The organism is Actinoplanes campanulatus (assembly GCF_014647795.1).
Lineage (GTDB): Bacteria > Actinomycetota > Actinomycetes > Mycobacteriales > Micromonosporaceae > Actinoplanes > Actinoplanes campanulatus.
On record NZ_BMPW01000004.1, the window covers coordinates 114,646 to 172,316 of the forward strand.

Here is a 57,671-nt window from a genome sequence, read left to right on the forward strand (position 1 = left end):
TCTTCGTCGTGCCGGTGATCCTGGTGGCGCGGATGTCGGTCTCCGACTGGGGGCTGTTCACCGGCGACCGTGGCTGGAACGCGCCGGAGAACTACCAGGACGTCATGGACGACCGGCTGCTGTGGCCGGCTGTCTGGTTCACGATCAAGTACACCGTGGTCACCACCGTCATCCTGCTCGGCCTCGCGCTCGCCCTGGCGCTGCTGGTGCAGGAGTCCAGCCGCTGGACCGGCATCCTGCGCAGTTCCTTCCTGGTGCCGTCGGCGCTCGGCCTGGCCTCGGCGTCGTTGCTGTTCTACGCCCTCTACTCGCCGCAGAGCACCCCGCTCGGCTTCCTCGGCATCGACTCGTTCCTCGGCACCCCGAGCTCGGCGCTCTGGTCCACGGTGGCGCTGATCGTCTGGCGATTCGCCGGTTTCTACATGCTGCTGTTGCTGGTCGGATTGCAGAGCATCTCGGATGACGTCTATGAGGCGGCCCGCCTGGACGGCGCCAGCCGGATGCAGACCTTCCGGCACATCACGTTGCCGCTGCTCAAACCGTCGCTCGCGTTGTGCGCCATCCTCTGCGTGACCGGCTCGCTGCTGGCCTTCGACCAGTTCTACATCCTCACCAAGGGCGGCCCGGACAACAGCACGATCACCATCGTCCAGCTGGTCTACAACATGGCCTTCTACGGCCAGAACAACCTGGGCCGCGCCGCCGCCCTCTCGATCCTCATCCTGGCCGTTCTGCTGGTCGTCAACGTCCTGCAGTTCCGTGGCCTGCGCGGCAGGGAGGACTGACCATGCGCACCCCGCAGCACGTCGTCGGCGGCGGCCTCGCCGTCCTCTTCCTCTCCCCGCTGGTGTGGGCCGCGGTGGCCTCGGTCAGCCCGCAGGCCGGCACCGCGCAGACCTCCGGCTGGGGTCTCGGCAACTACCAGACCCTCGCGAACTACCAGGCCGGAATCGGGCAGTACCTGCTGAACTCGACGATCGTGTCGGTCCTGACGGTGCTGTTCACGCTGGGCGTGTCCCTGCTCGGCGGGTACGCGTTCGCGATGTTCAAGTTTCCCGGCCGGAACCTGCTGTTCCTGGTCACCCTGGCCATCCTGATGGTGCCCTACGCGACCCTGCTGATCCCGCTCTACGTCCTGCTCAACGACCTGGGCCTCCAGAACTCGTTGGTCGGGCTGGCGCTGGTGCTCACCATGTTCCAGCTGCCGTTCGCCGTCTTCATGATGCGCATCTCCTTCGAGGCGGTGCCCAGGGAACTCGGCGAGTCGGCGCTGGTCGACGGCTGCGGCAGCTTCCGCGCGCTGCTGCACATCATGCTCCCGGTGGTGCGGCCCGGCCTGATCACCGTCGGCCTGTTCGCGTTCCTGGCCGCCTGGAACGACTTCATCACCCCGCTGGTGCTGATCAGCGACTCCGACCGGGCGCCCCTGCCGCTGGCCGTCGCCAACATGCGCCAGCAGGTGATGGGCATCGTCGACTACGGCGCCACCGAGGCCGGGGTGGTCACCCTCGCCCTGCCCTGCATCCTGCTGTTCCTCGCCCTCCAGCGGCACTACGTCCGCGGGTTCCTGTCCGGCGCACTGAAGGGTTGATTCTCACGTGACGATCGAGAAAGCCGTCGTGTCCGGCGAATGGACCGGGCGCGGCGGGACTCCGGCTGCCCCGAGCGCCGGCCGGCTGCGGCCGCTGGGCCTGCACGAGGTCACCCTGCGTCCCGGGTTCTGGCAGCGGCGGCAGCACACCAGCCGGACCGCCTCCTTCGACCACATCGAGCACTGGCTGCAACGGGCCGGCTGGCTCGGCAACTTCGGCGCGACCGTGGAGGGCCGCCGCGGGCGCGAGTTCTCCGACTCCGAGGTCTACAAGTACCTGGAGGCGCTGGCCTGGGCCGGCGATCCGGCGTACGAGGACCGGTTCCACGCCATCGTGGCCCGGGTCGCCGCGGTCCAGCAGCCGGACGGCTACCTCAACACCAACTTCGGGCGGCCCGGCCAGGCCGCCCGCTACAGCGACCTGGAGTGGGGCCACGAGCTCTACTGCTACGGCCACCTCATCCAGGCGGGGGTCGCCCGGGCCCGCACCCACGGTCACGACGACCTCGTGACCGTGGCGGTGCGCGCCGCCGACCACGTCTGCGACACGTTCGGCCCGGACGGCATCCAGTCGGTCTGCGGGCACGCCGAGATCGAGCCCGCCCTGGTCGAGCTGTACCGGGTCACCGGCAACCGCCGCTACCTGGACCAGGCCCGGCTGTTCGTCGAGCGCCGCGGGCGGCAGGTGCTCGACGACATCGAGTTCGGCCGCGTCTACTTCCAGGACGACATGCCGATCCGCGAGGCCCGGGTGCTGCGCGGGCACGCGGTCCGGGCCGTCTACCTGGCGTCCGGCGCGGTCGACGTGGCCGTCGAGACCGGTGACACCGAGCTGCTGGAGGCGGTCGCCCGGCAGTGGCGGGCCACGGTCGCCCGCCGTACCTATCTGACCGGTGGCATCGGATCCCGCCACCAGGACGAGGCGTTCGGCGACGACTTCGTGCTGCCGCCGGACCGTGCCTACCAGGAGACCTGCGCCGGGGTCGGCTCGATCATGCTGGCCTGGCGGCTGCTGCTGGCCGAGGGCAACCCCCGCTACGCCGACCTGATCGAACGGGTCCTGTTCAACATCATCGCCACGTCACCGTCCGACGACGGCACCCGCTTCTTCTACACCAACACATTGCACCAGCGGGTCCCCGGCATCGAACCGGCCGCCGACACCCTGGTCCCGCGGGCCGCGTCCAGCCTGCGCGCGCCCTGGTACGCGGTGTCCTGCTGCATGACCAACCTGGCCCGCACGTTCAGCAGCCTGGCCGCCTACCTGGCCACCACCGACGACGACGGCGGCGTGCAGCTCCACCAGTACACACCCGCGTCGATCCGGGTGGGCGACATCGGTCTGGACATCGACACCGAGTACCCGGCCGACGGGCGGGTCACCATCCGGGTGGTGTCCGCGCCCGACACGGCGTGGACGCTCACCCTGCGGATCCCGCACTGGGCCACCGAGGCGACCCTCGACGGCGTGCCGGTGGCGCCGGGCCTCGCCGCGGTGCGGCGCCGTTTCACGGCGGGCGACACGCTGCTGCTCGATCTGGCGGTCCGGCCGCGGCTCACCTTCCCCGACGGCAGGATCGACGCGGTACGCGGAGACGTGGCCGTCGAACGCGGTCCGGTCGTCTACTGCCTGGAGTCGGTCGACCTGCCGCCCGGGGTCGCGGTCGACACCGTCCGCCTGGATCCGGCCGCCGAGCCGGTGGACCGCGACGGGACGGTGATCGTCACCGGTCGCGCTCAGCCGGTCCACGATCCGAGCTGGCCGTACGGTCCACCGCCGCCACCAGCCGATGGGGCTCCCGTCGAGATCGCGCTGTACCCGTACCACCGCTGGGCGCGACGTGGGCCGTCCACCATGCGTGTCTGGCTACCCACCACCACCTGACCACCCGGCCGGCCGCGATCCGGCCCGTCGGCCGGCCTTCCGGCCACGATCCGGTCCATCGGCCCGCCTTCCGGCCACGATCCGGTCCATCGGCCGGCATGGAGTGCCGTCCTGATCCCCGACAGGAAGTGAGCGCCACCGTGATCTCCCGTCGACACCTCCTCCAGATCGGCGCGGCCGCCGCCACCCTGGGGGTCCCCGCCCCCGCTGCGGCGGTCCCCAGGAAGAAGGTCAACGGCCTGCCCGTGCCCAGGTCCTGGAAGGCCGTCCCCTTCGACCTGGACCGGGTCACCCTGGCCCCGAGCATCTTCACCGAGAAGCGCGACCGCATCCTCGCCTACGCCCGCGCCTACCCGGCCGACCGGATCCTGGCCAATTTCCGGGCGGCCGCCGGACTGGACACCCTCGGCGCGCAACCGCCCGGCGGCTGGGACGACGCCACCGGCAACCTGCGCGGCCACTACAGCGGCCACTTCCTGTCCCTGCTCGCGCAGGCGTGGGCGGGCACCGGCGAGGCGGTCTTCAAGGACAAACTCGACTACCTGATCACCGGCCTGAAGCAGTGCCAGGACGCGTGGGCCGCGCAGGTCGGGCAGCCCGGCACCCCGCCGCCCCCGGCCACCTGGACCAGCGAGGGCCTGGAGCTGTCCGGCGACGGGCAGTACGTGGGCCTGCCGGACGCCACGATCGACGGCCTCACCCAGGCGACCGTCGTCATCCGTTTGAAGATCGACGAGCTGCGGACCTGGTCGCGGGCCTTCGACTTCGGGGTCGGCCCGGCCGTGAACATGTTCCTGACCGTCCACGACGGCACCGGTCCCCGGTTCGCCATCACCACCAGCGGGAGCGGCGGCGAGCAGCGGATCCCGGTCTCCGCCCCGCTGCCGGTGGGCGAGTGGGTCGACCTGGCCGTCACCCTCGACGGCCAGGTGGGTGTTCTCTACATCAACGGCGTCGCGGCCGGCACCAATCCGGCCATGACCCTGACCCCGGCGGACCTGGGCGCGCCCAAGAACAACTGGATCGGCCGCTCCCAGTACGGCGACGCCGGCCTGAAAGCCGTGATCGGCGAGTTCCACCTGTTCGACCGGGCGCTGACCGCCGGCGAGATCGCGGGCAGCACCGGCAATCTGGCCTGGTACCGCTTCGACGAGAGCAGCGGAACCACGGTCGCCGACTCGTCCGGCCGGAACTGGGACGCGGCCGTCGTCACCGGCGCCGGCGGACCGCCCGGACCGAGCCACGCCGGGTTCCTGGCCGCCTACCCGGAGACCCAGTTCATCCAGCTGGAGCAGTACGTCACCTACCCCGCGATCTGGGCGCCCTACTACACCTGCCACAAGATCATGCGCGGGCTGCTGGACGCGCACACCCTCACCGGCAACGCCACCGCCCTCGACGTGGTCCGCGGCCTGGGGGAGTGGGTGCACTCCCGGCTGTCGAAGCTGCCCCGCGAGCAGCTCGACCGGATGTGGTCGCTCTACATCGCCGGCGAGTACGGCGGCATGAACGAGGTGCTGGCCGACCTGGCCGCGCTCACCGGCGACCGCACCTTCCTCACCACCGCCCGGTACTTCGACAACACCAGGCTGCTCGCCGACTGCGTGGCGGGAACCGACACCCTCGACGGGAAACACGCCAACCAGCACATCCCGCAGTTCCTCGGTTACCTGCGGCTGTTCGAGCAGGGCGAGGGCACCGACTACCGGACCGCGGCCGCCAACTTCTTCGACATGGTCGCCGGCCACCGCACCTATGTGCACGGCGGCACCGGCCAGGGCGAGGTGTTCCGCGGCCGGGACGTGATCGCCGGCAGCATCGTGGGCGCCACCAACGCGGAGAGCTGCGCCGCCTACAACATGCTCAAGGTGGCCCGGAACCTGTTCGCGCACACCCCGGACGCCCGGTTCCTCGACTACTACGAGAAGACGCTGGTCAACCAGATCCTCGCCTCGAAACGGGACGCCGACAGCACCACCGACCCGCTGGTCACCTACATGGTCCCGGTCGGGCCGGGCGTGCGGCGCGGCTACGGCAACATCGGCACCTGCTGCGGCGGCACCGGCCTGGAGAACCACACCAAATATCAGGACACCGTCTACTTCCGGTCGGCGCGCGACGACGCGCTCTACGTCAACCTCTACATCCCGTCGACGCTGCGCTGGGCCGAGCGCCGGGTCACGGTCACCCAGTCCGGCGACTATCCGCGCACGCCGGCCACCACCCTCACGATCAGCGGCAACGCGCGCTTCGACCTTTCGCTGCGGGTGCCGTCGTGGGCCGGGTCCGGCTTCGCCGTCACGATCAACGGCAAGAAGCAGAGGGTACGGGTGGGAAGCGACGGCTACGCCGGTTTCGAGCGCTCCTGGCGTACCGGAGACCGGGTCGAGGTGAGCTTCTCCTACCGGCTGCGCGTCGAGCCCACCCTCGACGACCCGGGCCTGCACGCCCTGCTCTACGGCCCGATCGCCCTGGTGGCCAAGTCGGTGGGCACCGCCTATCTGGAACTGCCCGCCGACCTCGCCGCAGCCGTCCAGCCCGGCGACCGGCCGATGACGTTCACCACCGGGGACGTCACGTTCGAGCCGTTCTACCTCGGCGACACGGCCGCCTATCACGCGTACGTCCGCGCCCGCTCCTGAAGAGACTCGCTCCTGAGAGAAGAGCCATGCCGAAACCCCGCCACATAGCCGGGGCGACCGCCGCCCTGCTCATCGTGACCGTCCTGTCCCCGGTCGCCGCCCAGGCCGCCCCGAACAGCGCCACCCCGTACCCGGTCTTCAAAGGTGACGCGAATCCGGTGCCCGACGACCGCACCGGCTACCACACCCGCAACCAGCTCCAGGCGATCTTCGACGCCGACGTGGCCGCCGGCGCCGGCAGCGGCACCGACAACGACTTCTGGATCGACCGGATGCTGGCGCGCACCGGGAACCAGCCGGGCGGCTCCAACGGCGACGCCAACCAGTACCTGTTCAGCCGGGGCCGTGCCCTGTTCATGAAGACCCACCAGCCGGGCACGCTCGGGTTCGGCGGCGAGGTCGCCTACATCGAGTCGATCGCCGGTGGCCAGGGCGCCTACACCATCACCGCGTCGGCCGGCGGGGCCGAGGTGGCCCTCACCGAGGACGCCACCCAGCGGAAGCAGACGCCCAGCTACTGGCGGGGCGTGTTCACCAACAGCGCGGCCGGATTGCGGGTGGTGCAGACCAAATACATCACCGACGCCAACGTCGCGGTCACCGACCTCGAGGTGAGCAGCGGCAACGGCACGGCCAAGGACGTCACCCTGGTCGCCACGTCACCGTTCGCCCGTACCGTCGAAGGGTCTGATCCTGAACTGACCGGCGCGGTGCGCGCCTTCAACAAGCTCACCGACCTGTTCCCGCGATTCTCCGGCGACGGGTTCACGCCGGCCGATGGCAGTTTGCGGCGGACAGTGAGCGTTCCGGCCAGCGGGTCGGTGCGGGCGAAGGTGCAGCTCGGGTTCGTCGCCCGGGAGGTCCCGGCATCGGCGGACGAGTACACCCGGTTCCGGGGGCTGAGCCCGGCGGACGCGTTCCGGGAGCACGTCACCGCCTACAACCGGTGGTGGGCGCAGAACGTGCCCTACCTGGACACGCCCGAGGACAACATCGACAAGACGCTGTTCTACCGCTGGTGGCTGATGCGGTACAACTTCCTCGACGCCGACCTGCCGGGCAACGACTACCAGTTCCCGACGTCGATGGAGGGCGTGCTCGGCTACAACAACGCGATCGTGCTGACCGTCGGCATGTTCGTCGACGACCTCAAGTACTTCCGCGATCCGGTCTACTCCTACGGGCCGTGGATCTCCGCCGGCGAGGTGGCCAGGAGCGGCAAGTACGTCGACAACCCGGGCGACCCGGCGAACTGGTCCAACAGCTACACCCAGTACATCTCCGAGGCGGCGTGGCGGTCGTACCAGCTGCACGGCGGTCCACCGGCGGTCGCCCGGAATCTCGCCAGGTACGCCGAGTACGACGTGGAGGGCCTGCTCGACGCCTACGACTTCGACGGCAACGGCCTGATCGAGTACAACTGGGGCGCGATGACCGGCAACGACGCCGACGCGGTGTCGTTCGACTGGCGTTCGGGCTACCTGGACCGCACCGAGAACGCGTACCTGTACTCGAACGCGAAGGCCGCGGCCGCCGCCTACCGGACCGCTGGCGACACCGCGAAGACGGCCGAGATGGACGCCCTCGCCGAGCGGATCAGGGCCGCCGTCCTGGAACACCTGTGGGAGCCGGCCCGGGACACGCCCGACGAGATGGGCCACTACGGCAACCTGCTCAAACACCGGCATGTCGCGTCCGGTGACCTGGTGCCGTGGAAGGAGATCAACAACTACTACCCGTACGCGGTCGGGCTGATGCCGAACACCGCCGAGTACCGCGAGGGGCTGCGGCTGTTCGCCGACGCCGCCCAGTACCCGATCTTCCCGTTCACCACGGCGAACCAGGCCGACAAGGCGGCCGCCGCCGCGCAGGGCGACCCGGGCAGCAACAACTTCTCGGTGATCAACTCGACGGTGACGTTCCGGATGCTGTCGTCGGTGCTGCGCAACTACCCGACCGGCTACATCGACGCCGAGTGGTACAAGAAGCTGCTCTACTGGAACGCCTGGGCGCACTACCAGGGCAACGGCGACAACCGGTACCCGGACCAGAACGAGTTCTGGGCCGACGGGTCGGTCGCGAACCAGAGCATCGGCTACCGGTCCTGGATCCACCACACCATCCTGGGCGCCACCAACTTCACCGTCATCGAGGACGCCATGGGGCTGCGGCCCCGCGACGACGCGAAGATCGAACTGGACCCCATCGACATCGGCTGGGACCACTTCACCGCCAACAACGTCCGCTACCGCGACCGGGACCTGAGCGTGGTCTGGGACGCGCCCGGCGGGACCGACCACTACGACTCGGCGCCGGACGGCTACTCGGTCTACCTCGACGGGCAACTCGCATTCACCGCCTCCGGCCTCGGGAAGATCGTCTACGACCCGGCCACCGGGCAGGTGTCCGCGGCGCCCGGCATCACCGTGGCCAATTCGGCCACGCTCGCCGTCAAAGCGCCGCGGGAGGTGGCCTTCGCGAGCGACGCCCGGATCAGCGACGTACTCGCCAAGGCCGGCGTCAACCCGGCCACGAACGTCGCCGCGGGACGGCCGGTCACCGCCACCTTCTCGGCATCCGGCCGCGGACCCGGGGGCGCGGTCGACGGCACCACGATCAACGAACCTTTCTGGGGTACGGCGGGATCGTCCACCGGCAGCGACGCGATCACCGTCGACCTGCAAGGGCCGCGCCCGATCGACGACGTGCGGGTGCACTTCTACAAGTCGTCGACGACCGCCACCGTCCAGGGGTACGAGCCGCCCGCACAGTTCCTCGTCGAGTACGACGACGGATCCGGGTGGAGGACCGTTCCCGGCCAGTCGCGCTTCCCGGCGTACCCCCGGGGGAATTTGAATCAGATCCGCTTCCCGGCGGTCACCGCTCAGAAACTGCGGATCACCGTGCAGCACGCTCCCGGGGCGAAGACCGGCATCAAGGAGATCCAGGCCTACGACAGCGGCGTTGTGGCGCCTGAGCCGTCCGCGGCGCCGGCGCTCGCAGACGCGTGGGTGGACTCCACCTACAGCCAGGCCGGATCGGTGCGCCTGATCGGCCTCGCCCAGGACGACGGGAACCCCGGCACCGCGCTGACCTCGGTCTGGTCGATGGTGGACGGGCCGGAGGGCGGCACGGTCGCCTTCGACCCGGCGAACACGCCCGGCACGGTCGCCCGGTTCACCGTCTCCGGGCGGTACACGCTGCGGCTCACCGTCGGCGAGTCGACCAGGAATGTCGTCGTCGACGCCACCGCCCTGGCCGAAGGGGAGATCAACGTGGCGTCGACCGCCACGCCGTCGGCCAGTTACACGGCCGGGTGGAACAACGTGAACGCGGTCAACGACGGGAAACCGCCACTGTTCGCGGGTGGGGCGCAGACCGACCTGTGGGGCACCTGGACCGGGAACGAGCCGGCCACCCGCTGGTTGCAGTACGACTTCGCGGCCGGTGTCCGCGTCGACCGGGCGTCCATCGACTTCTGGTCGGACAGCACCACCGGCGGCAGCGGCGTGTCCGTGCCCACGTCCTGGAAGATCCAGTACTGGGACGGCGCGAACTGGCAGGACGTCACCGGTGCGACCGGATTCGACCCGGCGGTTCGCGGGCGCACCAACGAGGTCAACTTCGATCCGGTGACCACCACCCGGCTGCGGGCCACCTTCAACGCCCTGCCGAACACGGCCGGTACCGCCTGGTCGGCGGTCGGGGTGTCCGAATGGCGGGTGTACGCGGCCGCGGCGTCGTCGATTCAGGGCGTCGACGTCCGTACCCCCGTGGGTGTCGTCCCTGCTCTTCCGGCGACCGTCGAGGTGACCTATGCCGACGGGGCGCGGCTGCCCGTCGCCGTCGCCTGGAGCGCCATCGAACCCGCGCGGGTGGCCGAGATCGGTGACTTCCGGGTCACCGGGTTCGTCGCCGGGACCACACTGACCGCCTCGGCCCATGTCTGGGTGCGCGGCAGTGACCCGGTGCAGATCAACACGATCGACCCGGTGGCCGTGAGCACCCGCGCCGGTGTGGCGCCGGTGCTGCCATTTACGGTCACGGTCGGCTACAACGACGGGTCGCGGCAGAGCGGTATCGGGGTGACCTGGACGGCGATCGATCCATCCGAATATGCCGCCGCGGGCACCTTCGAGGTGACCGGTCAGGTGGCCGGAACCGACAAGCCCGCGGTCGCGACCGTCACCGTCGGAGCGGGTGGACCGGACGACACCGCGCCGCCGGTCGCTGTCTTCACGGCTGACCCGGATGACGCCTGGACCAGCGAGAACGTCAAGGTCACGCTCACCGCTACGGACAACCGGGACTCGTCGCCGGAGTTGGAGATCGCGGTCGGGGCGGGGGAGTGGGAGGACTACGGCGGGCCGGTCACGGTCACCGCCGAGGGTTCGTCAACCGTGAAGGGGCGGGCAACCGATGATGCCGGCAACGTCTCGGCGGTCACCCAGCGGATCGTCGGCATCGACCGGACCAAACCGACCGCTGCGGCCACTTTCGACTCGGGGGCCCGTGCGGTGACGATCACCGGTTCGGATGCGCTTTCCGGGATCGGGGCGGTGCAGTACCGGCTCACGGTCGGTGGGGTCGTCACGCAGGACTGGACCTCTGCGAACGGGGCCGTGCCGATCGGGTCGGCGGCCACCACGGTCGGCTACCGGTCGGTGGACCGGGCCGGGAACACCTCCGATACCGGGAGCATCGACGTTCCGGCTGGTCAGGCGCCGGTCAATGTGGCCCGTACCGGGATGGCGTCGGCGTCCTACACGCCGGGGTGGCTGACCGTCGACAACCTGGCCGACGGGGTTACGCCTACCGGGCCGTCCGGGCCCAACACCGACGTGTGGAACACCTGGCCGCAAGTTGGGGAGCAATGGATCCAGCTGGACTGGGCGGCGCCGGTGACCGTGGACCGCACCCGGCTCTGGTTCACCGAGGATCTGGACGACACCGGTGCGGGTGTCGCCCCGCCGAGCGCGTGGAAACTCCAGTACTGGGACGGGGCCGCGTTCAAGGACGTTCTCTCGCCCAGTGCCTACGGCACCTCGGCAACCGGATGGAACACGGTGACCTTCACGAAGGTGACCACCACCCGGCTGCGGGCACTGTTGACCGCCAGTGGCGCCGAGGAGGGCAAGGGCGCACCGGGTGTGCAGGAGTGGGAGGTGTACGACGTTCCCGCCCCTGTCGAGCCCGGGTTCGACGTGACGGTCCAGGCCAAGGCGCAGTGCACCGGCGTCAACGCGTATGTAGCGGTCAACGCACGCAACATTGACGATCAACCACTCAACATTGAGCTGATCACGTCGTACGGGACACGGACGGTCGTCAACGTTGCGCCGGGCAAGGCCGCCTATCAATCCTTCAACACGCGGCAGCCGTCGGTCGCGGCCGGCACGGCCACCGTCCGGATCACGGGCGGGGCGGACACCGTCTCCCTCGAAGCGCCCTACAGCGCCATCACCTGCGGTTGACGCCGCACCCGGTCACGGCGGTGCCCGCGACCGGGTGCCGCCACCCCGACTCCGATAGGAATCGCCATGAGACCGCTCCGAACGGCGGTCGCAGGACTGGTCGCGGCCGGGCTGCTGCTCGCAGCACCCGCCGCACCGGCCCGGGCGGCCGACCCGTACACCTTCACCAACACCGTCAATCCGATCCTCGGCGACGGCTCCTACTACTCCGCCGACCTGGCGCCCCTGGTCGCCGACGGGCAGCTCTACGTCTACACCGGCCACGACGAGGCCGGTCCCGCGGTCAACGACTTCGTCATGAACGAGTGGGGTGCGTTCCGTACCTCCGATGTCGCCGAAGGCGAATGGACGCACTTCCCGTCGCTGATGCGGCCCGAACAGGTCTTCACCTGGGCCACCCCCGGCCGCGCCTACGCCGGCCAGGTCGTGCGGGGCCCGGACGGCCGCTACTACTGGTACGTCCCGGTCAGCGAACGCGACTCGACGGCCGCCAACACCTTCGCCATCGGCGTGGCCGTATCCGGCACACCCACCGGGCCGTGGACCGACCACATCGGCGGGCCGCTGATCTCGCAGCGCACCCCGACCGCCAACACGATCGAGAACATCGATCCGACGATCCTGGTGGAGGGGCAGCGGGTATTCGTCTACTGGGGCACTTTCGGCCAACTGCGGATGCTGGAGTTCCAGGCCGACATGAAGACGCCGGTCGGCACCCAGCGGGCGGTCACCGGCCTGACCGGGTTCTTCGAGGCGTCCTGGCTGTTCAAACGGGGCGACACCTATTACCTGGCCTACGCCGGGAACAACGCCGGTGGTTGTACTCCGGCGCACTATCACGCCTGCATCGCCTACGCGACCGCCACCGCACCGACCGGACCGTGGACCTACCGCGGCACCATCCTGTCGCCTGTCTCGTCGACGACCAGCCACCCGGGAATCGTCGAGTTCAACGGTCGGTGGTACCTGGCCTACCACACCGCCGACGCCGTCGGAGGCGGTCATTTCCGCAGGTCGGTGGCGATCGACCGGGTCGAGTGGGACGACACCCAGTCACCTCCGCGAATCAGGCCGGTCGTGCCGACACCGCCGAAACAGGCCGACCGCACGCCGCGCGCCAACATCGCCCAGGGCGCCACGGTGACCGTCTCCAACGAGCCGGTGCCGACCCAGTACTGGGTGAAGGCGCTCAACGACGAGATCGTCCGCGCCAACCCGCTGCCACCGGACATGTGGGGCACCTGGACCGGCGGCAACCCGCCCCAGCAGTGGGTCCAGTACACCTGGGACCAGCCGATGCGGATCACCGGTTCACAGATCGACTTCTGGAACGACCAGCCGCAGGGCACCGGCGTCGGCGTCGCCGCACCGGCCCGCTGGAAGATCCAGTACTGGAACGGGCAGTGGACCGACGTTCCCGGCGCCGGCGGCTACCCGACCGGCACCCAGGGGTTCCAGGACACGACGTTCGACCCGGTCACCACCACCCAGGTCCGGGCCGTGTTCGACGCGTCCACCAACGGCAGCACCTACTCGGCCGTCGCCGTCGAGGAGTGGAAGATCCTCGCGGCGCAGCCCGCCACGATCACCCCGCCGCCGATCACCGTCGAGGTCGGCGAGAACGAGCTGCCCGGGTCCGTTCCGGTCACGTTCGGATCGGAGACGTTGCAGGTCCCGGTCTACTGGGACCCGATCACCGCTGATCAGCCGGGCACCCTCAGCGTCAGCGGCAGCGTCCTCGGATACGCGGCCGGGCGCGTCACCGCACAGGTCACCGTGATCTCGCCGGGCGACACCGAAGGGGATCGAACCCCACCGTCCGTCGTGCTCACCGCGAGCGGTTCGGCGGGCGCCGCCGGGTGGTTCCGCTCCTCCGTCCGGGTACGGGCGAGCGCCGCCGACGACCGCGGCGGCCGCATGCGGATCGTCACCACGGTCGACGACGGCACACCGCAGACCGCCGAACCGGTCCGCTCCGCCGAGGTCACGGTCACCGGCGACGGCCGGCACACGGTCACCGCTACCGCCACCGACCGGGCCGGGAACACGAGTCCTCCGGTCTCCCGCACGGTCGACATCGACGCCACCAACCCGGTCAGCAGCGCCGCGGTGGCCGACCGGAAGGTGACCGTCACCGCCACCGACGCCACCTCCGGGGTGGACCGTGTCGAATACGCCATCGGCACCGGACCGTGGACCGTCTACACCGGCCCGGTCAGCGCACCGGACGCGGCCCAGCACGCCGTGTCGTACCGGGCCGTCGACAGGGCCGGAAACCTGGAGACCGTGCGAACCGTGGTCATCCCGGCCGACCTGTCCGCGCCGCTCAACGGCAACATCGGCCCGATCGCGACCGCGACCGCCTCCTACACGGCCGGATGGAACAGCCTCACCGCCCTCAACGACGACTCCGACCCGGCGTCGCCGTCCCAGGCCCAGATCTGGGGCACCTGGTCCGGCGCCCGGCCGGCGTCGCAGTGGATCCAGTACGAGTGGTCCCGGCCGGTACGGCTCACCGGCGCCGACATCAGATTCTGGCGGGACGTCGACCAGGGCACCGGAAACGGCGTCGCCGAACCCTCCGGGTGGATCCTCCAGTACTGGGACGGCACCGGCTGGCAGGACGTCACCGGAGCCACCGGTTACGGCACCAGCACCACGGCGTTCAACCGGGTCACCTTCGATCCGGTGGTCACCGCCCGCCTGCGGGCCGTGATCAGCGCCGACGGCAACGGCAGCACCTATTCGGCGGTGGCCGTCACCGAGTGGCGGGCGTTCGCCGAGGAACCCGCGCTCACCGCCACCGCCCAGCCGCGCTGCATCGCCGGCAAGGTCTATCTGGCCGTCACCGCCCGCAACGACCACACGGCGGCACTCGACATCGAGGTCGTCACCGCGTACGGGAAACGGGTCTTCGCCGCGGTCGCACCCGGCGCGAGCGTCTATCAGAGCTTCCCCGCGCGTGCCGTCTCGGTGCCGGACGGCGCCGTGACCGTCAACGGAACCGCCACCACCTATCCCGCCCACTCCTGTGGAGGCTGAAATTGATCAGAAGAATGCCGGTTGCCGTCGCCTGCTCGGTGCTCGCCGCGGCGACGGCTCTCCCGGCCACCGCTCTCCCTGCCACCGCGAGCGCCGATCCCGGTGAGGCCGAGGTCGAGGTGACCGTCCGGATCCCCGAGATCGAGGAGCCCGGCGTGCTCGCCCTGTCGGTCGCCGGTGACGCCGTGCCCCTCACCGAGAACGGCTCCGATCTGCTGGTACGCCAGTTCACCGGCCGCCTTCCGACGGTCACCGTGACCGACACCCGAACGCTGGAGGCGATTCCCGCCGGATCGTCGTGGGCGGTGCTCGGCAGCTCGAGCGACTTCGCCGGCACCGCCGGGCAGGCCCCGATCAGCGCCGGGCACCTGGGCTGGAAACCGCGGCTCATCGACGGCGGCGACACCGGGCTGGTCGCCGAGGGCGAGGAGGTGGTGACCGTTCTCGACGATCCCACCCAGCCCGGCAACAACGTCGGCCTCGTCGACCAGGAACTGCTGGTGTCCACCTACGAGTCGGCGGAGGTGACCGGCGGCGCCTACACCGTCGACGCCGACCTGTACCTGCGCACCCCGGCCGACGTGGCGGCCGGCTCCTACCACTCCACCCTGACCCTGTCCCTCTTCGAGTAGCTGGGAGCCGCCGTCGTGCACCGTGCCGTCGCCGTCCTCGCCTGTCTGGCCGTGCTGTCACCCGCGACCCCGGCGGCGGCCGCGCCGGCCACCGTCACCTGGACCGTCCAGCCCGCCGGCACGAACGGCCCGGACGGGCGGCGGTGGGCCGAGCACACCCTCGACCCGGGCGGGACGGTCACCGACCATCTGGCCGTCCGCAACCTCGGCGACGCCACGGCGGTGTTCGCGCTCAAGGCCGCCGACGGCTATCTCACCGAGAACGGCCGGTTCAACATGCTGCCCTCGGACCGGAGGTCGGCGGACGGCGGAACCTGGATCAGCGTCCAGGAGACGGTGACCGTGGCGGCGGGCCGGACCGTGGTGGTGCCGTTCACCGTCACGGCTCCGGCCGACGCCACACCCGGTGACCATCCGGCGGGGATCGCCGCCTCGATCGCCGGGAAGCCGGGCACCGTCCAGGTGGAGAGCCGGGTCGGCTTCCGGGTGCTGCTCCGCGCCTCCGGCACGCTGCGGCCGGCGCTGGCCGTCTCCGGGGTGACCACCCGTTTCCGGCCGAACTGGAATCCGCTGCGTCCCGGCACACTGCACGTCGCCTACACCGTCGCCAACACCGGCAACGTCCGCGCCGGGATCGAGGGCCGGGTCGCCGGGAACCGGGCCGATCTCGGCGAACTCCTGCCCGGCGGCAGCCGCACCGCCACGGCCGTGGCACGGACTTGGCCCCTCGGCCGGATCCGGACCACCCTGACCCTCACGCCGGTGGTCCCCGGCGCCGCCGCCGAACCCCACACGGTCACGGTCACCACCTGGGCATTCCCGTGGCCGCAGGTGCTCGCCCTCGCGGCCGTCGCCGTCCTGATCCTGCTGGCCCGGATGAGGCGGGCGCGCCTGAAACGGCTGCTGGAACAGGCCCGCCTGGAGGGTCGCCGCTCAGCGGGCACCTGATTCACGCGGCCCGTGACGAGCTGTCCCGGCTCCGCTGATCCAGCGCCTCGCCGGAGAGCGCGTCCCCGACGGCCGCGAGCAGTTCCACGGCGGTGAACGGTTTCTGGACGATGCGGGCCGAGTGCAGGTCGTAGCGGTGGCGCAGATCGTCGTCGCTGTAACCGGACATGAACAGCACCGGCAGTTCCGGATGACGGATCCGCAACCGCTCGGCGATCGCCGGGCCGGAGCGGCCGCGCAGCATGATGTCGGTGACGAGCAGGGCCACGTCGTCCGGTTCGTCGCCGGGCGGTGAGCCGTCGAGCCACACCGTGGCGCGGTAGCCGTTCTGCTCCAGGATCCGGACCACCAGATCGCGGACGTGCTCCTCGTCGTCGATCACCACCACGTGCTCGCCGTTGCCGGGCGCCGGGCTGTGGTCCGCGTCGGGAACCTGATCCGCCGGTTCGGCCGCCAGCGGCAGCAGGATCTGGAAGGTCGTGCCGATGCCCGGCGACGAGTCCACGCTGATCTGCCCGCCCGCGTCGGTGACGATGCCGTACACGGTGGCCAGGCCGAGCCCGGTGCCCCGGTCGGCGGGTTTGGTGGTGAAGAACGGCTCGAAGAGCCGGTCGCGCACCTCGGCGGTCATGCCGCAGCCGGTGTCGCTGACGGTCAGCCGGGCGTTGCCGCCGGGTGGCTGGTCCGTCTCCATCACGACCACGCCGCCGTCGGGCATGGCGTCCCGGGCGTTCACGATCAGGTTGAGCAGGATCTGATCGAGGTGTCCCCGATTGGCTCGGACCGGCAGCGGCTCGGGTCGTCTGCGGCAGACCAGCTGGATGTTGGCGCCGATGCTGCGCCGGAGCAGTTCGCCGGAGCAGTCGACGACCTCGTTCAGGTCGACCGTCTCCACCTGGGTCGGCTCCCGTTTGGCGAAGAGCAGGAGCTGCCCAGTCAGTTCGCGGGCCCGGTCGGCGGCGTCGCGGATCCGGGCCAGGTCCCGGCTGCCCTCGGGGGTCACCTCGTCGGTCAGGAAGTCGGCGTAGTTCAGGATTATCGCCAGCAGGTTGTTGAAGTCGTGCGCCACGCCGCCGGCCAGCTGGCCCAGGCTCTCCATCCGCTTGGCCCGCGCCGACCGTTCCATGGCCAGCTTCTCCTCGGCCTCGAGCCGCTTCCGGGCGGTGATGTCGCGTTCGGTGGCGGCCGCCGCGACCACCCTGCCGGAGTCGTCGCGGATCGGCGCGACCGTGACCGACACCAGGAGCTCCGAGCCGTCGCTGCGGATCCGCCGGGTCTCGTCGAATCGTAGGTGCTCCCCGGCGGCAAGGGGGATCTGGACCTGTTCGAATACGGCCAGCCGATCCGGGGGCAGGATTCGGGTGAACTTGCGCCCGATGATGTCGCTCGCGCGGTAGCCGTACATCTTCTCGGCGCCGGCGTTCCAGATCCGCACGACGCCCTTGAGGTCGGCCACGATGATCGCGTCGGCCGACTGTTCGACGAGGGCGCCCAGCATCTCCCGGTCGCCGGCCGCGGCGGACCGGGCGTTCAGCAGGGTGCGCAGGTGACGGGCGGTCAGCCAGCCGATGAGCGTGATGACCGTTATCAGCAGCAGCCGCAGGATCTGGTCGGGCGAGCCGAGCATCCCCTGCCAGGTGGAGATCGCGAGGGCGGCGGCACCCGCGTAGGCGCCGATGGTGAGCACCAACATGGGGCTGGCGGTGGCGGCGGCCAGCGCCGGCCCCACCGCCAGCATCCCGAAGGTGAGCATCCGGGGTGGCGAGAGGGCGGACAACACCGCCAGCACGGTCACGGCCACGAAAGCCCCGACGACACCGGCCGTCACTTTCGGTAGCCTCATCGTCCGGCCCCCTTTCCGGATGCAGGTAGGCTATGCCCGGCTTCGCCGCCTCAAACCCGGAACCTGGAAACCAGCGGCCGCGGCCCGACTCCCCGTGGTGATCCTGTCGTAGGGTGCAGCGGAACCCCTCGCCCGCTATCCGAAGGACCGGTGCCGGTGGCCCGTCTGCTGCTCGTCCGCCACGGTCAGGCGTCGTTCGGCGCCGACGACTACGACGCGCTTTCCCCGCTCGGGCACGAACAGGCCCGTACGCTCGGGAAATCGCTTTCCGACCGGGGTGTCCGCCCGGCCCTGCTGGTGCGCGGCGCGCTGCGCCGGCACGCCGAGACCGCCGCCGGGATCCTCGACGGCCTGGCCATGTCGGTCGACGTGGCGATCGATCCGGGCTGGGACGAGTTCGACTTCCAGCACGTCGTGGAGATCCACCGGCCGCTGTTCCGCGACCGCGCCGCCTTGGCGGCCGAGCTGGCGCGCGAGGCGCGCCCGGACCGGGCTTTCCAGGAGATCTTCGAGGCCGCCACCACCCGCTGGGCGTCGGGCGACCACGATCTGGAGTACGGCGAGTCGTTCCCCGCGTTCCGGAACCGGGTGGCCGCCGCCCTGGCGTCGGCCGAGACGCTGCTGCGTGCGCACCGGGAGGTGCTCGTCGTCAGCTCGGGCGGGCCGATCGCGATGGCGGCCACGTTGCTCACCACCGGGTCGGTGGCCGGATGGGCGGCCTTCAACCGGGTCTCGGTCAACACCGGCGTGACGAAGGTGATCGCCGGGAGCCGCGGGCTGTCCCTGTCGACGTTCAACGAGCATCCGCACCTGGAGGCCGACCGGCGGCTGCTGACCTACCGGTGACGGGCCGGGCGGGGCAGCAGCGCCGGGACGCGGCGCATGTGCTCGGCGTAGGCGGGACGGCGGACCAGTGAGCGCTCGTCCATCATCGGGATGCTGACGAAGGTGAACAGCAGCACCATGGCGACCGGGCCGGCCACGGTCCACCACCAGTCCGGGGCGGCGGCCAGGGCGAACAGCCACATCCCCCACCAGAAGAGGATCTCGCCCAGATAGTTGGGGTGCCGCGAGTACCGCCACAGGCCGCGGTCGATGATGCCGCCCCGGTTGGCCGGATCCCGGGCGAACCGCTGCAACTGGCGGTCGGCGGTCGCCTCCAGGAGCACAGCGGCCGCGGTGAGCGCGACGGCCACCACGTCGAGCGGCCCCCACGACCGGCCGGTCACCGTGACGGCGGGCCAGACGGCGAGCAGCCCGGCGAAGACCACCAGCGTGGGCATGAGCTGGATGCCGGCCAGGTTGACCAGCCACCACGGGACGCCGCGCGGTCGCCGCTCGCGCAGCCGCACGTAGCGCCAGTCCTCGTGGTCGAGGCCGCGCCACGACGACGCCCAGTTGGCGGTCAGCCGGATCGACCAGGCGAGCACCAGCAGTAGGACGGCCGTCTGCCGCCCGGTCACCGCCGAGATCTCGCCACCGGTGTGCCACCACACCCAGGCGGTCACGATCACGGCCGGGGCGACGCTCCAGTACGGGTCGTAGAGGCTCGCGTTGGCGACGAGCATGCTGGCCGCGAACACTACGACGGTGGCGGCCAGGTCGGCGTAGAAGGTGAGCAGCAACGGGTGCGGGCCACGCGCCACGGCCACGACCGCCCACGCGACCAGCCCGGCCGCCAGGTAGGCGGCCGTCACCACCGCGAACCCCACCGCCCGGTCCCGGCCCGTCGACATAGGACGAGACTAAGCGTGCACCACCCGTACCGTGAAGTCCGGTTCTTCGGCCGGACGGCCGAAGTGATAGCCCTGCAACAGCCGGTAACCGAGCCGGTAGAGCACCTCAGCCTGCTCCGCGGTCTCCACGCCCTCGGCCACCGCGTCCAGCCCCAGACCCGAGGTGACCTGCATCATCGCCTCCGCGATGACCGCGTGCCGGCCGGCCTCGGTGACCCGGTCGACGAACGACTTGTCGATCTTCAGTACGTCGACCGGCACGCTCTGCAACAGCCCGAGCGACGAGTGCCCGGTGCCGAAATCGTCGAGAGCGATCCGTACGCCCAGGGCCCGCAACTCGTGCAGCGCCGCCACCGCCGGCCCGCCCTCGAACACGGCCGTCTCGGTCACCTCCACGGTGAGACGGTGCGGAGCCAGACCGGTACGGGCGAGCACCGCCGCCACCGACGCCGCGAACCCGGACCGGGCCAGCTGGCGGGCCGAGACGTTGACACTGACCCGGTCCGGGGCGAGCGGCCCCAGTTCGGCGGTCCACCGGGCCAGCCGCTCGCACGCCGTCTCCAGGATCCACGCGCCCAGCTCGACGATCAGGCCGTTGCGTTCGGCGACCGGAATGAACAGGGCCGGGCTGATCAGGCCACGCTGCGGATGCCGCCACCGGACCAGGGCCTCCACCGCGACGACCCGGCACTCGGGCAGCCGGACGATCGGCTGGTACACCACCTGGAACTGGCCGGTGTCGAGCCCGTGCCGGATCTGCGCGCCCAGCCGGGCCTGCTCGGACGACCGCTCGTCGACCGCGGGGGTCCACCGGGCGTAGGTCTCACCGGTCCGCCTGGCCACGCACATGGCCACCCCGGCGCGGCGCAGCACCTCCACCGGATCGTCGGCGCCGCCGGAGTCGGTGACCCCGATCGCGGCGCCGACCAGCACCTCGAAGTCGTCCGACCGGACCGGGTAGTGCACCGCGCCGATCATCCGGCCGGCCACCGCGTCCGCCTCGGCGTGCGGCGCGTCGTGCAGCAGCACCGCGAACTCGTCGCCGCTGAGCCGGGCCACCAGCGCCTGTGGGCCGGCCAGCATGCGTACCCGCTCGGCGATCCGGACGATGACGTGGTCACCGGCCACCGGCCCGAGCTCGTCGTTGACGCTGCCCAGGTCGTTGAGCCCGACCAGGATCACCTGCGGGCGGCCGGTGGCCAGCGCGTCGCGGAGGGCCTGCTGGAAGTGGCGCCGGGTGTGCAGGCCGGTGAGGTCGTCGTGGTCCGCCAGGCGCCGCAGTTCGGCCGACTGCCGGTGCACCTGGCGCATGACGCCGGCCATCCGGGCCACCCCGAGCGCGAACAGCACGATGGCGCCGGCCGCGATGACGACCCGGTCGACCTGGTCGGCGCCGACCGAGGGGATGAACAGCAGGGTGGGCGGGAGCACCGCGCAGCAGGCGGAGACGGCCAGGCGGCCGCGGCCTGCCCGGGCCATCTCGGGCCGGTCCCCGGTCTCGGCGGCCGCCATCGACGGGTGCAGCGCGGCGGCGGCCCACACCACGTAGGCCAGCAGCCACGTCCAGTCGAGTCCGCGCCCGTCGTAGTCGAAATGCAGGCTCAGCACCGAGAACGCGATGTCCGCCACGAGCAGCAGCCCGGCCGCCACACCGAGCAGGTCGGAGCTGACCGAGCGGGCGCGGGCGCCGAGGAGCAGCCGGGCGACCATCACCAGCAGCAGCATGTCCAGTGCCGGGTAGGCGGTGCTGACCCCGCTCTCCAGCAGCGACGCCGACTCCCCGGCGGCGACCGGGTGCAGGACGAACACCCACAGCACCAGGCTGAGCCCGAGGGCGGCGATGGACGCGTCGATGAGCCCGCCGGTGTCCCGGCCGCAGCGGCCGCGCAGCAGCAGGAACAGCCCGGCGATCAGGGGCGGGTACGCGCCGAGGTAGAGGACGTCGGCCACCGACGGGTACGGCTCCTCGTGCCGGACGTACTCCAGGTACCACCAGACGAGATCGCCGAGGGCGGAGAGCGATATCCCGGCCGCGAACAGGATCCACGCGGCCGGGCGCGGTGGCCGGTTCCGGCGCACGCCGACCAGGATGGCCAGCCCGGCGAGAAGCCCCACGACGCTGTAGCCGATGTGCGACAGCGGACTGTCCGCGGGCAGCAGGTAGTAGCCGACGGTCGCGAGCACACCGCCCGCCGTCCACCACCGCCACCATCGGTTACCCGGCCCCATGGGCTGACCATCGGTCGCCTGGGGACCCACTTGAGAGGTGAGTGATGCGCCGACCCTCTTGTATAACGATCACATTCACGATTTCCGTAATCTGCGGAGCCCTGGGGTGGACGTGATGGCATCAAAATGTTTCCAGATCGATAACCCTTGACACCATCATTGTTATCGATAACATCGGCCGGTAGCAAAGCCTCCCCTCCGTGTACCGCCGAAAGGCGCGTGCCGTCGTACCCGGAATCCGCCCCCAGATCGGAGTCCCTCCCGATGTCCCCGCTCCCCGTCACCCGCCGCAGCCTGCTGGGCGCCGCCCTCGGCGGCGCCGTCGTCGCCACGACCGGCTCCGGCCGCCCCGCCGCGGCCGCCGAACTGCCACCCGCCCGCGCCGACCTCGGCGTCTCCGCCTACCCGTTCCCCCTCGGGCAGGTGCGGCTCACCGCCGGCCGACTCATGGACAACCAGACGCGCACGCTCAACTACCTGCGGTTCATCGACGTCGACCGGCTGCTCTACGTCTTCCGCGCCAACCACGGCCAGTCCACCGGCGGCGCCGCGGCCAACGGCGGCTGGGACGCGCCGACCTTCCCGTTCCGGTCCCACGTGCAGGGCCACTTCCTGACCGCGTGGGCGCAGGCCTACGCGATCCTCGGGGACACCGTCTGCCGCGACAAGGCGAACTACATGGTCGCCGAGCTGGCGAAATGCCAGGCGGCCAGCGGCTACCTGTCCGGTTTCCCGGAGGCCGACATCACGGCGGTCGAGAACCGCACCCTGACCAACGGCAACGTGCCGTACTACTGCATCCACAAGACGATGGCCGGGCTGCTCGACGTGTGGCGGTACGTCGGCAACACCCAGGCGCGCGACGTGCTGCTCAAACTCGCCGGGTGGGTCGACACCCGTACCGCCGCTCTGTCGTCCTCTCGGATGCAGGCCATGCTCGGCACCGAGTTCGGCGGGATGAACGCCGTCCTCACCGACCTCTACCAGCAGACCGGCACCGCCCGCTGGCTGACCGTCGCCCAGCGGTTCGACCACGCATCCGTCTTCACCCCGCTCGCCGCCAACACCGACGCGCTCAACGGCCTGCACGCCAACACGCAGGTGCCCAAGTGGATCGGCGCGGCCCGCGAGTACAAGGCCACCGGCACCACCCGCTACCTGGACATCGCCCGCAACGCCTGGAACATCACGGTCGGCGGGCACACCTACGCCATCGGCGGCAACAGTCAGGCGGAGCACTTCCGTCCGGCCAACGCGATCGCCGCCTACCTGACCGACGACACGTGCGAGCACTGCAACTCGGTCAACATGCTCAGGCTGACCCGCGAGCTGTGGGTGACCGACCCGAACCGGGCCGCCTACTTCGACTTCTACGAGCAGGCGCTGCTCAACCACGTGCTCGGCGCACAGAACCCGGCGTCCAACTACGGCCACGTCACCTACTTCACGCCACTGCGGTCCGGCGGCCGCCGCGGTGTCGGCCCGGCCTGGGGCGGCGGCACCTGGTCCACCGACTACGGCACGTTCTGGTGCTGCCAGGGCACCGGCGTCGAGGTCAACACCCGGCTCATGGAGTCGATCTACTACTACAGCGGCACCACGCTGACCGTGAACCTCTACGCCCCATCGGTGCTCACCTGGTCGCAGCGCGGGATCACGGTTACCCAGGCCACCACCTTCCCGGCCGGCGACACCAGCACGCTCACCCTCTCCGGGACGATGAGCGGCTCCTGGAGCATCCGTGTCCGGATCCCGTCGTGGACCAGCGGCGCCGCCATCAGCGTCAACGGCGTCGCCCAGTCGGTCACCGTCACCCCCGGCAGCTACGCCACGATCACCCGCACCTGGGCGGCCGGCGACACGATCACGGTCCGGCTGCCGATGCGGATCGTGCTGCGGCCGGCGCCCGACAACCCGGACGTCCAGGCGATCACCTACGGGCCGGCCGTGCTGGCCGGAAACTACGGGGACACCGCTCTCAGCGCCCCGCCCGCGCTCACCGTCTCGTCGGTCACCCGGACCAGCGCCACCGCCAACGGGGCCGCCGTCAACCTGGTGCCGTTCTACGACGCACACGGCTTCAACTACAGCGTGTACTGGCTCACCGCGGCCAACTACAAGATCGTCAACAACGCCACCGGCCTGGTCCTCGGCGTCCAGGACATGTCGACCGCCAACGGCGGCCTCGCCGTCACCTGGGGTGACACCGGCACCCTCGACCACCGCTGGGTCCGGATCACCGACGGCACCGCGGTCCGCTTCCGCAACGTCAACAGCGGCAAGGTCCTCGGTGTCGAGAACATGTCGACCGCCGACAACGCGCGCGTCCTGCAATGGGACGACAACGGCACGGCCGACCACCGCTGGACCCTCGTCGACCAGGGCGGCGGCCTCTACAAGATCCGCAACGTGAACAGCGGCAAACTCCTCGCCGTCCTCAACGGCGGCACCGCGTGGGGCGTCCAGGTGGTCCAGGACCCCGACAACGGCAGCGCCGACAACCTCTGGCGCTTCGCTTAAAACCGATCATTTCGTACGGGCTACGAAGCGTCACCGTGGCGAGCGCATGGCCCGCCTGCCCCGGCGCGGCCGTCGGCCGCCGCCGGGCTGATCCGGTGACGTCACCCTCACCCCGAAAGGTTCACCGTTACCCGAAAGGTTCACCCTTACCCCGAAAGGTGAAACCGTGTCCCTGACCCGCCGCACCTTCACCCTGCTGCCCGTCCTGTCCGCGGCGGCGACCGCCACCGCGGTCGCCGCCGCCCCGACCGCGGCTCTCGCGGCCAACACCGCCTACGTGTTCGCCTACTTCACCGAGACCCCGAACATGTCCGGCGCGAACTACGGCCTGCACCTGGCGGTCAGCCAGGACGGCCTGAACTGGTCGCCGCTGAACCAGAACGCACCCGTCGTCACCCCGACCGCCGGCACCCTCGGCCTGCGGGACCCGTTCATCCTGCGCAAGCAGGACGGCACCTTCGTGATCCTGGCGACCGACCTCAACGGCACCGACTTCGGCCAGAACAACCAGTACCTACACGTCTGGGACTCGGTGAACCTGACCAGCTTCACCGGCTACCGGCGGATCCGCATGCACACGCTGGCCACCCACACCTGGGCGCCCACCGCGTTCTGGGACGCCGCCCGCGGCCAGTACGGCATCGTCTACTCGGCCAACAACGGCACCGACGTGTTCATGGTCAACTACACGTCCGACTTCCGAACCGTCTCGGCGAACCAGGTCTACTTCAGCCCCGGCTTCCCGGTCCTGGACGGTGACATCGTCGTCGACGGCTCCACCTTCTACCTCTACTACAAGAACCTCACCACCGGCCTGATCCATGGCGCCCGCTCCAGCACCGGCGCGGCCAACAGCTACACCACCTACACCAGCGGCCTGCGCCAGGGCAGCTCGATGGAGGCCCCGCTCCTGATCAAGAACAACGCGGGCACCGGCTGGTGGCTCTGGGGTGACTCGTTCAGCCCGGTCAACAACGACTACTACCTGTGGAGCAGCGGCAACGTCGGCGCCAACAGCTGGACCGTGGCGAACCAGCGCACCTTCACCCCGCCGCTGAACGCCAAACACGGCAGCATCGCCGGGATCACCGCCGCCGAGTACAGCGCCCTGGTCAGCCGCTGGGGCCTGCCCGCCTGGGTGCGGCTCAAGTCCTCCAACTTCCCCGACCGGTACGTACGCCACGCCAACAGCATCGGCCGCATCGACGCCTACCCGTTCGACCCGCACCAGGACCAGCTGTGGCGGATGGTGGCCGGACTGGCCGACAGCGCCGGGGTCTCGTTCGAGTCGGTCAACTATCCCGGGCGCTATCTGAGGCACAGCAACTACGCCATCCGCCTCGACCCCAACGACAACACCACCGCGTTCCGCGCCGACGCCACCTTCTACCGGGTGGCCGGGCTGGCGGATTCCGCGTGGTCGTCGTTCCGCTCCTACAACTTCCCGGACCGCTACCTGCGCCACTCCAACTACGTGCTGCGCATCGACCCCCTCAGCGCCTCCTCCAGCGCCACCGACCGCCAGGACGCCACCTTCCGCGTCTCCTGACCTTTCCCTCGTCCCCCTTCCCTGGCTCCCGCCCGTCTCCTCCTGGCCCTGCGCCCGTCGCCCTCCTTCGTCCCTGCCGCCTCGCCGTCCCTCGTGTCCCCTCCTTTGTCCGCCCTAGTTGATCTTGGACGTTCCAACACCGCTGGCGGTGGTCAATAGTCCAAGATCGGCGGGGTGATGCAGCCAGCCGAACAAGATCGACAGTGCATGGTCGGCCGGACGGTGGGCACACCCGGAGCCGGGCCGGGACTGTCCGGATAGCGGCTGATCTTGTCCAGCTGGTCGTCAGCTGTCTCGGCACCGTTGAGGCAGCCCTCAGCGCCGGCCGGTCGGTTCCGGCTGGTCGCGAGTGCTGTCTCGAGCGCTCCGAGATAGCACCCAGAGCCAGCCGGGACAAGATCGACTATGGGGCATAGCTACCCGAAACGGACAGGCCCGCCGGGTCCTGTGTCCCCTTCCGGTCGGCGGAAGTTGGGCGGTGCGTCCTTCCCCTGTCCAGATCTTGGACGTTCCCCCGCCGCTGCGGTGGCCAGTCGTTTGAAACTGGTGGGGGATGGGTGGTGTGGTCTCCCAGCTCCGATCTTGGGCGGTTTTGTACCGCGGGCGGTTGTCGGTCGTTCAAGGTCGGCCTGGGGTGGGCGGTGCGGCCTCGCCGTCCAGATCTTGGACACTTTACTGCCGTGAGTGGTGGCCGATCGTCCAAGGTCGACGGGGTGATGGGTGGTGCGGTCCTTCCCCCTCGGATCTTGGGCGTCCTCCCACCGCGAGCGGTGGTCAATCGCCCAAGGCCGGTGGGGTGATAGCTGTGCGGCCTTTCTTCTTCGGATCTTGGGCGTCCTCCTACTGCGCGGGCGGTGGTCAATCGCCCATGATCGTCCTGGGTGGCCGCGGTGGCCGCGGTGGCCGGGGTGGCCGCGGTGGCCGCGGTGGGTGCCGTGGGGTGTGGTGGCTGCGGTGGCTGCGGTGGGTGTGGGAGTGCGTGGGTGGGTGTGTGGGGAACGGAAGGGTGGGGCGGATCTTGATGCGACTGGCGCGGGTTGAGGAGGCTGGTGCTCTGAGCGAGCTCGCTCTCAGGTCGAAGGCGTATTGGGGGTACGACGAGCCGTTTCTGGAGGCATGCCGCGCCGAGCTGACGTTGTTGCCGGGGGAGGTGACCTCTCGCCGTACCTCGGTTGTGGAGATTGATGGCCGGATCGCCGGCTTCTATACGCTGGACGGCCAGCCGCCCGAGGGTGAACTGGGCAATCTCTGGATCGACCCGGAACACCTGCGGCGCGGCATCGGCCGGGGTCTGTGGCAGCACGCCATGGGGGTAGCGCGGGAACTCGGCTTCACGACGATCCTGATCGACGCGGAACCGCATGCCGAAGGCTTCTACCTCGAGATGGGCGCGACGACCGTGGGCACGACTCCGTCGACGTCCATCCCCGGCCGCGTACTGCCCCGGATGCGGTTCGACCTCAAGTGAGGTCCAACTCCCCGTGTCCGGCGCCGTCGATGAATGCGGTCCGCTCAGCAGCGTAGGTGTGGAGGTGGGGCGGCTTGCCGCGGGCCTTGGTGTCCGCACGGCGACGCTTTCCTCGGTGAGTATGCAGGCGCCGTTCGCACCACTTCGGCCGCTCTCCTTCCAGCGTGCGCCGGGTGCGCTCGTTCCTCAGCCGGGCCGAGCCGTCTGCTCAATCATCTGCGCGGTCAGGCCGCGGCGTCGAGGCGTTGGGAAGCAGGTGATCTCCGAATCGGTTTCTGCGAAGAGGACACCGCCGACGTTCTCCATGTATACGAGCGGCGGATCGGGATTCTGGAATTCGAGGACGTGGAACGAACCCGGCATCCGTTGGCGCACGGGATGACCCGAAGCGTGACTTTCGCCTCTGCGGCATCCTGACCAGGTGCGTTAGCTTCTCCTGGTGATTGACCGGATTCCCACCCGCCACCGGATTGCGGCCTCATCGAGACGCCGGTACCGGCGTATCCCGGCGCCCGGGGTTCTGATGACGCGGGGGAGCGGCGGGGCGCACCGGTGACCTGCGACTGCCTGGCAGAGGGCGTGTGATCCGGCGCGGGAGTGTCTGTCGGCGAGCACCCCGGGATCTGGTCCTGGCCAGAACGTTCGACTGTGGACCGGGCTGGAGTACGCGGTGGGGGCGCCGAGCGTGTCGGTCGAGCGGTTCCTGGGCTGGGGCCGCCGGGATTGGCGACGGCGCCGCCCGTACCAGATGATGTTGGTTTGAAGGGAGCGCCAAGATGGAGAGTCGGGTTTTCGGCCTCGCGTTCGTCGGAGATGGCAGGATCGACGCGCTGGAGGCCTTCCTGTTCGCCGCGGGAATTCGCCCGGTCGAGCCGGCCGCGTCCTGAAACCCATGACCATGGACCCGCATCCGGGCGAGCCGCACGACGCCGCCCTCGCTGGCCGGCTCAACTGGCTTCGCGCCGGTGTGCTCGGCGCCAACGACGGCATCGTGTCGACCGCAGGTCTGGTGGTCGGTGTGGCGGGAGCGACCACCTCCACCGGGGCGATCGCCACCGCCGGTGTCGCCGGGCTGGTGGCCGGCGCCGTCTCGATGGCGCTGGGGGAGTACGTCTCGGTCAGCAGCCAGCGGGACACCGAGAAGGCGCTGCTGGAGAAGGAACGCGGCGAGCTGGCCGAGTTCCCGGAGCAGGAGTTCGAGGAACTGGTCGCGCTCTACGAGGCCAAAGGGCTCAGGGAGGCGACCGCCCGGCAGGTGGCCCGGGAACTGACCGACCGGGACGCGTTCGCCGCGCACGCCGACGTCGAGTTGCGCCTGGATCCGGACGAGCTGACCAACCCGTGGCAGGCCGCCGTCGCGTCGGCCGTCGCGTTCACGACCGGCTCGCTGCTGCCGCTCGCGGCGATCCTGCTGCCGCCGCCGGGCGCCCGGATCGTGGTCGCGTTCGTGGTGGTGCTCGCCGCGCTCGCCGGCACCGGCTACCTGAGCGCACGGCTCGGCGGCGCCCGGCCGCGGCGGGCGGTGCTGCGGCTGGTGCTGGGCGGCGCGGCGGGAATGGCGGTCACCTACGGTATCGGGACACTGGTCGGCGCCGGGACCGGATGAGTCACGGCGTCGGCGATCCACCGGGCGACCTCGGCCGGCGTCCGGTGCGTGGTGTCGACGACCTCGGCTTCGGCGTGCAGCCAGGTGCGGGCCGCCTCGGCGTACGGCTCGAGGTATTGGAGCCGGAACGGTGACGGAATCGGGGAGGCCGCCGCGATCCGGCCGCGAAGAGTGTCCTGGTCGGCGTGCAGGACGAAGTGCCGCACTTCGATGGCGTGTGCGGCGAGGCCCGCGCTGATCTCCCGCCAGTACGGCTCGACCAGGACGGTCATCGGCATCACCAGGGTACCGCCGGTGTAGTCGAGCACCCGCCGGGCCGTCTCGACGACGAGTTGCCGCCACGGCGGCCAGTGCTGGAAGTTGCCGGTCTCCGGCAGCCCCGGCGTGATGTCCATCAGCGTCTCGCCGACCTTCTCGGCGTCGAGCACCCGTGAATCCGGGATGAGCGCCCGCACGAGCGCACTGGTCGTCGTCTTACCGGCCCCGTGGGTCCCATTGATCCAAACGATCATGTGGCCCGATGCTAGCGCCCCTCCGCATCCGGCCTCCCCGGGCGCAACTCGCCGGCATTGGTCCGGGATCTCATGCCGCGCTCCGGACCGGGCGACCGGGGCTTGAGATCCGGCAGCGGTATGCCCGCCCCCGGACGCGATGCCCCGGTCTCCGGTAACCACGTTCAGAAGACCACCCGGTCCCGCCCGTTGTAGTACGTGACCTGGAGTTCCACGGCCGGCGCCGGCTCGTCGTGCCGCAGGTCGAGGCACAGTTCGTACGGGTTGAGCCAGCCGGTCCGGCGGCAGCCGACCCGCGGGGCCAGCGCGGCCTCGTCCGCCGCGCCGAGGTCGGTGACCGTGAACCGGCGGTAGCAGGAATTCACGCCGCACCCGGTCTCCTCGCGGAGCACGGTCATCGTGGCCGGAAGCGGAATCGCGTCGCGCGGCGGCACCGGCGGATCGCCGACGACCGGTGTCGCGACGATGGCGGCGAATCCGATCGTCGTGATGGCCGCGCCGGCCATCCAGCGCCCGGTCAACGGCTTTCGCACCCGCGCGCCGACCGCGACGACGAGAGCGGCCCCGATCAGGTGCCAGCGCAGACCGTCGTCGACGGTCGGCGGGGTGCTCCAGGTGCCGAACGTGACGGTCCACAGCGACCACGCGGCGACCCAGACGGCCAGCCCGGCGCCGACCCGCCAGGCGTACGGCCGGGACCGGCCCAGCAGCGCCCAGGCGACCGGGAACACCAGCACGAGAGGCACGAGCCCGGCGACCTCGGCCGGTTCCAGCATCTCGTCCGCGATCGGATCCCCCGGCTGGACGACCGGCCACACCGGCGCCGTGGCGAGGAGCGCACCCACCACTTGCAGCGGCCGCGACCATCGGCGCCCCGGTAGCCGAACCACCAATTCACGCCAGCGGCCGATCCACGCACCCGGATGCGGAAAACGCCGTCCGGTGAGATACCCGAGCAAACCCACTACCACCAGCATCAGTACGTCCACGCGCCTTCGACGCCGTACCGAACGGGATGGTTGCCTGCTGACATGTCCGGCGGGGAGGTGCACGCCTGGACGCCGGGGGCGAACCAGACGCTGTGCGGGCCGGCCCTGAGCCGGACCCGGCTGAGGCGGTTCCCGCATGTGCGGTTCGACTTCCGGGCCACCGACGTGGTCACCGCCGAGGACGAGGTCCGCTACATCTGCCCGCGCTGTGTGGCCGCGACCAGCCGGCGCGGCGAGCGGGCCTGGACGCGTACCGCGCCCCGACCCTGAGCCGTTTCCCGCCCCACCGAAACAAATCCTGAACTTTCTTAACAGATATCTTGACCGGGGGTCCTGCATCTAGTTAAGTCGATGTACCCGATATCCCCCTCGCACCAGTACATCCATTGATGTACGGAAGGTGAACCATGCCCAGAAAACGGCTCCTGTCGATCCTGGCGGCGGTCAGCGTGGCCGTGGCCGGCGCCGCCGCAGCGATCCTGCCAATGACCGCGTCGAGTGCGGCCGAGGCGTGCGTGGCTGCGTACAGCAACTCGGCCGTCTACACCGGCGGGATGCGGGCGTCCCACAACGGTCGCAACTGGACCGCCAAGTGGTGGACCCAGGGCGAGACCCCCAGCACCGGCGGCTCCGGGGTGTGGGCCGACAACGGCGCCTGCGGTGGCGGCGGCACCACCCCGACCACCGGCACCTGCAACCACCCGAACTGGGTGGCCGGCCAGTTCTATGCGGCCGGGTCGATCGTCCGCTACACCAACGGGCAGTACTACCAGGCGTCGCACGACAACCCCGGCTACGACCCGGTCATCAGCACCTGGTACTGGTCGCCGTACACCTGCTCCGGTGGCGGAACCACCCCGCCGCCCGGCGGCGGGTCCGGAAGCTTCCCGGTCAGTGAGGCCCAGTTCAACCAGATGTTCCCGAGCCGGATCGCGTTCTACTCGTACGCCGGCCTGATCGACGCCGTCAAGAAGTACCCGGCGTTCACCACCACCGGCAGCGACACCGTCAAGAAGCAGGAGGCCGCGGCCTTCCTCGCCAACATCAACCACGAGTCCGGCGGCCTGGTCTACGTCGAGGAGATCAACCAGGCGAACTGGCCGCTCTACTGCGACCGCAGCCAGCCGTACGGGTGCCCGGCCGGGCAAAATGCCTACCACGGCCGTGGCCCGATCCAGCTGAGCTGGAACTTCAACTACAAGGCGGCCGGTGACGCGCTCGGCATCGACCTGCTGAACAACCCGGACCGGGTCAAGAACGAGTCGTCGGTCGCCTACCAGACGGCCGTCTGGTACTGGATGACCCAGCGCGGTCCGGGCACCATGACCCCGCACGACGCCATGGTCAACAGCCGGGGCTTCGGGGAGACGATCCGCAGCATCAACGGGTCGCTCGAGTGCAACGGCGGCAATCCGGCGCAGGTGCAGAGCCGGGTGGACGCCTACCAGCGGTTCAGCGCGATCCTGGGCGTGAGCCCGGGGGCCAACCTCTACTGCTGACAGTACCGGGAGCGGCAGCCCCGGCGCGGCGAGCGCCAGGGCTGCCGCCTGCGGGTGTCGCTGCGCGCCTCCAGCGCCGGCTCGGTGGCCTGCTCGAGGTTCACCAGGTAGTTCGCGGGGGTGCCGCCGGTCCGGCGGCACCCCACCTGATCAGGGCAGATGGTTGATCTCCGGGTAGCGTGGCGACGGCCGGTCCAGCAGCCGCCCGTCGCGGTGCCGCAGATGCCGGTCGAAGAACGCCCGCACGTACGCCCGCTGGACGGCCACCGACCGCTCGCCGTCGATGGCGCCGATCATCGGCTCGGTCTGCTCGGCCGGCAGTCCCGCCTGGTGCAGCAGCACCTGGAAGTCGCTGAACGACAGGTGCGCCGAGCCCTCCAGCTCCAGCCAGTAACGGGCGCCGCGCAGCCGGTCCCACATCCGGACCCAGGTTTCGTCCTGCTCGTCGCCGTGCGTGTCCGAGCCCAACATCAGGAACGGCCGGTCCAGGCCGGTCTCCTCGACCGGGCCCAGGAAGGTGCCGTCCAGATTGATGCCGGCCCGCACCCGCCGGTCGGCCGCCATCGTCTGGGCCGTGGCCGCACCGCCCATGGAGTGGCCGAACATGCCGACCCGGGACAGGTCCATCGCCTTCGCCAGCGGCAGACCGCGCAGTTCATCCAGCACGAAACGGGTGTCCGCCACCCGTACACCCAGAATCTTGTCGAGGAGAGCCCTCTCCTCCTCGGGTGAGGCCGGCGGCGGGATCGCCGCCTCGGCGAGCCGGCCGTCCGGGAACTCGACGAGGTTCGCGTCGTGCGTGTGGTCGATCGTGACCACCACGTAGCCGTGGCTGACGAGGTCCTCGACCAGCGCGGTCCCGGCGGTGCGCTCCATCCCGAGGCCGGGCGAGTAGAGGATCACCGGATGCCAGCCCCGGGCGGGCGGCGCGCCGACGTATCCGTGGGTGACCGGAAGCGCGTACCCGCTGTCCGGCGGGTTGATCCGGGCCGCCACACCGGGGGAGACCCAGTCGGCGCGCCGGTGACCCCGGACCGACCGGGCCGGGTACCAGATCTGCGCCATCAGTTCACGGGCCGGTTCGCCTGCCACCCACGGATCGGGCCGGGACCGGTCGACCAGGTGCACCGAGACGGTGCCGATCAGGGCCGCGCCGGTGGGCGGCGGCAGTGCCATCGGAGTGACGGCGAGGACGGCGGCCAGCAGGGTTTTCAGCATGCACCGAGTGTTCGGCGCGGCGGAGAACCGCTGCAGTCACCGTCCTCACCGGATTTCCGTGCATTCCTCACATCGGAACGGTGAGAAATTCGCTACGACCAGATGAAGGTTCCGGCCGGCACGCTCGCCGTGGTCGCGAAGTTGCGGTTCACGGTGCTGGCCTCAGTGGCGCTCGGGTACGCGTTGGTGCAGCTCACCGGCGCGCTGCTGCCGGACATCAGGTCGGTGCACAGACCGGTGCGCCGGTCCGGCAGCCCGAGCAGGTGCCCGAACTCGTGAGCGGCGATCCGCGGCTGGTAGTAGCCCTGGTTGACCGCCTGCCGGCCCATGTACCAGCGGCCGTTGCCCAGGGACGTGGTCTGTGCGCGCGGCCAGCCGTTGTCGGCGTACACCCGGATGTTGGGGGTTGATCCGGCCGGGACCGGCAGCAGGCGCACGTTCGTCACCCGGCTGTTCCAGATCTGGGCGCCCTGATCGACGACGGACTTGAACTCCTGGGCCTGGCTCGCGTCGTAGTAGAGGGTTCGCGGCGCGGCGGCGGCGGGCGCGGCGGTGACCGCCTGGAAACCGCCGATGGCGAGGACCGCGACCAGGGCCGCGGCTATTCTGCGGAGCAGCATGGCTACCTCCGGGGATGGGGAACGGGACCCCTCCTTTCTATCGACGATCATCCATGAGTGCGGCATACCGGTTCGGCCCTCTGCGCCGAATGATGTCTAAACCAGGAAGACCGCCGCCAGGACCATGACCAGCGCCGACACCAGCGTGGACAGCATCACCACGTCCCGCGCCAGCGACTCGGCCGTCCGGTAACGCAACGCGAACACGAACACGTTCTGCGCGGTCGGCAGCGCCGCCGTGATCACCGCGGCGAAAACCTGGTGGTCCGGCAGATCAAGGACAAGACGCCCGATGAGGTACGCCAGAAGCGGCTGCACCACCACCTTCAACGTCACCGCGAGATACCGCTCCGGCGCATCCGGGCCGCCGCGCAACGGTCGCGCTCCCGGCAACGACATCCCGAACGCCAGCAGCGCGGCAGGCACCGCCGCCGCCCCGACCAGCTCGAACGGCTCCAGCAGCAGATCCGGCGGATGCCAGCCGGTCGCCGCCACCAGGATCCCGGCGGCCGACGCGATCATCAACGGGTTCCGGACCGGGAGCAGCGCCAGCCGGGCCGCCGACGGGCGCCCCTGCCCACTGGCCAGATCCAGCACGGCCAGCGCGATCGGGCCGAAAATCAAGAGCTGAAAGAGCAGCACCGGTACGACCAGCGACACGTCACCGAGCACATAGGCCGCGATCGCCAGGCCCATGTTGCCGGCGTTCACATACGACGCGCCGAGCGTGCCGATCGTGACGGTCCGCGCGTCCCGCCTCCAGACCAGCCGGGCGACCAGCGCGTACAGGACCGCCACCACGATCGTCGACGCCACGAACGCCAGTGACGCCCCGGTCACGATCCGGTCCAGCGAGGTACGGCTCAGTGTCGTGAACAGCAGCGCCGGACCCGCCACCGAGAACACCAGCTGTCCCAGCACCCGTGGCGCGTGCTCACCCAGGAGCCGGCGTCTGGCCAGCACGTAGCCGAGCGCCGCGAGCGCCCAGATCGTGGTGAAACCGCTCAGCACCCCCGCCATCGGTGTGTCAGGGCAGGAACTGCTCCTCGAACCGCACGACCGTCCCGTCCTCGACCGTCAGCCAGAACGGCAGCACCGCGATGTGCGGCGGGGTGACGTCGAGCCCCTCGTTCTGCTTCTTCAGGAAGGCCGCCAGGTCCTTGCAGGGGACCGTCGTCATGTCGACGCCACCGAGCGTCTCGAGCGCCTCGCAGTCGGCGTCCGCGGCGACCGGCAGCGTCCGCAGCTTCGGGTTCTCATTGACGATGATGTAGTCGTTGGGCGGCCCGTCCGGGTTCTCCGGATGCTCCTTCTTCCAGAGCGCCTTGGCCTTGTCACCGGTCAGGAACTCGATCAGGTCGAAGGTCACCGTTCCGGCGGCCACCTTGGTGAGGTAGACCGGGTGCCGGCCGTCCTCCAGAACCACCGGAGCCGTCGTCGCCGTCGTTGTTGCCGCCGTAGTCGCCGCCGGTTCCGAGGCGGCGACGGTGGTCACGGCGGTCGCGGTCGGCGCCGGCTCCGCCTTGTCACATCCGGCCATCGCGAGCGCGAGCAGGGCCGCCACGCAGACGCGTCTCATCACTGTTCCCCCAGGTCGCCGATCGCTTGCGGACATCATGACGGATCCCTGCCAGTCCCCGGGCGCGCGGGTACCACGCCAGGCACGTACAGCTCGGACCGGTCCTCGGGCGCGCGGGTACTACTCTCCCGGCCGGACATATCGACTGTGCTGATCGGGGAGACAGATGAGGGAGGCGTCGTACCGGACCACCGCGCTGGTCGGGCTCGGCTGGCTGGTCACGGTGGTGACCGCGGTGATCGCCGGTGCGGTGCAGTCGGCGGGCGAGCAGACGTGCGACGACGCGACCTCCTGGTGCCTCACCCCTGGCGAGGCCGCCGTCCTCGGCCTGGCTCTGGCCAGCCCGGTCCTCCTCGCGATGATCCTCATCGTGTTGGTGCTGGCCGGTCCGTTCGCCCGGCGGCTGCCTTCGGCGCCGCTGGCGGGCACCCTCACCGCGGTGGTCGCGGTCCCGGTGGCGGGCGCGCTGGGCGGTCTGGTCCTGGTGGTCGCCCGATGAGACGTACGACCCTCGGCGCGCTCTTCTTCGGCTGGCTCTACGGCGTGCCGTTCCTGCTGATAGTCGGCCTGATCCGCCGGTACACCCTGCCCACCTTCGCCACCCGCGCCGAAGCCGAACACTTCGCGACCGTCACCGACCGCTACCTGGGCACCGCGCTGGGGCTCAATGTGGCCGTACCCGTGCTGGGTCTGCTCGTGGCGGTCATGCTCCGCGACCGCTACTGGCGCACCCACTTCCTCGGCGCCCTGGCCGGAATGCTGCTGTTCCTGGCCGCCTACGGCATAGCCGCGACCCAGTCCGCGGCCCCGCTGATCGGCACCGTCCCGCCCGCCCTCGAACCCGTCCCCGAGGTGACCGTCTGCATCCCGACGAGCGGCGGCCGAACCTGCCCCGGCGGCTGAGACGCCTTTCCTGCTGTCGGGAGCGGGGGCCGCTACGCCTCGACCGCTGAGGACCGGCGGGTTATCGGCGACGTTTCCCCGCTGCCAGGCGGTACGCATCGCTCGATGGCCGTCGTGGACGAAACTCGGCGCGTCCTGGGCCGGGTCGTCGTGCACGCTCGCGAACGGCAGCCCGAACCGTCCGATACGCGACACCCCCACGCCCAGCGCGGCACCCCACCGGCCCGGACCCGGACGATCCACCCGCCGCTGGAGACGATGTCGATGTCCTCCACGTCGAGCCAGTGGAAGCGGAGCGTCCGCAGCGGATTCACCAGTGCGATGTGGTCCTCGTGCAGCACTACCCGCACCATCGCGAGCCGCAGCAGAAATGCCCCGAGCAGCGCGAACCCCGCCATCACCGTGACGGGTGGGATCTCATGCCGCTGCTCGGAGGCCGATGCCCAGGCCGACGATGACGACCAGGGCGGCGGTGGCGGTCGGGGCGGTTGCGGAGAGGCCGGCGCTCAGCCGGGACATGCGGTTGCTCAGGTGGGCGGCTCGGCCGCCCTTGGCGATCAGATGGGAGAGGCGGTTCTGGGCTACCACCAGCAGAAGGCCGATCGCGGTCAGGGTGGCGGCCATGCCGAGGCCGTAGGCGATGACCAGCGCAACGCCCAGGCCGGCGCGGCCGAGGCCGATCGCGCCGAGCAAGACCACCAGGGCTGAAGGGCTGGGCACCAGGCCTCCGGCGAGGCCGATTCCGGCGAGGCCCAGCCAGCGTCGCGTACGTCGAGGTGCCCGAGCGCGCTGCTCGCCCGTCTCAGCCTGTCCACGCTGCTCGGCCTGTCCGCTCTGTCCGCTTTGCTCGGCGTGCTCGGCGTGCTCGGCGTGCTCGGCGTGCTCGGCGTGCTCGGCGTGCTCGGCCTGCTCGGCCTGCTCGGTCTGCTCGGTCTGCTTGCGCTGCTCGATCTGCTTCGGCTGCCCGGCCTTCCCGAACTGACCGATCTGCTTGGCCTGCTCGGTCTGCTTTGCCTGCCCGTCATAGGAGTGAGGGGCGTGTGGGTGATCATGCCCGTTCGGATCAACGTCGTCGTGGTACTGGGCGTGCCCGTGATCGTCGAGGTCGTGGTGGTGGGTAGTGGAGTGCGGGCCGTGGGAGTGGGTGTGTCCGGGCCGGCCGGAGGTGTGGGAGTGCGCGCCGTGAGTGTGAGTGTGGCTGTGGCCGGGCCAACCGTGAGAGTGGGTTCCTGAGCTGCGGGAACGCAGGGCGGAGATCAGCATCGTCGCGCCTACCGCTACGACCAGGAGGCCGCTCACGATGCCGAGGAGGCTCAGTGCCCGTTCGCCGGCCAGGGCGGTCGAGGTGCTGAGGAGGAGGCCGAGCGCGAGGACCGTACCGGTGTGGGTGAAAGTGACCGTGCCGCCGACCACGAGTGCGTCGCGGACGCGGCCCTGACGGCCCGCGAAGTAGGCGGCCATGATCGTTTTGCCGTGGCCGGGCAGGACCGCGTGGCCGGCGCCGAGCAGCAGCGCCAGCAGGAAGGCGAGGCCGACCACCAGCGGGGTGAGCTGTCCGCCGACGGCCGTCTCGACCCGGGTCTGTGCGGCGGCCAGCCAGCGCGGGCCGCCAGTGAGGTCCGGAGCGTCGCCGGTCACGGCCGCTGAGCCGGTCGCACCGCCGCTGGTCGCACCGCCGCTGGTCGCACCGCCGCTGGTCGCACCGCCGCTGGTCGCACCGCCTCCGCTGGTCGCGCTGCCGTGGCTGATCGCGCCGCCGATCCCGATCGTGGCGGAGCGGACATCAGGCGGTGAGGCGAGCAGGTCGGCGGGATAGGTGCGCAACTCGTCGGTGACGCTTTCGGCCGGCAGGGCGGAGTCGGAGAGGGCGATCCCGGCGCCGTTGGCGGTGATCTCCCGCCATCCGACCCGATCCGAACGATAGTCGTTGTCGATCTGGACGGTGGTGGCGCCGGACAGCCGGGCGGGGGCACTCAAAGCGCAATCGAGGCGGCTGATGGACAGGCCGCCGGAACCGGGCTGCACCTCGTACCGGGGATCGGCGACGGTCCATGCCAGGCGCTCGCCGCCCGCTGACACCGCGAGGCCCGCGGCCAGGCGCTGACACTCCGCGGCCGCGTGGGCGGTCCGCTCGGCGGGCGACAGGACACCGTCGCCGTCCACGTCCACCAGTGGTTTCTCCTGGAGGGTCGGGATCTCGGCGACGTCCACCGCGGCGGTCACGTCGATGCGGCCGGGGTACAGGGTGAGGCCCGCGTACTGGTTGACCGAGAAACTGTCGACCGGGTGCGCCTGGGCCGGCTGTGCGGGCCAGAGGAGAAGCCCGGCGATCACCGCGATCATGCCGAGACGGGTTCTCATCGGGGGCCTCCGGAGGCGGGCAGGCCGGCCAGGGCGCGGCGGGCGGCGGGGACGTCGATGGGGGAGAAGTGCGGGTTGGTGGAAAGAGCGCTTTCCAATTCGGTACGCGCGGCGCCGTGCTGCCCGAGTCCGAGATGGATCATGCCCAGGTGGTAGGAGTAGACGGCCGGCCGTGCCCCGCCGGCGACGGCGCGCTGGGCGTAGGGCAGGGCCTCGGCGTTGCGGCCGGTGGCGTGCAGCGCCCAGGCCAGGGTGTCGGCCACGTCGGGGTGCTGCCGTACCGCCCATTCGGCGCGCGCGGCGGTCACCGCGTCGGCCGGGCGGCCCTGGGCCAGGGCGAGTTCGGCGGTGGCCAGCCGGTCGGTGCCGCCGTTCGCGGTGAACAGCCGGTCCGCCGCCGCGGCCAGATCCAGTTGGGTGCCCGCCTCCGCGTCACGGTCGGCGGCCTTCAGTAGCAGGGCGTACTCCACCATGGAGGACATCGACGGCGGCAGGCCGGGATATCCGGTGAGGTCGCCGCGGGCGGCCGCGATCCGGGCCATGCCGTGCCGGGCGGTTCCGGTGGCGGGAGCGGCGGAGAGCGCGATCCCGTACTCGGTTTCGGCGGTGGCCAGATCTCCGCGGCCGAACGCCAGATCGCCGAGCTGGGCGCGGCAGAACGCCACGTCGTGCGGATCGACGGCGTTGTCCAGAGCCTGTCGCATCAGGCTCTCCGCCTCGCTCACCCGGCCGTGCAACTCCAGGTCGTAGGAGGCGCGGGCGTACGCGGACAGGCCCGGCCGCAGGTCGAGCATCCGCTGGACGGCGCGGGTGGCGCCGTCCGCGTCGCCGAGCTGGGTGAGCGCGTCGGCGAGCACCCCGTACGCCTCGGCGTCGTGATCGTTGACGGTCAGCGCCTTCTCGGCGTGGCCCCGGGCGGCCGGGAAGTCGTGCCGCGCGTTGGCAAGCGCGCCGAGCACCACCAGCGCGTCACTGTTGCCGTCGGCCCGCAGCGCGAGTGACCGGCGGGCGGCCTGCTCGGCCTTCGGGTAGTACGCGGGATCGGCGGTCACCCGCGCCCGCTCCAGGTAGGCCGCGCCGAGCGCCGCCCAGGTCGGCCAGTCACCCGGCACGTCACGGAGCTGCTGCTGGGTCCGGGCGATGCGCTGGACGAGCACGTCGGCCGGCTGCCGGGCGGCGATCGGTACGGCCGGGGTGGTGGAACGCGGCCAGGTCAGCAGGGCCGCGACGCCGAGCAGGGCGGCCGCGAGCGCTGCGGCGAGGCCGAGGCGGACGAGCGTACGTCGCATGATCTCTCCAGAGGGAGCCGGGCCGGAGGTCGATCCGACCCGGATGGCGGTGGAAACGCTGGTGGGAAACCGATCCGGGAAAGGGAGCCGGGCCGGGTGGGCCGACTCGGAAAGCGGTGGACACGCTGACCGGAAACGGACCCGGGAAGCGGTTACGGGGCCGGGCGTCGCCCGCCCGGCCCCGCCGGTCAGAGCGAGAGCGTCTGATCAGGATCAGCGGAGGTGCGCTGCCTGCGCCGCCGCCAGAGGAAGAAGAGCAGACCACCCGCGACGACGAGGACGCCGAGCCCGGAGGCACCGGCCGCGTACGACACCGGGACGGTGGCCGGCGCGGGCTGAGCGGTGTCCGAGGTGAGCGCGCCGGTGAGGCTGTTCGGTGTGGCGCTGCTGCCGGGCCGTGCCGCGGGCCGCTGTCCGCCGGCGCTGTTGACGGACACCCCGTTGGGCAGGGCCACGTACGGAAACTCGCCCGTGAAATCCTGATCGTTGGCGTCCACCGCGTCCCCCGCCGCGAGCGCGTCGACCAGTTTGCCGGTCTGCGCCGCACCCACCAGGGCCTGGAGTTCGATGTCGACGACGTCGTCGGTGAGCCGCCGCCCGTTCGGGAAGCCCTGGAGGTCGCCGGCGAGTACGCCGAGCCGGTTCGGCTGGCCCGCGACCGGCACCGTCAGGTTGAGGCGCAGTTGTTCGGACGGGGTGAACCGGGACGCCTTCACGTCGGCGTTGTTGAGCTGCGAGTTCAAATCGGCCTTGATCGGGCCACCGGCCTTCGTGGTGATGCCGGTCAGGAAGATCTCGCTGAGGTCGTTGCGCGGGGTGGCCGGCGCCGGGATCTTGTAGATCGCCTCGATCAGTTTCGGCACCTCCGGGTTGAGGACCCGGTTCACCAGCGCGGGGATCTGGGCGTCGCGGTCCGGCCGGGTGGCGTTGAAGGTGTCCTTCAGCCCGGCCGGTACGACCACCTCGTTGACCAGCGGATTCCCCAGCCGGGACACCTGCACGCGGTCGCCGGACGAGCCGCCGCCGGCGATCCGGACCCGGTTGCGTTCGGTGGTGGTCCAGACACCGACGACCGGGTTGCGGGTGGCGTCGCCGCCCAGTGCCACGTCCTCGAACGGCACCTGGAGGGCGATCGTGTTCACGTTGTAGCCGGCCAGGGTGTCCTGCCCGGTCTCCGACAGGTCCCCGCCGTACAGGAGATCGAAGACCTGAAGGTCCAGGAAGAACGGGTCGTCGGCCTGCCCGGCGAAGATCTTCCACCCGCCGGGCAGGGTCTGGGTGGCCTGCTGGCGCAGCGTCGCGTAGTCCGGCATGGACGCCGCGCCGACCCGCGACGGCGCGACCGGGGCGTCCTGCACCCTGGTCTTGAACGACTCGCCGTCGAATTTCGACTCCAGCGAGTACGTCTGCCGGAACAGCAGGTTCTCGTCGTCGAGCGAGGTGACCGGGCCGTTGTTGTAGAGGAAGGTGCTGTTGCCGCGCTTGTCGACGTTCCGGAACTTCCAGCGGAACTCGGCGTCCGGTTTCGCGTCACCGTCGTTGTCAATCTTGATGTGGTACGTGGCGTCGGTGGCGAACGGGTAGAAGTTGGGGCCGCCGTTGGGCTCCTCGAACGGCTGCCAGTTGGCGATGAACGTGACATAGCCGGGGCGTTCGGGGCTGACGAAGGCGTACAGGTCGGTGTTGTCGACCGCCGGGTCGGCCGCGATCAGCGGCGCCTCGCGGTGGCTGGACGCGGTGGCGGTGGACGGCCCGAGACCGTAGAGCGACCCGGTGAGCAGCACGCCGAGGCCGAGCGCGGCCACGGTACGCCGTCGCCCGCTCCGGGGTGGGTTGGCCCTCATGGTGGTTCCTTCCGTGCCGAGGATGGTGTTCTCGGCCCGGATTCGTGGCGCCACCCGGCCACGGATGGGCGTCTGTGAACTTCCCGACGCCCACCCATCCGGCCGGGTGGCGGCTCCGAATCAGCCTCCGGTGCCGGTGCAGTCGATCTTCACGACGTTGCTGCCGGGCGGGAGCGGCTTTCCCGGGCGGACGGTCGCGGGTCCTGACCGTGACGGGAAACAGCCCCAACCTTTGTGGTCGAGGTCCGCGTTTCGCTTCCAGCTTCTTTTCCGGTACGCGTTTCCTCGTTCCGTTCCTATCAGGACCGTCTCGCCCGCTCGGCCCCTCTCGCTGCCCGCTCCCGCCTTTGCCGCCCCCGCCGGGCGTAGATCGGTGGGATACCCCCGCATGTGCTGCCGCTCGCCCCGGGTGGGTGGTTGCGGTGGTACTTGCCCGGCCTCCGGAAGTTGCTCCTGGCCGTCACCCCGCTCGCTCCGGGTGGGGTGGTTACGGGGTTGTGCTTGCCAGGCATCCGGGGGTTGCTCCTGGCCGTCACGCCGGTTGCGCCGGGTGGGTGGTCGCGAGGCACCCGGGGTGCTGCTCCCGACCGTCACGCCGATCGGGCCGGGCGTGTGGTAGCGCTTTGTGCCGGTCGCGCCACGGGCGCCTGCCGAAGTCACTCACCGTGACCGTGATGGTGAGGGCGTGAAGGCGTGTGGTACATCAGTTCTGGTCCGCCACCTCGATCCTCCACACGAGCCGGTGAACGGGGTCCCTCGCTCACGCGGAGTTCCGGCCGTCCCGGCTTACGGGGGTGAACGCACACGAATGCCGCCACGTGGGCGGCCGCCGCGTCTATATGCCATGTCGGCGACCACGACACCGCCTTCGTGTGCGCCCACCCTGGTGTAGGTGCGACACCCGCACCGAGCGGCCGAGCGCGGGCAACCCCGGTGCCCGGAACCACAACCGCGACCACCCGCCCGGCGTGACCGAAGCCGGGGTGGCGATCCGGCCGTGACCGGCGGCAAATGAGCAAGTGGCGGTCGGGCTCGGCCTGCCCGGGCACCGATCTACGCCCGGCGGGGGCGGCAAAGGCGGGAGCGGGCAGCGAGATCGCGCCGACCGGACGGGACGGCCCTGACAAGGCGGGGGCGAGGACACGCGTACCGCAAAAGGAGCGACACGCGGACCTCGACCAGGAATGATCTCTACCGCCCGGTCAGGTCGTCTCGCGGACCACCAGGGTGGGTTCGTAGATCACCGAGGTGACCCGGACGCCCGGGTCGTCGACGCGGGCCAGCAGGAGGCGGGCGGCCTCGGCGGCCATGTCCTCCAGCGGAAGGCGGACCGTGGTGAGGGCGGGCCGGGCCGCGACGGCCGCGCTGCTGTCGTCGAAACCGACGACGGCGACGTCCTGGGGCACGCGGAGGCCGGCGTCGCGCAGCACCAGCAGGGCGCCGAGGGCCATCAGGTCGTTGGCCACGAAGATCGCGTCCAGCCCGGGATGGGCGGCCAGCAGGGCGCGCATGGCCTGTTCGCCGCTCTCCTGGGTGAAGTTGCCGGACTCCAGCGGCACCCAGGGGTGGCCGTGGCGGGCCATGGCGCGGCGGAAACCGGAGATCCGGTCGACGCTGGCCGGCACGTCGGCGGGGCCGGAGATGATGGCGGGCCGGCGGCGGTCGTGGGCGGCGAGGCGGGCGGCGGCCAGCGCGGCGCCGGCCTCGTTGTCCAGGTCGACGTAGCTGATCGGGACGGGCTGGGCGGGTCGCCCGATCAGGACGGCCGGGATCGCCGCCTCGGCGAGCAGCGCGGGCAGCGGGTCGCGGGCCGGCAGGGAGAGGACCACGGCGCCGTCGGCCTGGCCGTTGCGCAGGTCGCCGATCAGGCGGCGGTGGCCGTCGGCGCCGACCATCTGGAGGGCCAGTTGGATGCCGGCCGGGCGCAGCACGCTCATCAGGCCGCCGACGACGCGCCCGAAGTAGGGGTCGGAGAAGAACCGGCTCATGAACGGGTCGTCGTCGTGGGTCTCGGAGTCGGAGACGACCAGGGCCACGGTGCCGGTGCGCCGGGTGACCAGCGATCTGGCCAGCCGGTTCGGCACGTAACCGGTCTGGTCGACGGCGCTCCACACCTGCTCGTGCAGCAGTGGGTCGACATTGCGGATGCCGTTGATGACACGGGACACGGTGGCGCGCGAGACACCGGCCACCCGGGCCACGTCCTCGAGCGTGGGCAGCCGCTGGCTTTGCATGCCCGAAGTTATAGCACAGGGAGAGCGCTTTCCGAGTCTCTGTCCACAGGGGCGTGGGAGCAGGTTCCGGAACCCCAAATCATTGACGTACGTGAGCCGGGAGCCCACGCTTGGAAAGCGCTCTCCAAGTCTCCGACAGTCCTCAACCCCCGTGGAGACAACCGTGCGACAACGAATCCTGGCGCCACTGGGCGCCGCCCTGCTCACCGCCGGCCTGCTGGTGGTGGCCGGTAACCAGTCCGCGCACGCCGCGGACACCCTGCTCTCCCAGGGTCGCCCCGCCCTGGCCTCGTCGGTGGAGAACGGCGAGTCCGCCGCCATCGCCGCCGTCGACGGCCGCACCGACACCCGCTGGGGCAGCCAGTGGGCCGACCCGCAGTGGCTGCGCGTCGACCTCGGCGCCACCGCCACGATCACCCAGGTCGTGTTGCAGTGGGAGACCGCGTACGCCAGGGCGTACCAGATCCAGACCTCACCGGACGGCAACGCCTGGACCACGATCAAGTCGGTGAGCAACGGCGCCGGCGGCACCGAGACCCACGCGGTCAGCGGCTCCGGCCGGTACGTGCGGATGTACGGCACCCAGCGCGGCACCGGCTACGGCTACTCACTGTTCGAGTTCAAGGTCTACGGCACGTCGACGGTCACCCCGCCGCCGACCGACGGACCGGGGTACGTCTACGCGAATCCGCCGGTCACCGGTGTGGTCCCGTCCACCGAGACCCCGCCCGCCACGAATCCGCCGGTGACCCACCGTGAGTTCCAGGCGAACTGCTCGGTGAGCCGCACCAACCTCAACGACGACCCGATCATCTTCCCCAACCTGCCGGGCGCGTCGCACTCGCACACGTTCATGGGCAACCGGACCACGAACGCGGGCTCGACTCTGGCGTCGTTGCAGGCCGGCGGCACGTCCTGCGTCACGCCGGGGGACAAGACCGGCTACTGGATGCCGACGCTCTACAACGGTGACCAGGCGGTGCAGCCGGACGGCCCGCAGGTCATCTACTACAAGAGCGGCGTCATCGACTACCGCAGTGTCCGGCCGTTCCCGCCGGGGCTGCGCTACGTGGTGGGCAGCCCGACCGCCACGCAGGACGAGTTCCGCAACGCGCCCGGTGCGGTCGAGGGCTTCGAGTGCGGCAACAGCGCCTTCAACTGGGACATCCCGGCGAACTGCCCGGCCGGCACCCAGCTGAACGTCCGCTACCAGGCGCCGAGCTGTTGGAACGGCCTCCACCTGGACTCGCCGGACCACAAGAGCCACATGGCGTACCCCGTCAACGGGGTCTGCCCGGTCTCGCACCCGGTGGCCGTCCCGATGATCGAGTTCAAGATGGCCTGGCCGGTCAGCGGGAACATGGCAGGCGTGCGGTTCGCCAGCGGGCGCGGGTTCTCGTTCCACTACGACGTCTACAACGTCTGGGAGCCGCCGATCCTGGCGGCGCTGGTGCGGCACTGCATCAACGGCGGCCTGCAGTGCAACCCGCGCGGCTTCGACCAGTACAAACCGGAGCGGGGCGCCGCCCTCAACGAGAACTATCAGCTTCCCTGATAACAGTTTTTAACTGAAATTCTCAGAGCGCGGAAAGGGTGGTCCGCCGGGTTTCGGAAATGCGTGCGGCGAGGGCTGTCGTGCGCGGTTCGAGCCCGGCGGCCTGCTCGCTTTCGGCCAGTTTCCGGCTCTGTTCCAGGTGTGCGCGCAGGCATGAGCGCAGCAGTTCGTCGAACCTCTCGCCGCGCAGCGCGGTGGCCGAGGCGACGGTCGACGGCTCCACCATGCCGGGCATCGGCATGCCCTTGTGCGGGTTCTCCGCGGGCAGCCCGGCCTCGGCGTGCAGCTGCCGCAGTACGGACAACTCCGCCTCGGTGAATGCTCTGACCTGCTCAGACACGCTGTGAAGCGCGGACTCGCGGGGGACCAGGCCGAGCAGCGGGAGCAGCTGTTCGTCCATCGCGATGTTGATCTCGATCCAGGAGCGGTCGGTGCCGCCGAAGGCCGCCGTCGAGACCACCGGGGCGGGTGGAACGGGAGCGGGGGACTCGCCGCAGCCGGCCAGCGTGAACACGGCGGCAGCGACGCATGCGAGAGAGCGGGGATTAGCGAACACTCGCGCAGTCTCCGGTTCCGGAACCAATCCTGTCAATGCTTCCTTATTGACGCGCGGCAACATGGGCGAAACAATCTCCTCGCTTGGAGAGCGCTTTCCATCCCCTTACCCATTGGTGTGATCATGTATAGACGGCTGTTGCTCCTCGTCGCGGTCACCGCGACATTCCTCGGCCTCACCGCCGTGTCCCCGGCCACCGCCGCCGACGTGCCGCTGTCACAGGGGAAGCCGGCCACCGCCTCGTCGCAGGAGGTCGACGGACCCGGCTACAGCCCGGCCAACGCCTTCGACGGCAACCTCGGCACCCGCTGGTCCAGCGCCTTCGCCGATCCGCAGTGGATCCAGGTCGACCTCGGGTCGGCGGTCGCCATCAACCGGATCGTGCTCACCTGGGAGGGCGCGTACGGCAGGGCGTACCAGATCCAGACCTCGAACGACGGCACCTCCTGGAGCACCCTCAAGGCCGTGACGAACGGTGCCGGAGGCACCGAGGAGCACAGTGTCTCCGGAACCGGCCGCTATGTGCGGCTGGCCGGAACGCAGCGCGGCACGGGCTACGGCTACTCGCTGTGGGAGTTCCAGGTCTTCGGCGGCGGCGGAACCCAACCCCCGGACCAGTTCACCACGATCTGGAGCGACACCTTCGACGGCCCGGCCGGCACTGGCCCGAGCGCCGCGAACTGGCTGCTGCGCACCGGCACCCAGTACCCGGGCGGCGCCGCCAACTGGGGCACCGGCTCGGTGGAGACCGCCAGCAGCGCGACGGCCAACGTCTCCCTCGACGGCGCGGGCAGGTTGAACCTCAAGGCGATCCGTGACAGCGCCGGCAAATGGACCTCCGGCCGGATCGAGACACAGCGCGCCGATTTCGCCCCGCAGCCCGGCGAGCAGCTCAGGTTCACCGCCGTGCTGAGGCAGCCGGACGTCGCCAACGCCGCCGGCTACTGGCCGGGCTTCCGCGCCACCGGCGCCGCCTACCGTGGCAACTTCACCAACTGGCCCAGCGTCGGCGAGACCGACATCATGACCGGCGTCAACGGCCGCGACCAGCTCTCCCAGACGTTGCACTGCGGCACCGCGCCGGGCGGGCCCTGCAACGAGTACGACGGCCGGTCCTCCGGGTTCGCGTCCTGCGTGGGCTGCCAGAGCGGCTACCACGAGTACACCCAGATCATCGACCGCACGAAGACCGACGAGGAGATCCGCTTCTACCTCGACGGACGGCAGACCTGGGTGGTCCGCGAGTCGCAGGTCGGCGTCGCGGCCTGGCAGCAGGCCGTGCACCACGGCTTCTACCTGCGGTTCGACCTGGCGATCGGCGGGTCGCTGCCGAACGCGATCGCCGGATTCACCACACCCACCCCGGAGACCACCTCGGGCGGCGTGCTCAGCGTCGACTCGGTCACCGTCGCCCGCGCCGCCGGGACCACCGCTCCGGCGATGACCGACCCGCCGGTCCCGGCCGGGCCCAGCGTCGTGAAGGTTACCGGCAGCCAGGGCAACTGGCAGCTCACCGTCAACGGGACGCCGTGGGAGGTCAAGGGCATGACCTACGGTCCGCCGCAGGCGGCGGCCGACGGCTACATGCGCGATCTCAGGAACATGGGCGTCAACACGATCCGCATCTGGGGGCCGGACGCCGGCACCCCGCTGCTTCTGGACACGGCGGCCCGCCACGGGATCAAGGTGATCGTCGGGCTGTGGCTGAACCACGGCACCGACTACGTGAACGACAGCGCGTACAAGACGGCGGTGAAGAGCGAGATCGTCGCCAAGGTGAACGAGCTGAAGGGCCGCTCCGGGGTGCTGCTCTGGGACGTCGGCAACGAGGTCATCCTGGAGATGCAGAACTACGGGCTGGCCGCCGATGTGGTCGAGGCGCGGCGGGTGGCGTACGCCAAGTTCGTGAACGAGGTCGCCGAGGCGATCCACGCGGCCGACCCGAACCACCCGGTCACCTCGACCGACGCGTACACCCACGCGTGGACCTACTACAAGCCGCACGCTCCGGCGCTGGATCTGCTCGCGGTCAACTCGTACGGGGCGATCGACACCGTGAAACGTGACTGGATCGCGGGTGGACACACCAAGCCGTACATATTGACCGAGGGCGGCCCGGCGGGGGAGTGGGAGGTGCCCAACGACGTCAACGGGGTGCCGAACGAGCCCACCGACCTGCAGAAGAAGGCCGGGTACACGTACAGCTGGAACGCGATCAAGGGGCATCCGGGCGTGGCCCTGGGCGCCACCGAGTTCCACTACGGCATCGAGAACGACTTCGGCGGGGTGTGGCTGAACACCACGACCGGCGGCTGGCGGCGGCTCGGCTACCACGCCATGCGGCAGGCCTATACCGGGCAGACCGCGCCGAACACGCCACCGGAGATCACCGCCATGACGGTCGGCACGCAGACGGCGGTCCTGGCGGGCGGCACGTTCACGGTCAGCGCCACCGCCACCGATCCGCAGGGCGATCTGATCCGCTACAACCTGATGGCCGGTGACAAGCACATCAACGCCAACCGGGGGCTGCGGCATCTGACTTTCAGCCAGACCGGCAACGGCCAGTTCACGGTACGGGCGCCGGAGACGCTCGGGGTCTGGAAGGTGTACGTGTACGCCTACGACGGCCACGGCAACGTCGGCATCGAACAGCGCTCGTTCCGGGTCGTCCCGCCGCCGGCCCCGGGCACGGATCTGTCCCGTGGGAGGTCCACATCGGCGTCCAGCTACCAGCCGACCGGCACGAACGGGCCGCAGCTTCCGTCGTACGCGGTCGACGGCGACTACGGCACCCGCTGGGCCAGCGAATGGGTGGACTCCGCCTGGCTCCAGGTCGATCTCGGCTCGGTGCAGTCGTTCGACCGGGTGCGGCTCGCATGGGAGGCGGCGTACGCGAAGGCGTACACCGTGCAGGCCTCCGACGACGGCGCCACCTGGCGGACCGTGTACTCGACGACGGCCGGTGACGGCGGCTTCGACACGCTCACGGTGAACGGCTCCGGCCGCTACGTCCGGGTGAACGGCACCGTGCGGGCCACCGCGTACGGCTACTCGCTCTACGAATTCGGCGTCTACCGCAGCTGAGGTTCCGGAACTTCCCGGCCCGCCGCCGAGGGCGTACCCCATTGACCTGGGGCGATGCTCTCGGTGGCGGTTGTGAAAGCGCTTCACCGGGGTTTGCCGAGCATTGACAGCCTTTAACGCCCGGTTCACAGTGTCCGGCAAGAGAGCGCTTTCACAAGCGTGAAACATCCCCCGAGGAGTTCCCCGCATGAGACGTCGTCTGTTATCCGTCGCCGCGCTGCTGGCCGCGCTCGTCGCGGTCCCCTCCGGACCCGCGAACGCCGCCGAGGTCCTCGTCTCCCAGGGAAAGCCCGCCACCGCCTCGTCCACCGAGATCGCCGGCGCCTACCTGGCGCCGGAGGCGGTCGACGGCAACAACGGCACCCGCTGGGCCAGCGCGTTCACCGGCACCCAGTGGTTCCAGGTCGACCTCGGCGCCGCCACCGCGGTCAGCCGGGTCGCGATCAACTGGGAGGCCGCCTACGCCCGCGCCTTCACCATCCAGCTGTCCACCGACGGCAGCGCCTGGACCAACGCCTGGAGCACCACGACCGGCGCCGGCGGCCAGCAGAGCATCACGCTCTCCGGCACCGCCCGCTACGTGCGGATCAACCTGACGCAGCGGGCGCTCGAGGCGTACGGCTACTCGTTCTGGGAGTTCCAGGTCTACTCCGGCTCCTCTGATCCCGGGACGTCGGGACTGCTTTCGTACGCCAAGCCCGCCCTCGCCTCCACCTGGCAGAACGACGTCAACTGCAACCCGTGCAGCCCGGACAAGGCGTTCGACAACGATCCGGCCAGCCGCTGGGCCACCAGCTCCACCAACGGCTGGGCCGATCCTGGCTGGATCTCGGTGGACCTCGGCGCGACCGCCCAGATCCGCCAGGTCGTCCTCCAGTGGGACCCGGCCTACGCCCGCGGTTACCAGATCCAGGTGTCCGCGGACAACGTGAACTGGACGCCCATCTACTCGACGACGACCGGCGACGGCCTCAAGGACGTCATCAACGCCACCGGCACCGGGCGTTACGTGCGGATGTACGGCACCGCCCGCAGCGGCCCGTATGGCTACTCACTCTGGGAGTTCAGCATCTACGGCACCGGCGGCAACCCCACCACCCCGCCCGCCAAACCCGCCGACCCGATCTTCCCGGCCACCCGCCTGGTCTTCTCCGACGAGTTCAACGGCGCGGCCGGCAGCAAACCGGACGGCGCGAAGTGGACGATGGATCCGGGCGTCCCGCAGAACGGCGAGGTCCAGTACTACACGCCCAACAGTGAGAACGCGTCCATGAACGGCGCCGGCCAGCTCGTCATCGAGGCCCGCCGCCAGGATTACCAGGGCCGCCAGTACACCTCGCACCGGATGAACACCAGCAACAAGTTCCACGTCCAGTACGGCCGGATCGAGGCGCGGGTCAAGGTGCCCAAGGGCAACGGGCTGTGGCCGGCGTTCTGGCTGATGGGCGACGACTTCCTGTCGGGCCGGCCGTGGCCGTACAACGGCGAGATCGACATCATGGAGGTCCTCGGCCGCAACACCTCCGAGGCCTACTCCACGCTGCACGCCCCGGCCTACAACGGCGCCGGCGGCTATGGCCAGAAGTACGCGACCGTCGACCTTTCGCAGGACTTCCACGTCTGGGCCGCCGAGTGGGACAGCAAGGGCATCCGGTTCTTCCTCGACGGGCGCCTGGTCTTCGACGCCGCCAAGGAGACCGTGGAGAACACCCGCGGACCGTGGATCTACGACCACAAGTTCTACCTGATCCTCAACCTGGCCGTCGGCGGCGACTTCCCCGGCCCGATCGACGCCACCACCCCGTTCCCCAGCCGCATGCTCGTCGACTACGTGAGGGTCTACCAATGAGGCGCCTATTCGCCGGCGCGGTGGCCGCCGTTCTCGCCACCTACCTGATCATCACCGCCACGTCCGCCTCCGCCGCCGACACCCTGCTCTCCCAGGGGAAGCCCGCCACCGCCTCGTCCGTCGAGTCGGCCGCCTTCCCCGCCTCCAACGCCGTCGACGGCAACCTCGGAACCCGCTGGTCCAGCGCCTTCAGCGACCCCCAGTGGCTCCAGGTCGACCTCGGCGCCAGCGCCACGATCACCTCGATCGTGCTGGACTGGGAGTCCGCGTACGCCCGAAGTTTCTCGGTGAAGGCGTCCGCGAACGCGCAGAGCTGGACCACGCTCTACAGCACCGCCGCCGGCACTGGCGGAAAACAGACGGTCAACGTCAACGGCACCGCGCGCTACGTGCGGCTCGAGACAGGAGCGCGCGCCACGCAATGGGGTGTGTCGCTCAACGAGTTCCAGGTGTACGGAACGGGCGGCGGAACCACCCCGACCATCCCGCCGGGCGCCGTTCGCGTCGCCGAGTTCCTGGCCGACTGCCCGTTCAGCCACCGGCTGCCGGACGACCCGATCATCTTCCCGAACCTGCCGGGCGCCTCGCACATGCACAGCTTCTTCGGCGCGGCCGGCACCAACGCCTACTCGACCGTCGACACGCTGCTCAACGCGAACAGCAACTGCAACCCGTCGATCGACAAGTCCTCGTACTGGATCCCCACCCTGTACCGCGACAACGTGCCCGTCGAACCGGTCACCGGCATCTTCTACTACCTCGGTGAGGGGGTCCGCGACGACCTGATCGCCCAGACCCAGCCGCTGCCGCTCGGCCTGCGGATCGTGGCCGGAAACGCCAAGGCCACCGGCCCGGCGGACAACACCATCTCCCGCTGGTCGTGCCTGCACGCCGGGCACGTCGGCTCGTCACCGGACTTCGTCAACTGCCCGGCCGGGTCGATGCTGGAGTCGTACCTCGACTTCCCGCACTGCTGGGACGGCCGGAACCTGGACTCCACCGACCACAAGAGCCACATGGCCTACCCGGTGAACAACGCCTGCCCGGCCAGCCACCCGGTCGTGGTGCCCAAGTTGCGGCAGGTCATGCGCTATCCGGTCACCGGCGACCCGGCCCGGCTGCGACTGGCGTCCGGTGGCGGTTTCACGATGCACGGCGACTTCTTCAACGCCTGGCCGGTCGAGGAGATGGCCCGCCGGGTGAACGACTGCATCCGCCCGATCATCAAGTGCGGGACCGACGGACGGCCCTGATAGAACTTTGCACATGAGTTCACGACCCGGCCGCGGTGGCCACCATCCCACGATGGATCAGGTGGCCGCCGCGGCCGGCGTCTCCCGGGCCACCGTCTCCCGGGTGATCAACAACGCGGCCTCGGTGGCGCCCGGCATCCGCGACGCGGTCCAGCGTGCGATCGCTTCGACGGGGTACGTTCCCAACGTCGCCGCCCGCAGCCTGGTCACCCGCCGGTCGAACTCGGTGGCCCTGGTGATCAGCGAACCGGACCGTCCCGACGACCACTCCTTCCTGAACCGGATCTTCACCGACCCGTACTTCGGTCGCGTCACCGCGGGCGCGACCGGCGCGCTGCGGCCGCACGACGTCCATCTCGTGGTCGTGCCCACCGACTCGGCCGACCACCATCAGGTGATCCGCTACCTGCGGCAGGGCCACGTCGACGGGGTGCTGCTGATCTGCTCCAGCGAACACGACCCGCTGCCCGGGCAGGTCCACGCGCTCGGCATCCCGGCGGTGCTGTCGTCCCGGCCGGCCGCGCCGCTGCCGGTCAGCCACGTCGACCTGGACCAGCGGCTCGGCGCCCGGCTCGCCGCCGAGCACCTGATCGCCCGCGGTTGCCGCCGGCTGGCCACGATCAGCGGTCCGCTCGACATCCCGGCCGGATCCGAGCGCCTGGAGGCGTTCCGGACAGCCGCCGGCGCCGACGCGCCCGCGGTGATCGGCGACTTCACCCGGGCCGGTGGCGAGGCCGCCGCCCACCGCCTGCTCGACGACCATCCCGACCTGGACGGCCTGTTCGTCGCCAGCGACCTGATGGCCGAGGGGGCGCTGCGCGCGGTGCAGGACCGCGGCCGCCGCGTCCCCGACGACGTGGCGGTCGTCGGCTTCGACGACAGCAGCCCGGCGCTGGAGTGCCGCCCGCAGCTCACCACGATCCGGCAGCCGGTCGAGGAGATGGCCGCCGAGATGGCCCAGCTGCTGGTCGCCCACATCGACGAACCGGGCCGCGCGACCCGTTCGGTCATCTTCCAGCCCACCCTGGTGCTGCGCGCCTCCGCCTGACCCGGCACGCGTCCACCATCGAAGATCATCCCTATTTCGGGCCTGTTCGGCGTAGGTTGGCGGGGAGAAGAAGGGAGCCACGCCAGTGCGCGACACGCCACCGTTCCGCGCCGACCACGTCGGCAGTCTCCTGCGCCCGCCCCGCCTGCTCAAGGCCCGTGAACAGCACGCCCTCGGCGAGATCACCCCGGCCGAACTGCGCGCCGTCGAGGACGACGCGATCCGCGAGGTCGTCCGCATGCAGCGCGACGCCGGTCTGCGCTCGGCCACCGACGGCGAATTCCGCCGCACGTCCTGGCACATGGACTTCATCTACCGGCTCGGTGGGATCCGGCCCACCGACGAGAAGATCCAGGTGCATTTCCGTAACGAGAACGGCGAACTCGACTTCGAATCGGCGGCCCTCGCGGTGGACGGGCCGATCCGCCTCGAGGACACCGTCTTCGGTGACGACTTCGCCTTCCTGGCCGCGCAGACCGACCCCGGGATCACCGCGAAACTGACCATCCCGTCGCCCAGCATGGTGCATTACCGGGGCGGCCGGGCCGCCATCGATCCGGCCGTCTACGCCGACGAGGAACAGTTCTGGGTGGACCTGTCGGCCGCCTATGCCGACCAGGTGCGGCGGGTCGCCGACCTCGGCTGCCGCTATCTGCAACTCGACGACACCAGCCTGGCCTATCTCAACGACCCGGCCCAGCGGCGGCTGCTCACCGAACGGGGTGACGACGCCGAACACCAGCATCTGCGCTACATCCGGCAGATCAACGCGGCGATCGCCGGACGGCCCGCCGGGCTGAACGTCACCACCCACATGTGCCGCGGCAATTTCCGTTCCTCGTGGGCGGCCGAAGGCGGTTACGACTTCGTGGCCGAGGCGCTCTTCTCGGAACTGGCCGTCGACGGCTTCTTCCTCGAATACGACGACGAACGCTCCGGCGATTTCGCCCCGCTGCGGTTCGTCCCGCCGGGCAAGGTCGTCGTGCTCGGCCTGGTCACCACGAAACGCGGCGCGCTCGAATCCAAGGACGACCTGAAACGCCGCATCGACGAGGCGGCCCGCCACATTCCACTCGACCAGTTGGCGCTGTCGCCGCAGTGCGGGTTCTCCTCCACGGTCGAGGGCAACGCGCTCACCTACGACGAGCAGGTCGCCAAACTCCGCCTGATCACCGAGACCGCCGCGGAGGTCTGGGGCTGAGACTCTATTTCTGCCCGGCGGTCTCCTCGTCCGGGTGGATCCAACGGTCCAGCGTGACGCGCAGCTTGTCGGCGTCGATCGGCTTGGCCAGGAAGTCGTCCATGCCCGCCTGGAGTGCTCGCTGCCGGTCCTCGGCGAGCACCCCGGCGGTCATCGCGATGATCGGGGTGTGCTGGTTGGGCTGTTCGGTGTGCCGCAGCCGCTCGGTGGCCTCGTAGCCGTCCAACCGCGGCATCTGGCAGTCCATCAGGATCGCCTGGTACTCGTGACTGCTGGCCAGTTCGACCGCCTCGGCGCCGTTGACGGCGATGTCGGTCTCGTAGCCGAGAGCGCTGAGCGTGTCGACCGCGACCATCTGGTTGATCTCGTTGTCCTCGGCGAGCAGGATCCGGCCGCGGCCGCCGGCCGGTGCCTCCGGTGGCACCACCGGAGCGACGGCCCGGTCGTCGGCGAAGTGGGTGAGCAGGCAGTTGTAGAGGGCGGACGGGCCGACCGGTTTGGCGAGAACGTCACCGTGCAGCCGGTACTCGGCTGTCGGGTCGCGGCTGAGCAGCACGCAGAACGGGCGCGGCCGGATCATCGGGTCGGCGGCGATGTCGTCGCCGAGCCGGGCCGCGTCCAGTTCCGGGGGCCGGTGGTCGAGCACCACCACGTCGTACGGCTCCCCGCGTTCGCCGGCCGTCCGCAGATGCCCGAGCGCCTCACCGCTGGTGGCCGCGGTGGTGACCTGCATGCCCCAGGCGTGCACGTGTTCGGTGAGGAACCGCCGGCTGATCGGGTTGGTGTCGACGATCAGCGTCCGGTGTGCGGCCAGGTCACTGCGGGACGGCCCGCCGGTTCGGCCGTCCGGCGGGCCGGCGAGCGTGATGGTGAACTCGAAACGGCTGCCGTGACCGGGCTCGCTGTCCACCTGGAGGTGGCCGCCCATCAACTCGACGAGCTGGTGGGTGATGGTCAGCCCCAGCCCGGTGCCGCCGAATTCGCGGCTCGTCGTGCTGTCCGCCTGGGTGAACGGCTCGAAGAGCCGGCCCAGCTGTTCCGGGTCGATACCGATGCCGGTGTCGGTGACGCTGAACGTGAACCGGTGCCGGTCGTCGCGGGGCGGGCCGAGCTGGTCCAACCGGACCACCACCTCCCCCTCGTGGGTGAACTTGACCGCGTTGCCGACCAGGTTCAACAGCACCTGGCGGAGCCGGCCCTCGTCGCCGCGCACGATGGTCGGCAGGTCGGCCGGGTAATAGGAGACGACGTCGACGTTCTTGTCCCGGGCGCCGGCCGCGGCGGCGTGCACCACCTGTTCGATCAGGTCGCCGAGCGCGAAGTCCTGCTCAACCAGGGTGATCTTCCCGGCCTCGATCTTGGAGAAGTCCAGGATGTCGTTGATGATGGCCAGCAGCGCCCGGGCGGACGTGCGGATCGACTCGGCGTACCGTCGCTGGACCGGCTCCAGCGGGGTGTCCAGAAGGAGCTTGGTCAGGCCGATCACGCCATTCATCGGTGTCCGGATCTCGTGGCTGACCATGGCCACGAACTGCGACTTGGCTTGCGCCGCGGCCAGCGCCTCGTCCCGGGCCGCGGCCAGAGCCTGCTCGGTACGGCGGCGTTCGGACACGTCGCGGATGGCCGCGGACACCAGGATGCCGTCCTCGGTCTCCAGCGGGGCGAGGTTGATCTCCACCGGGAACTCGGTGCCGTCCTGCCGCCGCCCGAACAGCTCCCGGCCCAGGTCCACCTGGCGTGCGGCCGGCGCCCGCAGGTACTCCTGGAAATCCTGGGCGTGCTCGGTGTGCAGTTGCTTCGGGACGAGCATCTCCACCGGTCGGCCGATCAGTTCGTGCCCGAGATAGCCGAACAGCCTCTCGGTCTGATCGTTGACCAGCCGGATCACGCCGTCGGTGCCGACGATCACCATGGCGTCCGGAGCACTCAGGACGAGCTGCCGGAACCGCTTCTCGGCCCGTTTGGCGTCGGTGATGTCGCGGGCGATGGACGCGGCCCCGACGACCTCGCCGCTGAGGTCACGGATCGGAGAGATGGTGATCGCCAGGTGCACGGCGGTGCCGTCCCGGCGTACCCGGGTGGTGTCCTGGACGTGGACCGTCTCGCCCCGGACCAGCTGGGCCCGGATCCGTTGCGGCTCGTCGCGGAGGGCGGGCGGGTACAGCACGTCCACGTTGTGGCCGATCATGTCGTCGGCCGGGTAGCCGTAGATGCGTTCGGCGGCCGGGTTCCAGCTGAGGATGGTGCCGTCCAGGCTGCGGCCGATGATCGCGTCGGCGGTGCTCTCGACGATGGCGGCGAGCCGGGCCTGCGCCTCACCGGCGGCCCGCTGGTCGGTGATGTCCCGGGCCACCGCGTAGATGCTCGAGCCGACCGCGGCCGGCGTGGCGCTCCAGCTCAGCCAGCGGTAACTGCCGTCGCGCGCGCGGTACCGGTTCTCCAGATCGATCGTCGATGTGTGGCCCTCGGTCAGCAGGCGGACCTGGTGCACGGTGTTGTCGATGTCGTCCGGGTGCACGAACGCCAGGTACGGCCGCTCGCGTACCTCCTCGGGGGTGTAGCCGAAGGTGCGGGTCCACGCCGGGTTGACCCGGGTGAAGTAGCCGTCCGCGGAGGCGATGCAGAGCATGTCCCCGGAGAGCGTGAAGAAGTGGTCGAGCTCCTCGGCCATCCGGCGGCGCTCCGCCTGTTCCCGGTCCCGGTCGGTCAGGTCGCGGCAGGTGATGATGAGCATGCTGAGGTGATCGTCGGTGCGCAACGGGCAGACGGTGGCGAGAATCGGCAGGTTCTCGCCGTCCCGGCGCTGGATGTCGGTGGAGAACTCCATCCGGCCCTCGGTGCCCAGGATCACCTGCAGATCCTGTTCACGGTCCGGCCACCAGGGGTACGGCGGGTGGATCCCGATCACC

41 protein-coding genes (2 of these 41 only partly in view) are annotated in these 57,671 nt (G+C 70.4%); 23 read left to right on the forward strand and 18 right to left on the reverse strand.

Annotated elements, in window-relative coordinates:
* The 8 genes from IEZ13_RS09405 to IEZ13_RS09440 all read left to right on the forward strand — a co-directional run.
* Positions 1–785, forward strand: the 3' portion of a protein-coding gene (locus tag IEZ13_RS09405) for a carbohydrate ABC transporter permease (protein ID WP_229794575.1). It extends 136 nt beyond the left edge of the window; 785 of the gene's 921 nt are visible here — the last part of the coding sequence; its start codon lies off the left edge, out of view; the stop codon is at positions 783–785.
* Between the two features lie 2 nt (positions 786–787).
* Positions 788–1,591, forward strand: a complete 804-nt coding sequence (locus IEZ13_RS09410; protein WP_183220353.1) for a carbohydrate ABC transporter permease — start codon at positions 788–790, stop codon at positions 1,589–1,591.
* A 7-nt stretch (positions 1,592–1,598) separates the two neighbouring features.
* Positions 1,599–3,476, forward strand: coding sequence for a glycoside hydrolase family 127 protein (locus IEZ13_RS09415; protein ID WP_229794576.1), 1,878 nt, complete (start codon positions 1,599–1,601; stop codon positions 3,474–3,476).
* A 140-nt stretch (positions 3,477–3,616) separates the two neighbouring features.
* Positions 3,617–6,118, forward strand: a complete 2,502-nt coding sequence (locus IEZ13_RS09420) for a beta-L-arabinofuranosidase domain-containing protein (RefSeq protein WP_183220355.1) — start codon at positions 3,617–3,619, stop codon at positions 6,116–6,118.
* 26 nt (positions 6,119–6,144) lie between these two features.
* Entirely contained in the window at positions 6,145–11,592 is a 5,448-nt protein-coding gene (locus IEZ13_RS09425; protein ID WP_183220357.1) for a galactose-binding domain-containing protein, read from the forward strand.
* A 66-nt stretch (positions 11,593–11,658) separates the two neighbouring features.
* On the forward strand, positions 11,659–14,634 hold the full coding sequence (locus IEZ13_RS09430; protein WP_183220359.1) for an OmpL47-type beta-barrel domain-containing protein: 2,976 nt from the start codon (positions 11,659–11,661) through the stop codon (positions 14,632–14,634).
* A 14-nt stretch (positions 14,635–14,648) separates the two neighbouring features.
* Positions 14,649–15,266 carry a hypothetical protein gene (locus tag IEZ13_RS09435; protein ID WP_183220361.1) on the forward strand — a complete coding sequence of 206 codons (618 nt, stop codon included), beginning with the start codon at positions 14,649–14,651 and terminating at the stop codon, positions 15,264–15,266.
* Between the two features lie 15 nt (positions 15,267–15,281).
* Positions 15,282–16,214 (forward strand): DUF916 domain-containing protein, encoded by a 933-nt coding sequence (locus IEZ13_RS09440; RefSeq protein WP_229794577.1) that lies wholly within the window; start codon positions 15,282–15,284, stop codon positions 16,212–16,214.
* Position 16,215: 1 nt separating this feature from the next.
* Here the strand turns inward: IEZ13_RS09440 and IEZ13_RS09445 are convergent, their stop codons facing one another.
* The gene (locus tag IEZ13_RS09445; RefSeq protein ID WP_183220363.1) at positions 16,216–18,057 is read right to left on the reverse strand and encodes a hybrid sensor histidine kinase/response regulator; all 1,842 of its coding nucleotides are present in this window, start codon (positions 18,055–18,057) and stop codon (positions 16,216–16,218) included.
* A gap of 156 nt (positions 18,058–18,213) precedes the next feature.
* On the opposite strand from IEZ13_RS09445, the gene IEZ13_RS09450 reads away from it, so the two are divergent.
* The gene (locus tag IEZ13_RS09450) at positions 18,214–18,903 is read left to right on the forward strand and encodes a histidine phosphatase family protein (RefSeq protein ID WP_183220365.1); all 690 of its coding nucleotides are present in this window, start codon (positions 18,214–18,216) and stop codon (positions 18,901–18,903) included.
* Here IEZ13_RS09450 and IEZ13_RS09455 read toward each other — a convergent pair.
* Entirely contained in the window at positions 18,894–19,793 is a 900-nt protein-coding gene (locus tag IEZ13_RS09455; protein ID WP_183220367.1) for a DUF1295 domain-containing protein, read from the reverse strand. The genes IEZ13_RS09450 and IEZ13_RS09455 overlap by 10 nt on opposite strands.
* Before the next feature lie 9 nt (positions 19,794–19,802).
* A complete protein-coding gene (locus IEZ13_RS09460) occupies positions 19,803–22,022 on the reverse strand; it encodes a putative bifunctional diguanylate cyclase/phosphodiesterase (RefSeq protein ID WP_183220369.1) in 2,220 nt (739 codons plus the stop codon).
* 264 nt (positions 22,023–22,286) lie between these two features.
* Here IEZ13_RS09460 and IEZ13_RS09465 point away from each other — a divergent pair, with 264 nt between their 5' ends.
* The 3 genes from IEZ13_RS09465 to IEZ13_RS09475 all read left to right on the forward strand — a co-directional run bounded on the left by IEZ13_RS09465 (position 22,287) and on the right by IEZ13_RS09475 (position 27,559).
* Positions 22,287–24,542 (forward strand): beta-L-arabinofuranosidase domain-containing protein, encoded by a 2,256-nt coding sequence (locus tag IEZ13_RS09465; RefSeq protein WP_183220371.1) that lies wholly within the window; start codon positions 22,287–22,289, stop codon positions 24,540–24,542.
* Between the two features lie 166 nt (positions 24,543–24,708).
* Positions 24,709–26,091, forward strand: coding sequence for a glycoside hydrolase family 43 protein (locus IEZ13_RS09470; protein WP_183220373.1), 1,383 nt, complete (start codon positions 24,709–24,711; stop codon positions 26,089–26,091).
* A 1,021-nt stretch (positions 26,092–27,112) separates the two neighbouring features.
* Complete coding sequence (locus tag IEZ13_RS09475) at positions 27,113–27,559, forward strand: GNAT family N-acetyltransferase (protein WP_183220375.1); 447 nt, start codon at positions 27,113–27,115, stop codon at positions 27,557–27,559.
* 186 nt (positions 27,560–27,745) lie between these two features.
* On the opposite strand, the gene IEZ13_RS09480 is transcribed toward IEZ13_RS09475, so the two are convergent.
* Entirely contained in the window at positions 27,746–27,934 is a 189-nt protein-coding gene (locus IEZ13_RS09480) for a hypothetical protein (RefSeq protein WP_183220378.1), read from the reverse strand.
* A gap of 517 nt (positions 27,935–28,451) precedes the next feature.
* On the opposite strand from IEZ13_RS09480, the gene IEZ13_RS09485 reads away from it, so the two are divergent.
* Positions 28,452–29,165: a VIT1/CCC1 transporter family protein gene (locus IEZ13_RS09485; RefSeq protein WP_183220379.1), complete on the forward strand. Its 714-nt coding sequence runs from the start codon at positions 28,452–28,454 to the stop codon at positions 29,163–29,165.
* Here the strand turns inward: IEZ13_RS09485 and IEZ13_RS09490 are convergent.
* A complete protein-coding gene (locus tag IEZ13_RS09490) occupies positions 29,126–29,677 on the reverse strand; it encodes an AAA family ATPase (RefSeq protein WP_183220380.1) in 552 nt (183 codons plus the stop codon). The two genes, IEZ13_RS09485 and IEZ13_RS09490, sit on opposite strands and share 40 nt — an antisense overlap.
* A gap of 164 nt (positions 29,678–29,841) precedes the next feature.
* The gene (locus IEZ13_RS09495; protein WP_183220381.1) at positions 29,842–30,522 is read right to left on the reverse strand and encodes a hypothetical protein; all 681 of its coding nucleotides are present in this window, start codon (positions 30,520–30,522) and stop codon (positions 29,842–29,844) included.
* Positions 30,523–30,708: 186 nt separating this feature from the next.
* Between IEZ13_RS09495 and IEZ13_RS09500 the strand changes: the two genes are divergently transcribed.
* Both IEZ13_RS09500 and IEZ13_RS09505 read left to right on the forward strand, forming a co-directional pair.
* Positions 30,709–30,936, forward strand: coding sequence for a hypothetical protein (locus IEZ13_RS09500; RefSeq protein WP_229794578.1), 228 nt, complete (start codon positions 30,709–30,711; stop codon positions 30,934–30,936).
* 137 nt (positions 30,937–31,073) lie between these two features.
* The gene (locus IEZ13_RS09505; protein ID WP_183220382.1) at positions 31,074–32,165 is read left to right on the forward strand and encodes a glycoside hydrolase family 19 protein; all 1,092 of its coding nucleotides are present in this window, start codon (positions 31,074–31,076) and stop codon (positions 32,163–32,165) included.
* Here IEZ13_RS09505 and IEZ13_RS09510 read toward each other — a convergent pair.
* The 5 genes from IEZ13_RS09510 to IEZ13_RS09530 form a co-directional block, all read right to left on the reverse strand.
* Positions 32,156–32,311, reverse strand: a complete 156-nt coding sequence (locus IEZ13_RS09510) for a hypothetical protein (RefSeq protein WP_183220383.1) — start codon at positions 32,309–32,311, stop codon at positions 32,156–32,158. The two genes, IEZ13_RS09505 and IEZ13_RS09510, sit on opposite strands and share 10 nt — an antisense overlap.
* A gap of 4 nt (positions 32,312–32,315) precedes the next feature.
* Positions 32,316–33,383: an alpha/beta hydrolase family protein gene (locus tag IEZ13_RS09515; RefSeq protein WP_183220384.1), complete on the reverse strand. Its 1,068-nt coding sequence runs from the start codon at positions 33,381–33,383 to the stop codon at positions 32,316–32,318.
* Between the two features lie 92 nt (positions 33,384–33,475).
* The gene (locus IEZ13_RS09520) at positions 33,476–34,003 is read right to left on the reverse strand and encodes a snapalysin family zinc-dependent metalloprotease (RefSeq protein WP_183220385.1); all 528 of its coding nucleotides are present in this window, start codon (positions 34,001–34,003) and stop codon (positions 33,476–33,478) included.
* A gap of 96 nt (positions 34,004–34,099) precedes the next feature.
* Positions 34,100–35,023 carry an AEC family transporter gene (locus IEZ13_RS09525; RefSeq protein WP_183220386.1) on the reverse strand — a complete coding sequence of 308 codons (924 nt, stop codon included), beginning with the start codon at positions 35,021–35,023 and terminating at the stop codon, positions 34,100–34,102.
* A 7-nt stretch (positions 35,024–35,030) separates the two neighbouring features.
* A complete protein-coding gene (locus IEZ13_RS09530; RefSeq protein ID WP_183220387.1) occupies positions 35,031–35,582 on the reverse strand; it encodes a hypothetical protein in 552 nt (183 codons plus the stop codon).
* A 166-nt stretch (positions 35,583–35,748) separates the two neighbouring features.
* Between IEZ13_RS09530 and IEZ13_RS09535 the strand changes: the two genes are divergently transcribed.
* Both IEZ13_RS09535 and IEZ13_RS09540 read left to right on the forward strand, forming a co-directional pair.
* On the forward strand, positions 35,749–36,081 hold the full coding sequence (locus IEZ13_RS09535; protein ID WP_183220388.1) for a hypothetical protein: 333 nt from the start codon (positions 35,749–35,751) through the stop codon (positions 36,079–36,081).
* Positions 36,078–36,485, forward strand: a complete 408-nt coding sequence (locus tag IEZ13_RS09540; protein ID WP_183220389.1) for a hypothetical protein — start codon at positions 36,078–36,080, stop codon at positions 36,483–36,485. Before IEZ13_RS09535 ends, IEZ13_RS09540 begins: the two co-directional genes overlap by 4 nt.
* A 32-nt stretch (positions 36,486–36,517) precedes the next feature.
* Here IEZ13_RS09540 and IEZ13_RS47840 read toward each other — a convergent pair whose 3' ends face one another.
* The 5 genes from IEZ13_RS47840 to IEZ13_RS09565 all read right to left on the reverse strand — a co-directional run bounded on the left by IEZ13_RS47840 (position 36,518) and on the right by IEZ13_RS09565 (position 44,213).
* Positions 36,518–36,883, reverse strand: coding sequence for a PH domain-containing protein (locus tag IEZ13_RS47840; RefSeq protein ID WP_183220390.1), 366 nt, complete (start codon positions 36,881–36,883; stop codon positions 36,518–36,520).
* A 19-nt stretch (positions 36,884–36,902) separates the two neighbouring features.
* Positions 36,903–38,846 (reverse strand): hypothetical protein, encoded by a 1,944-nt coding sequence (locus IEZ13_RS09550; RefSeq protein WP_203833743.1) that lies wholly within the window; start codon positions 38,844–38,846, stop codon positions 36,903–36,905.
* Positions 38,843–40,135, reverse strand: a complete 1,293-nt coding sequence (locus tag IEZ13_RS09555) for a tetratricopeptide repeat protein (protein WP_183220391.1) — start codon at positions 40,133–40,135, stop codon at positions 38,843–38,845. The genes IEZ13_RS09550 and IEZ13_RS09555 overlap by 4 nt, the downstream gene beginning before the upstream one ends.
* Before the next feature lie 188 nt (positions 40,136–40,323).
* On the reverse strand, positions 40,324–41,979 hold the full coding sequence (locus IEZ13_RS09560; protein WP_183220392.1) for a DUF4331 domain-containing protein: 1,656 nt from the start codon (positions 41,977–41,979) through the stop codon (positions 40,324–40,326).
* 1,202 nt (positions 41,980–43,181) lie between these two features.
* Complete coding sequence (locus tag IEZ13_RS09565; RefSeq protein ID WP_183220393.1) at positions 43,182–44,213, reverse strand: LacI family DNA-binding transcriptional regulator; 1,032 nt, start codon at positions 44,211–44,213, stop codon at positions 43,182–43,184.
* 163 nt (positions 44,214–44,376) lie between these two features.
* On the opposite strand from IEZ13_RS09565, the gene IEZ13_RS09570 reads away from it, so the two are divergent.
* Complete coding sequence (locus IEZ13_RS09570; protein ID WP_183220395.1) at positions 44,377–45,768, forward strand: DUF1996 domain-containing protein; 1,392 nt, start codon at positions 44,377–44,379, stop codon at positions 45,766–45,768.
* Positions 45,769–45,790: 22 nt separating this feature from the next.
* On the opposite strand, the gene IEZ13_RS09575 is transcribed toward IEZ13_RS09570, so the two are convergent.
* Positions 45,791–46,282: a DUF305 domain-containing protein gene (locus IEZ13_RS09575; RefSeq protein ID WP_183220397.1), complete on the reverse strand. Its 492-nt coding sequence runs from the start codon at positions 46,280–46,282 to the stop codon at positions 45,791–45,793.
* A 165-nt stretch (positions 46,283–46,447) separates the two neighbouring features.
* Between IEZ13_RS09575 and IEZ13_RS09580 the strand changes: the two genes are divergently transcribed.
* The 5 genes from IEZ13_RS09580 to IEZ13_RS09600 all read left to right on the forward strand — a co-directional run bounded on the left by IEZ13_RS09580 (position 46,448) and on the right by IEZ13_RS09600 (position 54,762).
* Positions 46,448–49,411, forward strand: a complete 2,964-nt coding sequence (locus IEZ13_RS09580) for a galactose-binding domain-containing protein (RefSeq protein WP_183220399.1) — start codon at positions 46,448–46,450, stop codon at positions 49,409–49,411.
* Between the two features lie 187 nt (positions 49,412–49,598).
* Positions 49,599–51,260, forward strand: coding sequence for a galactose-binding domain-containing protein (locus tag IEZ13_RS09585; RefSeq protein WP_183220401.1), 1,662 nt, complete (start codon positions 49,599–49,601; stop codon positions 51,258–51,260).
* Positions 51,257–52,513: a DUF1996 domain-containing protein gene (locus IEZ13_RS09590; RefSeq protein ID WP_183220402.1), complete on the forward strand. Its 1,257-nt coding sequence runs from the start codon at positions 51,257–51,259 to the stop codon at positions 52,511–52,513. Before IEZ13_RS09585 ends, IEZ13_RS09590 begins: the two co-directional genes overlap by 4 nt.
* A gap of 52 nt (positions 52,514–52,565) precedes the next feature.
* Entirely contained in the window at positions 52,566–53,561 is a 996-nt protein-coding gene (locus IEZ13_RS09595; protein WP_183220403.1) for a LacI family DNA-binding transcriptional regulator, read from the forward strand.
* Between the two features lie 85 nt (positions 53,562–53,646).
* Entirely contained in the window at positions 53,647–54,762 is a 1,116-nt protein-coding gene (locus IEZ13_RS09600) for a 5-methyltetrahydropteroyltriglutamate--homocysteine S-methyltransferase (protein WP_183220404.1), read from the forward strand.
* 4 nt (positions 54,763–54,766) lie between these two features.
* Here IEZ13_RS09600 and IEZ13_RS09605 read toward each other — a convergent pair whose 3' ends face one another.
* Positions 54,767–57,671 carry the 3' portion of a PAS domain S-box protein gene (locus IEZ13_RS09605; protein ID WP_183220405.1) on the reverse strand. 1,004 nt of this gene lie beyond the right edge of the window, so the window shows 2,905 of its 3,909 coding nt (coding positions 1,005–3,909); its start codon lies off the right edge, out of view; it ends in the stop codon at positions 54,767–54,769.

Excerpts from the sequence above, each read along its gene's own strand:
- IEZ13_RS09560 (WP_183220392.1), bottom strand. The coding sequence starts at position 41,979 with ATGAGGGCCAACCCACCCCGGAGCGGGCGACGGCGTACCGTGGCCGCG.
- IEZ13_RS09475 (WP_183220375.1), top strand. The coding sequence starts at position 27,113 with ATGCGACTGGCGCGGGTTGAGGAGGCTGGTGCTCTGAGCGAGCTCGCT.
- IEZ13_RS09505 (WP_183220382.1), top strand. The coding sequence starts at position 31,074 with ATGCCCAGAAAACGGCTCCTGTCGATCCTGGCGGCGGTCAGCGTGGCC.
- IEZ13_RS09555 (WP_183220391.1), bottom strand. The coding sequence starts at position 40,135 with ATGCGACGTACGCTCGTCCGCCTCGGCCTCGCCGCAGCGCTCGCGGCC.
- IEZ13_RS09525 (WP_183220386.1), bottom strand. The coding sequence starts at position 35,023 with ATGGCGGGGGTGCTGAGCGGTTTCACCACGATCTGGGCGCTCGCGGCG.
- IEZ13_RS09565 (WP_183220393.1), bottom strand. The coding sequence starts at position 44,213 with ATGCAAAGCCAGCGGCTGCCCACGCTCGAGGACGTGGCCCGGGTGGCC.
- IEZ13_RS09460 (WP_183220369.1), bottom strand. The coding sequence starts at position 22,022 with ATGGGGCCGGGTAACCGATGGTGGCGGTGGTGGACGGCGGGCGGTGTG.
- IEZ13_RS09550 (WP_203833743.1), bottom strand. The coding sequence starts at position 38,846 with ATGAGAACCCGTCTCGGCATGATCGCGGTGATCGCCGGGCTTCTCCTC.
- IEZ13_RS09445 (WP_183220363.1), bottom strand. The coding sequence starts at position 18,057 with ATGAGGCTACCGAAAGTGACGGCCGGTGTCGTCGGGGCTTTCGTGGCC.
- IEZ13_RS09520 (WP_183220385.1), bottom strand. The coding sequence starts at position 34,003 with ATGCTGCTCCGCAGAATAGCCGCGGCCCTGGTCGCGGTCCTCGCCATC.
- IEZ13_RS09585 (WP_183220401.1), top strand. The coding sequence starts at position 49,599 with ATGAGACGTCGTCTGTTATCCGTCGCCGCGCTGCTGGCCGCGCTCGTC.
- IEZ13_RS09490 (WP_183220380.1), bottom strand. The coding sequence starts at position 29,677 with ATGATCGTTTGGATCAATGGGACCCACGGGGCCGGTAAGACGACGACC.
- IEZ13_RS09500 (WP_229794578.1), top strand. The coding sequence starts at position 30,709 with ATGTCCGGCGGGGAGGTGCACGCCTGGACGCCGGGGGCGAACCAGACG.
- IEZ13_RS47840 (WP_183220390.1), bottom strand. The coding sequence starts at position 36,883 with ATGGCGGGGTTCGCGCTGCTCGGGGCATTTCTGCTGCGGCTCGCGATG.
- IEZ13_RS09530 (WP_183220387.1), bottom strand. The coding sequence starts at position 35,582 with ATGAGACGCGTCTGCGTGGCGGCCCTGCTCGCGCTCGCGATGGCCGGA.
- IEZ13_RS09535 (WP_183220388.1), top strand. The coding sequence starts at position 35,749 with ATGAGGGAGGCGTCGTACCGGACCACCGCGCTGGTCGGGCTCGGCTGG.
- IEZ13_RS09580 (WP_183220399.1), top strand. The coding sequence starts at position 46,448 with ATGTATAGACGGCTGTTGCTCCTCGTCGCGGTCACCGCGACATTCCTC.
- IEZ13_RS09540 (WP_183220389.1), top strand. The coding sequence starts at position 36,078 with ATGAGACGTACGACCCTCGGCGCGCTCTTCTTCGGCTGGCTCTACGGC.
- IEZ13_RS09430 (WP_183220359.1), top strand. The coding sequence starts at position 11,659 with ATGAGACCGCTCCGAACGGCGGTCGCAGGACTGGTCGCGGCCGGGCTG.
- IEZ13_RS09515 (WP_183220384.1), bottom strand. The coding sequence starts at position 33,383 with ATGCTGAAAACCCTGCTGGCCGCCGTCCTCGCCGTCACTCCGATGGCA.
- IEZ13_RS09425 (WP_183220357.1), top strand. The coding sequence starts at position 6,145 with ATGCCGAAACCCCGCCACATAGCCGGGGCGACCGCCGCCCTGCTCATC.
- IEZ13_RS09465 (WP_183220371.1), top strand. The coding sequence starts at position 22,287 with ATGTCCCCGCTCCCCGTCACCCGCCGCAGCCTGCTGGGCGCCGCCCTC.
- IEZ13_RS09410 (WP_183220353.1), top strand. The coding sequence starts at position 788 with ATGCGCACCCCGCAGCACGTCGTCGGCGGCGGCCTCGCCGTCCTCTTC.
- IEZ13_RS09435 (WP_183220361.1), top strand. The coding sequence starts at position 14,649 with ATGCCGGTTGCCGTCGCCTGCTCGGTGCTCGCCGCGGCGACGGCTCTC.
- IEZ13_RS09590 (WP_183220402.1), top strand. The coding sequence starts at position 51,257 with ATGAGGCGCCTATTCGCCGGCGCGGTGGCCGCCGTTCTCGCCACCTAC.
- IEZ13_RS09485 (WP_183220379.1), top strand. The coding sequence starts at position 28,452 with ATGACCATGGACCCGCATCCGGGCGAGCCGCACGACGCCGCCCTCGCT.
- IEZ13_RS09455 (WP_183220367.1), bottom strand. The coding sequence starts at position 19,793 with ATGTCGACGGGCCGGGACCGGGCGGTGGGGTTCGCGGTGGTGACGGCC.
- IEZ13_RS09595 (WP_183220403.1), top strand. The coding sequence starts at position 52,566 with ATGGATCAGGTGGCCGCCGCGGCCGGCGTCTCCCGGGCCACCGTCTCC.